The following is a 47,635-nucleotide window of genomic DNA, read 5'->3' on the forward strand; positions in this document are numbered from 1 at the left end:
GCCGCCCCGTTTGGGGCGGCACGTTTTGTTTGGGCTGCACGTTTTTGTTTTGGGAGATCCATTTGAGCCTCATAGTTATGTTCACGTTCGGGAACATAACGCCAGTTGCCTTAGCTAAGTTCACGTTCGGGAACATAGCCGTCCGCAGCGCAAGACGGCCCGGCTACTCAAAGTATTGGAACTTGTTCGTCGAGAAGGCGAACGTTACGACGAAGCCTTCGCCGGGCTCGGATGCCGCGGTGACGTCGATGCCCATCTTGGAGCACAGGCGCGCCACCAGGTAGAGGCCGATGCCCGTTGCGCGCTTGGTGGTGCGGCCGTTGTCGCCGGTAAAACCCTTCTCGAACACGCGCGGCAGGTCGGCCGCGCTCACGCCGCAGCCGTTGTCCGCGACGGTAAGCTCGATGCGTTCGCTCGCCAGGCCCTCGTCCAGCAACGCGCCCGAAAACACGATCTTTGCGCCGTCCTCGCGCGCATATTTGATGCTGTTCTGAATAAGCTGGCCTAGAATAAACTCGAGCCATTTCTCGTCGGTAAAGACCTCAAAGTCGAGGTTCTCGCACACCGGAGCCACGTGCGCCGCGATAAGCTCGCGCGCGTTGGCTTTAATCGCGCCCGTCACCAAGGTCTTGAGATCCCAACGGCGAATCAGGTAGTCGCGCTCCACGACTTCCGAGCGCGCATAGTACAGCGCCTGGTCGATATAGCGCTCCACGCGAGCCAGCTCGCGACCCAGGTCATCCACACGCGACAGGTCGTCTTCGCTGCCGTCCAGGTTTTCCAAAATCAGGTGGGCCGCCGCCAGGGGCAGCTTGGCCTCGTGGACCCAGCTCTCGATATAGTCGCGATAGTCATCGGTCTGACGTCGGCCTTCGGCAACCTCGTCGCAGGCAGCTTTGCCCACCCGGCGCAAGACCTCGTATTCGAGCTCGCCCTCGGCATAGGTCGGGCATTGCACCATCTCCTGCACCCATGCGGGACTCTCGAGCTCCTCTGCCGCGCGCTCCAACTGACGCAGAAAACGGCGACGGCGAGCGTACTCGATCACGATGCCGAGCATACCGAAGATAAAGGACACGCCAACCGCCACGACCACGATAGAAACGGGTGCGCCGGCGACCGTCAGCACAAAGCAGCTCAGCAGCACGCCGCACGTCCACACGGCGACGGGAAGCAGTGCATCTTTAAAGAACTTGCCAAACGACATAGCCGGCCCCTAGACCGAATAGCCTTGGCCGCGATGCGTGGTCAAATACCCCTTGATGCCGATTTTTTCGAGCGTGGTGCGCAGGCGGTTGATGTTGACGGTGAGCGTGTTGTCGTCCACGAAGGCATCGGAGTCCCACAGGTCCTGCATGATGGCCGAGCGCGAGACGATCTTGCCCGCGCGGCTCAGGAGCAGAGAGAGGATGCGCAGCTCGTTTTTGGTGAGCTCGGTGCTGTCGCCGGTTGCCGTGTTGGTGACCGCGGAGCGGGCGAGGTCGAGTTCCAGCCCCTTGTGGACCATGGTGCTACGCTCGCCTGCCGCCGTGGTGCGGCGCATCAGCGCGTTGATGCGCGCCACGAGGACGCGGGCGCTATAGGGCTTGGAAACGAAGTCGTCCGCGCCGAGCGTCATGGCCATGACCTCGTCGATCTCGGTCGTGCGCGACGTGAGGACGATGATGGGAACCTCGGATTCGCGACGGACTTCGTGGCAGATATGCTGGCCGTCTTTGACGGGAAGCGTCAGGTCGAGCAGTACCAAGTCGGGTGCAGCGGCCAGGATGTCACGCGAGACATGCTCGAACGACTCGCAGGCCTCGACCTCAAAACCGGCACGGGCAAGGATATCGGCAAGCTCACGACGAATGGGCTCGTCGTCCTCAACGATATAGATCAGCGCCATGGATTCCGTTCCCCCCTCTTGGTTGTCTTACTGCCATTATTGCCGCGAAGTCGCCGGTGCGCGCCTCGCGCGGCATTAAGATGACAGAACTGTTCGCGAACGAAAGCGTTCGAATCGCCCCTCGCTCGCAGCGGGCGCGGGGATCAAATGATTAAATAATCCCCGTCCCAGAAAAATCATTTAGCGGCGGGCGCGGAGCTTTTCGTAGCCTTCGGCGAAGAAGGCGACCGTGGCGGCGTCGGACTCGGCGGCATCGGTATCGTCGGCGGGGACCACGCCGTGCTCGTCGCTCACTAGGAACAGCGCGCCCTTGAGCTGAGCGGGAATGTCCACGCGCGCGACCGGGATGCCCTTGGTCTGGGCCAGCTGCTCAATAAGGGTCGCCGTGCCGCACAGGCACTCGTCCGCCGGCGCCACAAAGGCAAGCCTCCCGTCGTTGACGGCGGCAAGTAGCTCGGGCGCCACGCCGGTCTCGTCGGCCTCGGAGCGGGCCTCGGCGGAGCGGGCACGCAGCGCCTTGGCCGACGTATCGGCTAGCGGCTCGTACTCCCCCACCGTCATGGCAGCGTTGCCGTTGATGTCGATCACCAGCATGAGTACGCCGTCGCGCGCGGTGTAATCGCCCTCGGCAAGCGACCACTCAACGTGCTGTTTGGCCCAACTGAGCATGTTATGGGTAAGCGGTTCGCCCTGCACCAGACGCTCGGACAGCGCGCGGATGTGACGGTTGAGCATGGGCACCTTTTTGTTGGACATGCGCCAGCGGCAGATAAGCGCGGGCTTGTCGAGCGTGAACTTCTCGACCGCCTCCTGATTGGCGCAAAAGTCCTCGTACGCACGCTGATCCTCGGCATTGCCAAACAACTCGGCATCATCAATCTGGGGCATGGTTGTACCTTTCGTGTTAGTCATTCCGTCCTCTTATACCAAAAAGACGGCCCTCCAAACGGAGCGACCGTCTTTTGCAGAGATTATTTTAGAAGCGAGGCAGTCCAAGGGACGAGATAACATCCCATCCTCCCCAGTCAACCTAACAGGTCGGCGAGGGTTGCCCAGGTGCCGCAGATTGCCGTGAAAGAGGAGCGACGCGTACTTGGGTACGCGAGCGACGAATGAGCGGCAAGGTGCGGTGGCTGGACAAGCCGCAGCGCCACCTCCCTACTTAATGGCGGAAATGCCTGGCGCCGGTGAAGACCATCGCAATATTGTGCTCGTTGCAGGCCTGGATGCTCTCGTCATCGCGCTTGGAGCCGCCGGGCTGGATGATGCAGGTCACGCCGTGTGCGGCAAGCACGTCGACGTTGTCGCGGAACGGGAAGAACGCGTCACTTGCGCAGGCAAAGCCGCCCTTCTCCACGCCTTCGCGCTCGCAAAAGTCCTCGGCGCGTTCGCAGGCGAGCAGTGCGGAGTCAACGCGGTTGGGCTGACCCGGGCCCATGCCAATGCCGGCCTTGCCCTTGGAGACCAGGATGGCGTTGGACTTAACGCCCTTGCAGACCTTCCAGGCAAACTCGAGCTCGGCCATCTCAGCGTCGGTGGGCTTGCGGTCGGTCGGGAACGTAAAGGTCGCGGGATCCTCGGTCACGTGGTCGACCTCCTGCACCAGCATGCCGCCGTCGATGGAGCGCAGCTCCACCTGGGCACCGTGGTCCACGCCGCCGGTAGCCAGCACGCGCAGGTTGGGGCGCTTGGCCATGCGCTCGAGCGCCTCATCGGTGTAGCTCGGGGCGATGATGACCTCGACGAACTGCTTGTTCTGGTCGGCGAAGTGCTCAACCAGCTCAAAGGGAACCTCGCGGTTGCAGGCGATGATGCCGCCGAAGGCGCTCTTGGGATCGCAGGCGAAAGCGCGGTCGTAGGCGGCCGTGATGTCCTCGGCAACGGCGGAACCGCAGGGGTTCTGATGCTTGAGGATCACGCAGGCCGGCTCGTCGAACTCGCGGACCAAGTTCCAAGCGGCGTCGGCATCCAGATAGTTGTTGTAGCTGAGCGGCTTGCCCTGGATCTGCTCGGAGCCCACGAGCGGGAACTGCGAGCTCGCGGTGTTCTCGCAGCCCTCGGCAAAACGATAGACCGTGGCCTTCTGCTGTGGGTTCTCGCCATAGCGCAGGTCGTCGACCTTTTCCAGCGAAATCTCGAGCTTGGCAGAGGTGTCCGCCACGTCGCTTGCCTGGGCGGCAAGCCAACGGGAGATAGCCGTATCGTAGGCGGCGGTAGTCTGGTAGACCTTCACCTGCAGGCGACGACGGGTGGCAAGCGTGGTGCAGCCGCCGGTCTCGCGCATCTCGGCAAGGACAGCGTCGTAGTCGGCCGGGTCAGAGATGACGGTAACGCTCGCAGCGTTCTTAGCGGCGGAGCGCAGCATGGAGGGACCGCCAATGTCGATGTGCTCGATGGCATCCGCAAAGGTGACCTCGGGGTTGGCGACGGTCTTCTCGAACTCGTACAGGTTGACGACGACCAAGTCGATCAGCTTAATGCCGTGCTGAGCGGCCTCCTGCATGTGCTGCTCGGAATCGCGGCGGGCCAGCAGCGCGCCGTGAACCTTGGGGTGCAGGGTCTTAACGCGGCCGTCCATCATCTCGGGATAGCCCGTGAACTCCTCGATGGGGGTTACGGGAACGCCCGCGTCCTCGATGGCACGAGCCGTGCCGCCCGTAGAGATGATCTCGACGCCAAAGTCATCGACCAGCGTCCGTGCGAAATCGACGACACCCGTTTTATCGGTAACCGAGATCAACGCGCGTGCGATCTTCACATCAGATCCCATGCAGTCCTCCTGTCTGGTACGCCGCCGTGCTCTGTGAGTCGGTGATACGTCGATCTGCAGCGCTCGCGCAGCGGCATTGAAAATACTGATTCAATGTAGCGCATCGAGCGCATCGATGCACCCCGCAACGGGCGCATGTGCAGAAAAAGTTTGCGCGCGGAGGGGATGGGCACGGTGAGTTCATGGAACACAGGGGCACCATAATTAGATGCCAATAGCGTGGTAGAACTGTGCTCGATATGCATCCGCAAAAGAAAGAGGCACCATGGTCTCGCGGGTTCTCTACCGACCGTTTGATACCGAAGACTTCGACGCCATCGCGCTGATTCTGCAACAGCTTTGGCATAACAATTCGGATAACGATGAGTACAACCGCCTTGAGGCCGCGTGCGACCTCGCCTATTGCCTTTCGTCATCGACGTTTTCGCAGGTTGCGGTGATTGACGGTCAGGCGCGTGGCATTTCGCTCGCGCGTGCGGGACAGAGCTCCGGCGCCACCGTCAAGGAACATTGGATGGATACCGAACGCGCGCTGCTATCGCAGATGCGTGAACTGGAGCCTGATGCCTGCGCCGAGTATCTCTCGTTTGTGCGTGCAACCATCCGAACCAACAACCGCCTGCTCGAGAGCAGCCCGTTGCCGCACGACAACGAAGTCACGCTGCTCGCCGTCGATCCCGATGTCCATGGCCTGGGCGTTGGCTCGGTTTTGCTCGATGCCGCGGTCTCGTACCTGTCCTCGCGCGGGGCGACAAGGGCGCACTTGTACACCGACTCTAACTGCTCGTGGAAGTTCTACGAGCTGCACGGCTTTAAGCGCACGGCCACGCACCGCGCCAACCGCGAAGAGCGTCGTCACGACATGCCGCGCGAAAGCTTTCTCTACGAACTCGACCTAACAGCCTAGCCCAGGCAGCCACACCTAGTCATTTAAGTCTGTCCCCAATGAGTGGCCTAGGGGGTTTGTAGATAGCCCTGGTCAAAAAACATCAAATATGAGTACTGTTACCTTTTTAGTAGCAGCGATTTGGGACATTTTTGATGCTTGTAGGCATGACGACCAGCTGCATGAGCTGACGTAGCTCCCCAAATGTTCAATGAAATGGGCTCCTAACGAGAAGTACTCTCATTAGGAGCCCATTATTATGTGCAAACATATGTGACCAGCGCAGCAACAGTACTCATATTTGGCATTTTTTGTCCACTGCCCCTTGCGCGAAGGTCCTCAGCGGAAAGTTTGGCCCGTTTCGATGCACAAAAATGGGATGAATCTTCCCTGGCAACCGCCCAGAAAGATCCACCCCAAAGCAAGCGCTCACTAGAACGTTCCGCCGCCGCCTCCGCCGGCGCCGCCACCACCGCCGCCAGAGAAGCCGCCGCCGCTGCCGCCGCTCGAGCTGTCGGAGCTCGAAGCCAGCTCGCGGATGGTCTCGTGGTACACATCGTTGAACGAATCGAGTGGGGACTCGTTGCCGTAGTGATGGTAATACCACCAGTAGCAGGGGTAGTTGTCGTAGAAATCGTCGCTGTTGCGCAGGTCCGCAGGCACGGCTTCGGCCAGCTGTCGCAGCACTTCTTTCGAAACGCCCAGAGCAACGCCCATCACCAGCAGTTTGTTCCACAAGATCAGGTCGCTGGGAATGGCCTCCTTCAGGCGCGTAAAGTCCTCGAGCCAATGCTTGAGCGCCTTGCAGCGAGCCGCCACCTCGGCGCCCTCCGGCGTGTAGCGACGGAAGGTGCAGCTCAGAACAAAGCCCACGATCGTGACGGGGATCGAGATCATAGCGGCGCCGACATTGGCATCCGCAAAGTCGGTATAGATCAGAGAGCCCAGAATGCCAAAGACGATGATGATGCCGAGAACCAAGCCGGCAACCAGGGCGATGGTGCCGTCCGAGGCGATAAGCTCGCGCGTCTCCAGCTTGCCCTTAACCGTGCTCTGATAGTCCTCGAGCTTGTCGCCAACAGATTCAGTACGCTCGCTGGCATACTCCTCCAGCTCGCTAAACGTGCGTGAACGGACGCCGTCTTTATCGGGCTTAACGCCGGCGAAGAAGACCTTGAGCACATCGCGATCGATGCCGTCCTTCTTGGCAGCCTTCCAGGCCTCGTCGGTCACTGTGATGCGATACGTCTGCTCCTCTTTTTCGCGACGGAGCAGACCCTTCTTCTTGGTCTCGGTCGCTTCTTCCAGCTTGATCACGCGGTCGTCGGTGAGCTTCATAAGCGTGGCGATATATGCCTGATCGGGCACGTCGTTCCAGCTCATGAGAGCTGCAAGCACCGCGGGATGGTCGGCCGAGGGCACATCGCGGAAGTACTCGTCCTGGAAGAGCGGCTTGGGCTTGGGCCTGCGCAGCTTAAGCATCACGATCACACCGGTATAGGCAACCGCCACGACAACACACACCACGGCAATCGCGCCGGCAACCGCACGCGCGTGCTCACGGCGAGCGTTGGCCTCGTCGGCCCATTCCTTCTCTTCGCTCAGAATCGTCGACATGCGCTTTTCGCCCGAGACGGCAAGCTGCGGCACCCAGTCGTTGGGGAAGGCGATGCGTGCCTCGGCGAATTCGCCCTCATGCACGCAGGGAATGGTATAGGTGACCATGGGCTCGTCCGCATCGAGCGACACGTCGCCCGTCAGTGGGCCGTGGCCCCATGCGCGGAAGTTATCGCCCTTGACGGCAGCCGTCCCGGCAGCGGCATTTGCAAAGTAGACTTCCATCTCGACGTCATCGGAATCCGCCGACCAGCCGTCGCCGACGAATTTCCAGTAGAGCTCGGCGGTATCGGCCCAGTTCATAACCGCACCGGTCATGGAATAACTCACGTAGTAGATTGCGCTGTCGCCGCTCTCGTGAGGGCTGAACACCTTAATCTTTACGCCGTCGTCGGACTGTTCCACCGTGTAAACGCCGTCGTCGCCTTTATTTGCGCTGTCGACCTTGTTAAACGCAGTGTCGTCTTCCTCGACGCTCAGCACATTGACGACCACCGAGCCGCCTTGCTGGTTAGAGCCTGTATTGATATCCCAATACACGCCGTTAATGTCATCGTCGAAATCGAACTGGCGTCCCTCGACAACGGTCAGCGAGCCATCGGCCTCGACCGTGGCGCCGATGTAGGTTTGGCTCATGGAGTAGCCGTCGGCGTGCGCGGCGGCAGGCAGCAGCAACAACGCAAGCGCGACGAGTGCGCAGACGGAAGCGAACCGCGCAAACAGGCGGCGCTGCCGACAGGGCTGGGCAACGGGGGCGTTCATAGGCACATCCTTTGTCTGTGATACCAGTAACGCCATTGTCCCACGTTTACGGGCGCACATGACGAACATCTAGGCCAGCGGAGTATCAAACGGGACGAAAGTCACGCCCGCCGCCGGCACCTGGTGACGTTCCCTATCTGCCGGTAATCTGGAACACTCCTTGGCATAGCCCGCTCCGGCAATAGATACCACTTCATAGCTCCATCACAGGTGTAGCGGCTTTGTGTGGGCGCGGCATTCGCTGATTGAGCCGCCAGTTGAGGGGCATAAAGCAGTTGAGCGAAAACGGTTTGCCCCTTTGCCGTCCGCTTGAGGATCATGTCCCCCTTTTCCGCGGAAACCCCGGCAGTTGCGAAGAGCTGCCGGGGTTTCTGTCGTTTGAGGGCTAGATTGATTGACGACGATTAAGGCGCCGAGCCGGTGGTCCGGCACGCGCAACGTGTGGCCGCGGCAACTTGCGAGCATCGACGACGCCTCCCCTCACCTCACCCCGCGCTATACTCGTCCGCATGGATATCAACGCATGCAACATAGCAACGCCCGCCGTGGCCACGTCGACGGCGACCAACAGCAAGCTCGTCCCCGCCCCCGCGCCTGTCGTGGGCCGTTTTGCCCCGTCACCCTCGGGCCGCATGCACCTGGGCAACGTGTTCAGCTGCCTGTGCGCGTGGCTTTCGGCCCGCAGCCAGGGCGGCAGCATCGTGTTACGCATTGAGGACCTGGACGATCGCTGCAAGCGCCCCGAACTTGCCGCTCAATTGATTGACGACCTGGCCTGGCTGGGGCTGGAGTGGGACGAAGGCCCCTACTACCAGCACGACCGCCTGGACTTGTACGAGGACGCCCTGCACCAGTTGCAATACGCCGGCCTCACCTATCCCTGCTTTTGCACACGCGCCGAGCTCCACGCCGCGAGTGCACCGCACGCGAGCGACGGCACGCCCATCTACCGTGGCGCCTGCCGAAGTCTTTCGGCCGAGGAGGTGGCCCGCCGCAGCGCCCTGCGCGCGCCGGCCACACGTCTGCGCGTGCCCACCGTCGACGACCTCGCAGACGACGTGATCGAATTTGTGGATCGCACGTACGGCGCCCAATGCGAAGCACTCGCCACCGAGTGCGGCGACTTTTTGGTGCGCCGCAGCGACGGCGTGTTTGCCTATCAGCTAGCCGTGGTGGTCGACGACGCTGCCATGGGCGTCACCGAGGTCGTGCGCGGATGCGACCTGCTGGGGTCCACGCCGCGCCAGATCTATCTGCAGCACCTGTTGGGACTGCCCACGCCGCACTACGCACATATTCCGCTGCTCATGGCACCGGACGGCCGCCGCCTTTCCAAACGAGACCGCGATCTGGACCTGGGCGAACTCCGCGCCCGCTTTGGCACGCCCGAAGCGCTGCTGGGTTGGCTCGCCGGACAAACAGGCATCGCGCCGGGCACCACGCCGCGCTCTGCCGAGCAGCTGGTCGAGCATTTTAGCTGGGATGTTATCCGCAAGCACAGGGAGAACATTACCGTAACGGCTGAGTAATCAGGCACCCCACCCCTACGCAACATCCCAGGGCTGGAGTTCGTCGCCCAGGCGAACGATGCAGTCGTAGAGCACGGTATGGCGCTCGGCCGGGTTGGCATCCCGATGAAAATGCCCGTAGTACCAGCGCTTGTAGTCCAAGCGGTCCTCCAGCTCATCGAAAAACGCCGTAAGCCGATCAACGGCGGGGCAATTCCAGCCGGGCGCCGGATAAAGCGTGGGCGAAAGCATGCGCGTAGAGCAGGTGTGGGTGACCACGTAGTCGACCTTCCAGCCCACGCCGTCGAGCTTTGTCCGCGCCTCCTCAAAGTTGCGCTCGTCCGGCAGCTCCTGCGGCCACCAGCTGGAATACGGAATGCGGTATTCCTTGTCCACGCTCGTGGCGCCGCCCATGGTAAAGACCGTTGAGCCGTCGAGTTCAAAAACCTCGCCGCGCGTCAGGCGCCGTATGGGCGAGGTGTCCGACAGGCGCTGTGTCAGTCCGCCGTGCCACAACTCCATGGGTCGCTCCGCCCAGTGGTCGAAACGTTCGTGGTTGCCGTCGACGAACAGCACGGTATAGGGGCGCGACTCCAGCCAAGCGATGTCGGCGCACTCCTCGGCAGAGAAATCCCACGGAAGGCCAAAGTCGCCGGCAATGATGAGATAGTCGTCGCTCGTCAGGCTTTCCCCAAGATCCCAATCGCGCAGCTTTTGCATGTCAGCGCCGCCATGGACGTCGCCCGTCACATAGACCGTCATCGGATCACCACTTCCCTCTTATAGGTTTCGAGATCGCGCTCGACCTGCTCGTCGCCCGTGGCGTTGACCCACCACGGCCACTTAACGCAACACACCGGCTCGTCTACCTGTGCAAACCACGACTTGAGCTCCTCCAGGCTCACCGGGGCGTAGCCGTTGGCGTCCACGCCCACGTCGTAGCGCAGCAGCCCCTGCCGAAGGTTGAACTTGTTATACGCGTCGCCACAGCTGTGGATATGCCCGTGCAAATGCCAGCCGCCGTGCGACATACCCTGCCAGTCGACCATGGGATAGTGGCTCAGCACGATTTTCTGACGGTCGATCTTGAGCACGCAAATGGGCGGCTCGACGATAAAAGCATCCGCCACCGCAGGCTGCGTCCAGTCTTTATCGTGGTTGCCGGGCAGCAGATGGATGCGCTTGCATGCAATGCTTTTGCGCAACTCGTAGGCATCTTGGACCGTCATCTTAAAGCTGAAGTCACCCAAAATGTAAAGCTCGTCATCCGCAGCGACCTTGCTATTAATGCTAGCGACCATGGCGTCGTTCATCTGCCCAACAGTCGACCAAGGCCTGTCGGCGAGCCGCAGCATGTTCTCGTGCCCAAAGTGGGTATCGCTGGTAAACCAGATCATGGGGACCTCCTAACGCTCTTGCTCAAAATAGTCACTCGCCGTCTCATCCTGCCCATCGGCACATCGCGCTTCGATCGGCACGATATCTTGGTAGATAAGGCGATGCTTGTCATCGCGCCATTCATCGTCATGGTAATGGCCAAAGAACCAGGTGCGGTAGTCGAGCCGCCCGTCGAGCTCGCCCAAAAAGGCCTGCAGCGAATCGTCGTAGAACTCGCGATTGCACTCCATGCACAGCTCGTCAGCCAAATCGACCGGCGCCTCGTGCGTCACAACATAGTCGACCTTCCAGCCCGCGCGATCGAGCGAGGCGCGACAGTGTTTGATCTCGCGCTCACTCGGCATCTCCTCGGGCCACCACGTCTTTCCCTCCTGACGCCACTGTTTGTCATGGCTCGCGGCGCCACCCATGGCGAGCACCGTGGTCCCCGTGATGTCGAACACCTCGCCGCGCATCAGGTGCAGCACGTGCGGGCGAACCTCGTGAACGAGGCCCCCGTTCCACTCACGCATTGGCAGCCCCGCCAGCAGATGATGGTTCTCGTGATTGCCGTCGACAAAACACGTGGTCCAGGGCTTGGACTCAAACCAGTCGAGCCAGTATTTGTCGGTGTTCGAGCCGCTCCATATAAAGCCAAAGTCGCCGGCAACGATGACAACGTCATCGCGCGTCAGCGTTCGACCCAATGGCCAAACGCGCGACGAGAAGCGACTCGCCCCATACTCGGCAACACCGTGAACGTCTCCGGTAACGAAAATAGACATCAAACAACACCTCCGTGCTGTGCGACTCTGGACAAATCAATGGAAGAAATTGCAGGCCGGGCCGGCATCTGTATCCCTTAGGGCTTACCCTTCGTTCTTCCATCCAAACGGATCAAACACCCAAAAAACTAGATCGAGCACACTGTTGGCGGGCAGCATGTTGGGCAGGGCGTCTTGCCTCGCTTGAGTGCAGCCGCTAATGGTACGCTTGTTTTAATGGCGTTTTGAGGAAGGCTTTTGCACCCCGTAGAACGGTGGTAAATCTTGCCGTTCTTAGTGACGATTACCTTGATTTTTGAGGTATCCACGCTGCGGGGCTCGATGGGCGCAGCCACCTCTTGACGAGCTGGCGCTGTTTTCCAAGGCTTGCCTCTCGAAAAACCAAAATCGCAGAATCGATTGATATAGCTGTCGAAACATCCATCGAACAGCAACCCCGTTGCCAGACCCGCCATGAATCCGCAGGCGATCGCGGCCTCTCCTCTTATTTGCATATATCCCTCCTTAATCAATCTTGAAGAAAAAGGCGGCGCGCGCCGCAGAGCCCATGCCCCTGCGGTGCGCGCCAAAAACAGCGCGCTTCCCTGTCCCTAACGGATCAGCTGGCGGCGCTTATCGGACAGGAATACGCCGGCGGCCACCAGGACCGTGCCGCCGATCACGAAGGTCTCACCCAGCAGCTCGGACGCATCGCCCGTGGCGGGCATCGCCGTCTGCCAAGTCGTGGCCTCGGTCTTTGCCTCCGCATGCTTGGCCTGGTACGTCACTTGCGTGACGGGCTGGGTCTGCTCGCCGTTTCCGCGGTCGGCGGCCTCTTGGCGAGCGATCTCGGCGTTAAGCTCGGCAATAGCCTGGTCGAGCTCGACCTTGGCGGCGGTGTAGTTGGCGAGCGCCTCCAAGTATGCCGGCGCCACGGCATCCGTCGCAGCCACGGCGTCATCGAGTTCGGCCTTGGCGGTCGCGGCACGCTCGGCGGCATCGTGGGCCGCAGCGATCTTGGCGTTAAGTACCTCGTCCGCATCGTCAGTGCTGCCGTTGACAATGGCTTCGGCAATATTGATTCTGCGCAGGCGGGCAACCGCGGCGGCAGAGGCGTCGCGCGCGACAGTCGCATCCACCACGGCATCGTCAGCCTCCACCACGTCATACTCGGCATCGCTCACGGCCATCGCCGCTGCATCGAGCGCGGCATCGGCAGTCGCTTTGTCCCCAGTGGCCTTGGCAAGTGCTGCGGCGGCATTCTTAAGCTGAGAGGCGCGGGCGGCAGCTGCATCAGATTTTGCCTGAGCCGTTGCCACGACGACGTCGGCATCGCTTGCAGCCCGCTGCGCCATATCGAGCTCCACCTGAGTGGCAGCAGCATCGATGCCTGCCTGATCGGCATCGCCTTGGGTGGCAAGAAGTTCGGCCTCCGCCTCGCGCTGATTGGCACGCGCGCTTTCGAGTGCAGACGACGCCGCATCAAACGCACGCTGAGCAGCGGCGATATCGGCTGAGTACGCCGCTAGCTCATCCTGGGCCGCGGCAAGTGCATCCCGTTTGTCGCCAACACCGGCACGAGCGGCGTCCAGTGCGCGCTTGGCAGCAGCCACCTTGCCCTTGGCAATGTCGAGCTCGCCAGACTTGGCGGCCACGGCGTCCTGCGCTGCCGCAACAGCGGCGTTGGCAGCGCTCAAATCGGCGCGGGCATCGCTGACGGCACGCGCGGCGGCGTCAGCTGCAGCCTGCTTTTGCGCCACGGCAGCCTGGGCCTCCGAGGCCTTGGTTGCCGCGACATCAACGTTAGCGGCAGCGCGCTCAACCTGGGTTTGCTTTGCTGCAACGGCCTGCGATGCTGCACTCACCTTGCTGCCGGCATCGTCGGCAACGCCCTGCGCCACAGCAAGCTCCTTGCGTGCCGCATCCACGCCCTGCTCGGGATTTGCCAACGAGTCACACCACGCATTCAACGCAGCCTCATACTCTGCAACCGTCATCGGATTGAGGTTATACGGCTTATACCATTGACCAGAATATACAAATGTTTGCGCCTGTGTACTCCCGTACAGCGTCCCTCGCGTGCAAACGCCCATGCCCGTCACGGTGTAATCGGGGTTGATCACGTTGATGTAATGTCCGACCGAAGGGTTTGGTCCACCGTGCAGTGCGGCGTAGTTATCAATCTGGGAGCTATGCGCTGTATAGAAATCGTAAGCGGCCTTTCCCGTAAGGCCCGACGCGCCCAGCGAGGCGGCGGCAGCATCAAAGATGGCCTTCTCCTGATCGACCCACTGCTTAAACGGATTGCTTCCGTAGTTCCACGCCACATTCTCGCCCACGTTAAACTGCTGAGCGTGCGCGACCTTCGTATCGGAGAAGTTCGCGTCGGCGATGGCGGTCGCCATCATGGCATATGTCACCTTGAGCTCGCCTAGGCCAACGCTTGCGCGATACTCGTTGCACGCTTTGAGCCACACAACCGCCTGCTTCATATTGGTCAGGCTCGTCGCGTCGACTTCCTCGCCCACCTTGTTGTAGCCAGCGAGTTTGCAGTTGAGGATGATATCCGCCGCATCGTCGGCACCCACACTCTTAAAGAATGCGATGGCACCCTGGCGGTAGTTCTCCGCCGATGCATTCGCCGTTGCCTGAGCGGCATCGAGCTTTGCCTGGGCCTGAGCCACAGCCTGGTCGGCCTGCTGCTTTTGGGCCTTCGCCTGATCGAGCGCCTTGTCGGCAGCGTCTTTCTCGTCCTTGGCCGCCGAAAGCTTGGCCTGGGCATCGGCCAGCTCCGTGAGCGCACTGGCATGATCGGTCTTGGCCTGGTCAAGAGCGGCGTCGGCAGCGGTCTTGGCAGCAGCGGCGGCATCCAGCTTTGACTGGGCATCGGCAGCGGCCTGCTGCTGATCGGCAACTGCCTGCTGAGCAGTCTGAACCTCGCCCTCGGCGGCGGCAACGTCCTGCTCAGCGGCAGCAAGCTCGCTCTCGCACTTCGACTGCGCGGCCTTGGCGGCCGTCAGCGCTTCGGACGCAGCAGCCACCTTTGCCTTGGCGGCCTCGTACTCCGGGCCCGCGGCGCCCTGCTCGGCTCGATCCAGATCGGCCTTGGCCGCGTCATAGCTCGTCTGCGCGGCATCCACGTCCGCATCTGCCGCGGCCTTTGCCTGCTGAGCTGCCGAAAGCTTGCCCTGCGCGTCCTGCTGCTTGGCAGCGGCGGCAGTGGCAGCGTCTTGAGCATCCGAGAGCTTGGCCTGCGCATCAACGACCTGCTGCTTCGCCTGTTCCAGGTCACTCGCAGCCTGCCCTGCGGCAGCCTGGGCGGCAGCTACAGCCTCGGGCGTAGCATCGGATGCAGCAGCCTGTGCGGCCTCAAGCGCAGACTGGGCATCACGGGATGCCCTCTGGGCAGCAGTCAGGGCTTCATCCTTGTCCGCCAGCTCCTTCTTGGCAGCATCGAGCGCAGCCTGAGCGTCCTCAAACGCCTTGACATCCTGATCGGCCTTGTCCTGCGCAGCGCCCAGCTGCTTTTCCAACTCGGCCGAAGCAGCGGAGGCCGCGCTATCGCTCGCACCGCGGGCCGCGTCATAGGCGCCCCGCGCCTGCTGCTGGTTGACGGCGGCAGCATCGTAGGGAGCGGCAGCCGCTTCCAGATCGGCCTTGGCGGTAGCAGCTTTAGCGCGCGCCGCATCAACTGCAGCCTGCAGGTCGGCGACCTTTTGCGCTGCAGACACGGCACCCGCGCCAGTACCGGCGGCCGCAGCGCTCGTCAGCGGCGACATCACCGCAGCCGTTGCGCCCGCGGCGCCAATGCCATCCGCACCCTGCGCCGCCGCGGTCAGAGGCGACAGCAGCGAGCCGCCCGTCATGGCAATCGTCGCCGCAGCAACCGTCGCCACGCGCCCAGCCGCCCTGGCCTTACCCAAGGCCTTGCCGTTCATGTCCTTGTTCATGTTCTTGCTCATTGCCGATTCCTTCCCACGGTGAGCCGTTGTTTGACACAGATAGTCGATCTAACTTGCCCCGCTAAAAAGAGGTGATAACGGGGTAATTAAATTGAGCGAATTGAATCGTGATGAAACTAATCTCCGCAAAAGCCAAACTCATAGTTCCGCTCGCGCTCAATCTCATCTAAATACTCGAGTTCTTCGCCGCATGGCTTCTCTTCATCTAGAAATACAAGCCCGTTCTCTGCGCGAGAACCGACAGTGCAACCAAGGATAGTCTCGAGATTAATGTAACTACTATTATCGTTGTTAAAGGAGAAACTGCTGGTGCTCATGCTCAAGTCCCGTCTACATAAACTCAAATTGCTGTGCTTGGCCTCTTTTAGAGACCCCATCTCATACGCTATGACTGCAGTATATGCGCTCCGCTTGTATGTTGCAAGAACAATTTTATTTTTCTAACGCATATAACGGATGTTCATTTCTGTAAACCGCCTCGCTCTCCCCCGCCGCTCCCTCACTTGTTTTGTTACATGTGTTGAATACCATCCCGTACGGACAAAATCTCACGCAGGGCGGTTAAGACAGTGGCGTCCATGCCACCAGAGAAAATAGAAGAAAGGAAAGAGAAGCAGTCGGCGATTACTCGCACGAAGCGAGCAGCTTCTCAAGATCACACTCCAATGCCTCACGCTCCTCAACGTCCATCACTGCAAGGGCGACACGCATCAGGGACACCTCGGCGGCAAGCTCCTTAACCTGGTCGGGGCGTTTGCTAAAGTGGTCGTAAATCCGCAGGGCCTCCCCGGCCGCCAAGTACTGCCACTTTTCCAACGAAGGCTTTTCGGACCTGCTCATGGCATCGACCCACTCGCCAAGACCCTGAAAACCGTTGCCCGTAGTCGTGCCGTTCATAACCACATCGAGCGGGCTCAGCAAGCAATCGGGCGTTTTTTTGTACACCAATTTGGTGAGCGTAAGCACCTGGGCAAGGTTGCGATACTGTTCCTTGTCGGCATAGAGCACGTCGTTGTAGCAGGCGCAGGCCTTAAGCAGCTCGTGGGCGGCAATGCGCTCCGGCCCATCAAACGGAACGCCGCGCAACAACACCCCAGCAAGATCGAATGCCTTGCCGCCCTGCACGATCTTGTCGAGCGCCGAGCCGTCCACCAAATCCGCCAGCCAAGCAAACTCAGGCTGATACGGCTTATGCTCGTCCTCGTCCTCATGCTCCATCCAGTTGCTCACCAGCGCAAGGGCTTCAATCTCTCTCCCGTTCAGAAAGGGCGAATTCTTCCCCATCTCTTCCCGCAAAAATCCCCGCGGCTCATGAGAGTGCTCGTACGCAACCGCAAGCTCCCCGTCGCTCACGACCAAGGTCGCACGGGAAATATAGGTATCTTCCCGCATGTCCCTCCAGGCGTACATCATAAGGGGACGCAGCTGACGGAGCATGCCGCGCGCGCCGGCACCTTCCTTAACCGCGCGCTTCGCCGCAAGGCGAGCAGCATCTGCCATCAGCTCCATCTTGGCGCCATTTCCCATCATGTTGTTGTACTTGGGCAGGTACTGTTCATACGCAATCTGGACCAGATCGTCCACGCTCAAGGCGTTAAAGTTAATCACCGAGCCAATGCGCCCGCACAGCTCGGACATAATACCCCAAGTCTCAACATCCTCGATGGTCGCACTGTCTCGCAGCTCGTTTGCCGATTTTGCGGCGGTGCGCACGGCGGCATACGAGGATCCGAAGCCGACCGTGGTGCCAGACTTGTCACTCAGGCGCTTGCGCACCAGAGCATCCAAGCCCATAAAGGCGCCGCCCAAAATGCAAACAACCTGATCGAGGTTGAGCGTCTTAATAGCCGCACTCTTGGAGGTATCACATTCAAACGGCATCTCCCCGCCTTCCAAGAGCTTAAGGAACGACTGCGATGGACTAAAGCTCGATGCAACTTCGCCCCCATCGGGCTCGGCACGAACCGCCTTGTCAAACTCGTCAAAGAGCACCAAGCAAATTTCGCCGGGATTGGCAGCCTGATAGTCCGCGACCTGCGACAGGCAGTTGCTCATGCTGGCACCGCGCCAGCCCTCGCCCGTCATGGTGGAGACATCGAACACGAACAGTTTGAGCCCCGCGGCATCTGCCACGGCCTTGATGGTGTGGGTTTTTCCCGTGCCGGTGGAACCCATCACCAAAATGGCAGCGGGCGAAAGAACGTCGCGCGGGTCGGCGCCGCGTGCCAACATCACGCAGCGGTTGACCTCAAAGCTCAGCGCCGTCACAAAGGCCTCCAAGCTTCCTTCGTGGCCAATAACACTCTGACGCGTCTGCTCCACCAGACGCGTAGGCGCAATTCGATTGAGCAAGTCCTGGTAGCGATCGATGTTTCGATACTGCTTCTGAGTCATGGGCGCCTTCCTTTCCATATTGGTTTTCTTTCCTTCGATGTGGGCCGAGCCCTTAAACCACTACAGTGCCAGCGATGTCGCCGACTCCAGATAGATCACGTTGCCCGGCTGGGTAAAGACCGGAATGTGGTAGAGCAGCTGCAAAATGCCCTGCTTGAGCAGCGGAAACAGTGTGGGATGCAACACTTCGTACATCAGGGCACCAGCCATAAGAGCGGTAAGTACGGCAAGCAGCAGAAGCTTTTGAGCGTTAGAGAATACCGACATGGTCGTTCCTTTCTTTATGCGAGATATTTGGATTGCGTTGTGGGTTAGCGACTCATAGCGATGGCAATGCCAATAACCGTGATAACCACGGGGATCGCAAGCGATGCGAACACAATCCCGGCAAAAAGGCCTACCACCACCGCGCACACGACGATGACCAGTGCTGTGGGCACAAGCGCGAGCAGAGGAGTAACCACGCAGGCAGATGCAAAGCGAAGCCCGTGGAACAAGCACTCATGAGGGAATAAAGCCTTGAGAACTCCTTCGACAATTCGCCACTCGACAATCGTTCCGACTGTTAAGACAACAGCCCAAAGCAGATAATCATTGGCGCGGGAATCCGAAGCCATCTTTCCGGTAACGCCAGCCCACCAATCAAATGCGGCGGCACAGCCCAGCAAACAGACGATCGCGCAGACGACGGATGCAAATGCGCCCGCACCCTCAATTGCACCGAGCAGCTCGCACATGTCGGATTCGCGCTCTCCCGTTAACAGCACAATCCATTTGTGGGCAAGCGCCGCAACGACCGCCACGCCCAGCACAACCCAGTACGCCCTAAACGCCACCAGGCGCCACGAATGGAGCGGAATCACCGTGTTGCCCTCGCCAATCTCGAACATAAAGCCGCCGAGCCACGTCGTCAGCAAGCACATCATGTCGACGGCGACAACGTACAGCACAACCGCAAAGAGGGTTTGCAGAATCATGCCGAAAATATTCACTGTTGTTGGCTTCTTGAGAGCGTCTGGCTCGATCCTATACGTGTCGTATCCGTTCATTAGCTGTCCTTTCGTTGCTGAAACAACTAGTTGGTTTATCCACTGTAGCTTGATACAACTAGGAGATATGCAAATCTCTTAGTGTTAGTATCTAGCGAAATATTACCCAATGCGTACGGCCTCATACGCACCATTCGATTTTTTTCTTTTTCATTTGAGTGCCCCGTCTGAAAAACGCCGCAACTGCTCTTCTTGTAGACTGAAGGCAATTGAGCCGCGACGGGCCAGTCAGCGAACCGCGCAATATAGGGAATATGCAGGAGGTGCGCATGCTCAAAACTAAAGCAGAATTTGCAACTCTTCGCTTAAACGAAGATCTCAAGCCATATATGAGCCGATATCTATCGGATCTTGTGTCTCATATGGTCGAGAAATATCAGCCTTCGTCGAGAACGAAAAGGCTCATTGAACTGTGCTGTCGCGATTTTGAGTTTTCGAGCGAGCACGTCGATGGCCCCTCGTGGTCTGTTTTGGGGATTGACCTCAAGCGACCTTCGGCCGCCTCGTTTGAGTTTGAGGACCGCGTTTACAACGAAGCAACCGACGAATGGGATTATGTGCCCGCTTGCGTTTGCAAAAACCGAGTCAAAGTCCCGACGTCGACGTTTACTGCCATCGAAGAGAATATCTTTTTATACGACTACGAGCAGGACGCAGCCTCTCACACGTACGAATCAGCACTCATTTACTGCAGGCCCCCCGAGCTACGACCGCTATCCCAATTCCCGGCATCTATCGATGCGGCAAATGCGCGAGTCCTGGATTTCCTCAGAACGCGCTCGAAGCAGCTGCAACGCAGCGCAGGCATCCCCGATCTGCTTTCGGTCACTGAGTGGTACTACATCTTTCTTGCGGCATCCATTGCCTGCTCTCAGTCCCATGCCACGGCCGTCATTCAGATTTCGGACCGTCTGTTCAATCTGGCGCGAGCCGTAGATGGACGTCGCCTTCTTTGTGACCTCGGCCTGCTAAAGAGCATTGTGCTTCTTCCCAACACCATTGCCAAAAAGGCCGAGGGTCGCGCGCTGCTCTTTATTGGCGACGGCGAGCCCAATGATCCGTATTTCCTTTTTGACGGCAGGAGCTTTGACGACAAGCAAATGACCGATGAGATTCTGCACCAGCTCCTCGATTCCGTCGACCGAGCCTACGGCGATCAAAAGAATCCAGTCTATTGGCATCGGCTCGAGGATCAGGGCAACGGCATCTATCCCCTATTACCCAATACAAAGAGCGGATCGTTCGACGAGAGAATGTTCATCCCCCTTGGGTCGCTAGCGCCAATCTACCGCGGCACCGCCCGCAGCGTTGTAACCAAACTGCCCGAATCAGATCCGACAGACAGTTACCAACAGCACGACTGCTACTACCTGTCGCTAAAGCATCTTCATGATGGCGCAATCATTGCCGCAGAAGATGTACTTGAGCGTGTCCCCGATACAGATATCTACGATGTAAGCCGTGTAGACTACGAAGATTTTCGGAAGGCCAAACCGATCGACGCCCGCGAGGCGAGCCTTCTCATATCACGCGTCGGGCCTCCATTCAAGCTTGCCCTCATCACGCCAGGCCACTTTTCTGTCGGTTCTGAGCGCCCCGTGGAGCGCGGTCTTTTGTTTGAGAGCATTGTCCCCTGCGACGCCATGTTCTGCGCTACCTTTGAGGACGAGCTGCTTGCCCAGTTTGTCCTGGCATACCTGTCGTCCGATGAGGGGCAGAAGAAACTGGCGGACACCTCGCACGGAGACGCGCTTGTGCAACTTGCCCCAATGGACCTGCGAAGCATGACCGTGCCTGTTCCCGGGCGAGCGGAGCAGGAGCGCTACGCGCTAGAGTACGAAGCAAAGCAGCGCGCCTACGAGGACGCCCTTAAGCAGGCGGAACATTACGCTGCGAGCAAGGGAACGATGTAGCGACCGAGGCCGGCAGACTGTCCGGACTTTTGCCGACAGTCTGCCGATCAGGCACGCCGTTCAGCGCAGCAGCTAGAGATCCTCAACAGACTTCGAACTGGCTTTGGCCGCCTCTTCGCCCGCGATCAGGTCCCTAACCGTTATATACGCACTGTACGTAGCATCTTCAATCTTTTCCATAACATCAGGGTCGCAAGTTCCCCAAATATCTTTGAGAACTCGAGCCAATCCCCAAGCAGCGCTGAGCAGGACGTCAACGTCCTTTAGATCTAAGTGGCTGACCGTAAAGGGACAGTACTCGCACTCCAACAGATAGGTGTCAACAGCCTCAATTGTCTCAGCCACATACTGCTCAAGATCGGGATGGGGATGGAAGGCGCACAGCGCCTTGTGCGGATCGGTCGGCTCAATCCAATACAGCGTTGTCGCTTCCTCGCATTTCTCGAGCGGATAACGCTCAGCTGCCTTCTCCCAGCTTTCATACCAGGGATCGGCATCGCCGTCCGTCATCGACCTGCAAAGATTAATCGCCGCAGAAACAGTCGCACACGAATATCTATAGCTGGCGTCTTTCTTAAACTCATCATTGAGCTCGACGTCACCAGACAGCTCCGCCTCCATGATAAGGAACGGACCATCCTCATCCGTAATGCTTATGGGATAGTTGTTGCACTCATAGCCCGGATACATTTTGTCTCCAATCAATCGTTCGGACACATTAACAAGCAATATCGAAACCGCGCTCACGCGGAGGACCGTCGTCCTCGCACCAACCTGCAAGTTTTTCTCATCGCATGAAAAGAACTTGCGATTCTTGCAAGTTTTTCTCACGCGGTGACAAGAACTTGCATGGTCGCCCCGCTACCTGCGCCACGAGGCGGCAAGGATAACGGGAAGCCCGGCGATGCACACCACTAAGGCCACGGCTGCGAACGCAAGCACGATGGCCACGCTCACGACGACATAGGCCACGGTAATGAAGGCCAGCGCCAGCAGGCAGGCAAGCAGCTCGGCCACGTAGCACAACACCAGGTTCGAGCTCGCGCGCTTCAGCAGAACGTCGGCGAGGCGGACCAGCTCGACGGCAAAGCCGCTGCCGAAATTGCGTCCGGGGCCCTTGGCAAGGAACCACTTGAACAGGCACATCAGGGCGCAGCCCAGCATCATCATGATGGAAACGGTCCATGCATTGTGCCCCGTCTCGACAAGGCTCTGGTCGCCCACCGCGCTGCCGTTGACGAGCCAGGCCGTTCCATAGCCCATGAACAGCATCGCCAGCAGCAGGCAGGCGCTCACCGCGGCGAGAGAGCGCGACACGCGCCCGCTGAACACCGGAGCCTCGCAGCTGAGCCCAAGGCCCTCGCGAACACGCCAGGCGGCATGGTAGGCAGGGTAGGCCGCGATGAGCGCGGCCACGAGCAGCGACGCCCAATCGGACCCGGGCACAGCCGACGCGTACTCCGCAATCGCGGAGATGGAGAAGGCAGCATGGAACGACTCGTTCAGAAACAGCGCGACCTCGCCCTTCCAGACGCAAAACGGGGCGGCGACGGAGGCGGTGCCGGCAGCGGCAACCGCAGCAACGGCAACGAGCAGCGCGCCCTGCACGAGTTTGACGACCTCGTCTTTGGCGGTGCGGGACGCAGGCTCAACGGCGCTGGACGAAATTTGAATAGAAGTGTTCATGTTTTCCTTTCAACAGAAATCAAACCGGAATCGCCGGCAACTAGGATGCAGCCTCTAGTCGGCTCCGATTAGAGATTGTTCGCCCACATTGATACCAAGTCGTGCGGACACACTAACAAGCGATATCGAAACCGCGATCTCGTGGAGAGCTGTCGTCCTCAATCCATTCGAGCCCGACGCACTCATCGATCCCTGCATCGGGAACTGACGACCATCTGAACTCGAAACCAAGCTGGTCAAGCTCATCGACTCGCCCACGGATCACTCCGTAAACATCCAACGCATTCTCGAAATCCTCCGAAGACGCGTAGCCTCGCTCGCACTGCCTGCGCATCTGATGCAAGCGACCCATGGCGGCGGCGATAATCTCGCGAAGAGCGATAACCTCGCGCTCGCATACATCAATGTTTCCTTCGTTGAGCTCGATGCGATCGGACATAACGGCCTCCCTGGTTTTAACCCTTTTCGCTTGACTCCATTGAACAACCGCAAACAGCCGCGTAATATGACTTTTATCGCGTTTTAAATTTTGGCTGTTTGGAGCATCAATGCATAAGTCCGAAAAAGAAGCATTTAGCTGGGGTTTTGAGGCTGGTTTTCTTCGCTCCCCTGTCAATCCCCGTATGCTACTTCTTAACAGGACGCCGGAGATTGATTGTGCCGGCGACGGAAACACATCCGGCAATGCAAGCGCATGGAGTCTCGTCTCCATAGCCAACGACCTATTGCGCGTCGACTTAAGCTCGCTTTTCAACGAAATCGGGGGGCACTTTCGTAAGCGAGCAAACCAGCGCTTTTATATTGATTTGCAGAACGCCATGCGCCAGTCCTCTGCTGCTCTCCACCATGCGCAACACGCTTCGATAGACTGTGCAGCCGAGCAAGACTATGACGATCGGCTCGATCCAGACGATCCCGACCAAGAGCCCACCCAAGCAGAATTGAACGAAGCTGAAATCGCTATCAACCTTCAAAAACAAAAGGAACGCGACCTCGATTTCTTTGCTCCGATATTCGACAAAGCCATTACAAGCCATGCACACGGAGAGATTTCCGGCATGGCCAGATATCTCCTTAAAAATGTCTGTAGACAGTGTGTCATGAACATCACGGCGATTCCCGACTATCGCTATTACAGCTGCTGGATGAACAACAACGCTATTGAGTGCGACGAGATCAACCGCCTGTACCGCGCGGTGATTACAACATCGGACCAACTCAACAAGCAAGAAATGGCGTCCCTCTTCAGCTCCTATCTCCAGCTCGAGTCGAACGACATGAGCATTAACGCTACCAACGGCGAGACCAATCTAACAGCACCGGTGCCGTATGACCGCGACAATCCTATACGCAACTTTCCCAAGGCGAAATCTCAGATAGAAACAGCTTGCGTCTGCACCAATATCGATCTCTTTCGAGCGCTTCTCATTGTTTTTTATCAGGAATGTCTGGAGCTTACCCCGCTGCTTAAAAACACCGAGGCACCTAGCCTGCTCGCGCAAAACGAAGAGTTTTTCCCAGCCGCCATCAAAACAAGCGACCCGCGACAATTTCGATTATTCGATGAGCAGCTGCCGGCAATCATCCGCTTTGGCGAAGCTTTTGTATACGCAGCCAAAAAACACTTGCCCGGAAACGAAACGGCCCAAAAGCTCGAAGAGCATTTGAATGGAATAAAGCGCATGAACAGCGCCCCCTTTATGCAGGCGTTTCGTAAAAACTATCTCGAAGCTATGCGCGAGAACCAGATCTTCGCAAATGGAGACTTCCATACGCATGCAGAGCTTAACGACCAGGAAAACCTCAATAGGCTCGTTGGGCTTCAAGCCGTTATTTCAAAGGCAGGAGAGCTCTACTTCACCGAAGAGGAATGGTCCTTTGCAAGCCTTTATGCCCGCATCCTTCACGAGCTGCTGCTGTGCGGCATTATGCCGATAGCATGCCAAACCTGCGGTTCGCTCTTTTTTCCGACCGGTCCTAACAGCAAGTACTGCGATCGATATAACGCGGCGACCAAGCTCTATTGCAACCCGCGCTTTAACGCCAAGAAGCATCTTGGTCGTAAATCGCCCCGCGATGTCGCGCTTAATATACAGAGAAAGACCGAAACGGCATATGAAAAGGGCCTAACGGATTGTGCCCACTATTTTGAGCGCCTCGGCAGCTTTGTCCTCGATGGTCTTGGCCCAGCATACCAAGCGAACGACCTCATTTCCGATGAGCTCTATAGGACGTGGCTGTCTATCGTCAACCAGCCCAATTGTAGAGCGAAAATCAAGCGGCCGGATAGGCTCGAGTATCCATACCCCGTGCTGTGGTACGGATTTGTCCGCGATGGCAATCGGTATGTACAAGTCGAGTTTCCTGGAGCCGAGTACCCGACGCTTTTTGAATGTTTGAGCCAGCTCGCCGAAAGCCCACAATCAAAGTGCACACTGGATTACAAGGGGCCAGATGAGCATCCATACAGCTCATGGCATGTAAAACTGCACATGTTGTTGGAGATCATTGTACAGATAAATAACGCCGACCACGTGGCGAGGCCCATTCCATTGCTTGGAATCGATGGGCCCGAATATGTCTGGACTGACCCGACCGTCCAAGACACATGGAGCACGCCCGACGCATGCATCTACAGCACCGGAACGATCGATGACCTCAGCTTTACCGTGTATACAAAGGGATATGACCCGGAAAAGCAAGACTGAGCTTGATGCCGCGGCTTTCTACGTGTCCGCGAACAGATTCACTCTTCTAGTCCTTCGAGCTAGCCAAGACACAGCCGATGCAAAGAGGGATAAAGATGATGGCGAGCACAATGCCCCAGGCGGTTAATGTAATCGTAATGATGGATGCAATAGCGCTAGCGATGCCATATCCAAAAATCAACGATGCCGCGCAGGCAAGCATCTCGGCACCATACAGCAACACCATGTTTGAGCTTGCGCGGTCCAGCAAGGCATCCGCGCGGCCGAACCATGCGATAAGGGCTTTGTCGCCACGATAGCGCCCAGGACCTTTGAGCTCATACCATTTGACAATGCACGCCAGGACGCATCCAGAAACAAGCGCAATCGATGTCACCATGAGGAAAAGGCCCACGATCATGAGGAGTTTGTCCCCCGTGACCCCGCCGTCGATATAGCACTCAAACCCACGACATACGGCAAGCACGGCCAAAAGCGAACAGGCGCTCAACGAGCCAAAGCGGCGCGACATCCGTCCGCAAAACACAGGTGCCTTGCAATTGCACCCAGCACCTGCGCAGAGGCACCAAATGGCATGGTATACAGGATACAGAGCAACGAGCACGGCCGCGGCCATCGACACCCGGTCAAGCGTCTCCATTCCCGACACAATATCCTCCGCCGTTGGAGCCTCGTAGGGATGATCGAACAGGTCAGGCGTGAACATAGGAATCTCACCTTTCCAGATGTACGACGGTGCAGTAAAGGAAATGATGCCGTTCACAGCTAACGCCGCGACAGCAATTAGCAACGCGCCTTCGGCAATCTTGGTGATGCTCGACTTGTGAGAGACGGACACATTTTGAATAGAAGTATTCATGATCTTCCTTTCAGAGAGACCCGATTGGTTGGTGATTGAGTTTTGGGGTGATTGGCGTAAAGAACGGGACTGCTTAGAAGTCCCGATAAAACAGCAGGTCGGCTTGACCGCCTACGAAGAAAGAAAGACTAACAAGCTATATCGAGGTCATTACGACTCGAATACTCGACGCCAACGGCGTCATGCGCTGAGATCCGCGCAAGCGAAACCGAACGGACCGGCGAGACCACCGGATAGTCCTCAACGCCCCACTCGAGCTCAAAGCCCAGACGAGCAAGCTCGTCACGACAATTGTCGAGCATGAGCTCATAGGCGCTTTGACGGGCACAGTCTTCAAAGAAGCCGAGCCCGCGCTCCTCAGAAAGACCCACCTTCAGCTCATCACAGATGGTCATAACTTCGCAAACGATATCTTCAAGCTCATCGCGCTTGGTGGAATTAACCAGTTCAAACAGGGTGCCGTCGAACATTTTCCGTCCTCCTTTGGACTTCTTTCTTGCTCGACTCCTATTGAACACGGCAAAGTGGCACAATGGCACAAAGTATATTTGATTTTGAAAGTTGTGCTGGTTTAAGAAATATGCAAGGTGCCAATTTAATAGCTCTGACCTGGCGTGTTAGGGCTAGCTTCATTCGGTTTGACAGAGATACCTCTTTGCATCTCTGTTGCAAACAACTGACAAACGCAAAACCCGATAAGGATCAAGAATGTGAAGGAGCGGAATTCGAACAGCATTGGTCTGCAAAAGAGCTGTTAAACGAATTCCTAAGAATTGATCTTGAGAAGTTCTTTAACGAAATGTCCTCTTGGTATGCCGAATATCGTAACGCCCATTCAGTGCCCGTTCCACACCGTATCTTTAATTCGCTACGGCGAATACAGCACATTCTAGAAGCTCAATATCTCGAAGGCTCAGATAATAAAAAAGGTGCCACGTGTTTTCCTCCGCTTTGTTCGAGAATAATTGACGCAGGCGATGACCTCGACAAATGCCGTATCGAAAAGGCAGATATAACGCATGAGCTCGCGGAGGCAGTCAAACAAGCGCTTGATTCCGCAATAAGCGGCGGCTATTCGGACGGTATCTACCAGCTCTTCTTCAATGCTTGCTCATTGTGCATCGATTCAGTTTATCTTGATGAAATACCCGATGCCTATTTGCCCTCGAAGGTTTTCTCTCTTTGGGCAATAGAGTGTGGGAACATCGCGAGAGTTACTATTCCGGCTCTTGAGTTACTAAGCAGTAACGATGCCGACGATTCCGTTGCACCTAATCTGGCCAGTTACATTGAAATGGTCTTTGACCTAAATAGAAGGCCCGAGCTCGCTCGCGGAGGCGAGCACTCAATTGTCCACCACCCGCTGGCGCTTAAAACGCCAGAAACTAAAAGGGAGTTTTATAAGACGCACTTCCACGTTCAATTAGTTGATAACCAACTAGCCATCGATATCCATGAGTTGGCAGTAGCCGTTCTTGGCGACATCATCATTGATTGTCTTAGCTTATCCAAGAAGATAAACGAACCTTCTTATCGGGATGACCTCAGCAGCTACGTTTCATTATTCGCGAAGCTGCTTTCTACCGGAGAATCCATCCTGGATGTCGCTAATCAAATTCGCCGTTTTGGGGAACTAACGTCCTCAAAATGCACGAAACATGCAATCGCCGGCCCAATGGTCCAGGACCTCAATAGCCTCAACTCTCTGGCACTCAACCTGATTCAGAACAGGCTCTACAACAAGGTGGAGTTATCGAGGAACGGCGAAAACACAATCGGCATCATGCGGTTTATCGTAAATGACGGAAAGTACCTTGTTGTCAACATCAACGACAGCGACGCAATGCAAGAAGCCCTCCATTTCCAGCACTTGATAGACCGCTCCCACTCATTGATTCATTCTTTTCTTCCGGAATCATTCTCGGTTTTCTATGCGCATCTACTATGCGAAGCCCTGCGATCCGGGGCACTTCCGACAAAATGCAGCACATGCAACAAACCCTTTTTCCCAGCTGGCAACAATAGCAAGTATTGTTCTAGATACGACAACGAAACGGGCATGTACTGCAATCCCGCAAGTAATACAAAACTCAAGCTTGGTAAAAAGCCGCCCCATGCAACTGCCGTCAATTTAAGACGCAAAGCAGATACTGTCAGCGGGAAAGACGGGCACAACCCGATGGCTACTAACAAAAAGCGACAGCTATATTTTCAAGAACTAGCCAATGCCGTTGACCACACCCTTGGACCTTATTATCAACGGTCCCCTCTCGTGCCGAAAGCACTTTACGAAGAGTGGCTCAAGGCAATCAATCGGCCCAAAAACCAACCTAGCACTCAAACGCCTGAAGCGTGCGGTTATCCTCATCCCGTTATTTGGAACGGTTCGCTAGAGGATGGCAGTGTAATCGTCGACATCACGACCCAGTCAGCACAACTAGGCACCCTTCCAGAGCTCTTGGACAAACTCGCAAAAAAGAATGCGGGTCACTGTCGCAAATCGGATAACGGATGGTCAATCTCTAAATTCGATCTGGTTGCCTCCGTCATCTCATTAGAGCTAGAGGCTGACAAGACCAGAAAGAAGAGCGCGAGAACAATTGAGCATCTCCCCATCCCCGGTTTATCCGGTTACTGGGATTGCCTATCCGACAGAAATGATCGCTCCTCGGACGCAACGCCATTAACAAAGGAGAGGCAGACGACTACAACGAATCCCCGATTTAATTTAAACATGAACCCAGACAGTAGCCGGTAGACGATCTTTTAGCACAGAGGATAAGGGAATGTGACGCCGGAGCGAACCGCAGGGCACCGCGAGGCAACCAAACTTACTAGTCCGAGAATCGTAGAAGCTCGTCCATTCCGGAGTTCACCTTGGCCCGTGCCCAATCAAGGTTACTTTAGTTGCGCGTGGGCCATCTTCATATCCAGCACAAACCTTCGAACCTCGTCAGCTGAATGAACTAAGTTATTGCAAGGAGGCTTAGCGTCTAGGTATTTAAGTCCGTTATCGTCATTGCCGAGAACGCCTGCAATCCCGAGAACCCCCGTCTCCCCATCCTTATATTCCTTTTTAAATGTCAGCAATACACACGGAATGTCCAAATCTCTCGACAACTTAAGAACGGGTTGCCATGTAAACGTATCCTCCTTGTAATAACGAGATGGATCATAAGTCTCGATTGGATTTTTCTCCGTACATCTTATTTCGACAATCGCCTCAACACTGCCGTCCGGCGCGAATATAGCTCCATCGATATTGCCGCCCCACACCATGCCATGGCTCTCAAGCAGTTTGTCAAAATAACTGTTCTGAATATACTGTTTTCTAAATCTTTTTGTCTGAGGCGTTTTCTTTTTTTCAGCCCACCATTCTATAAATCTATCTTCTGTGCACAGGCGTTCTGTAACCACCTTTACACCGCCCAAACGCTCTTCGTCCACATCCAGTTGAATGGCTCGAATAATCCCTTTGTCGTCCGTTCCATGAATCCAAACCGAAAATGGAACACCGATCGCATTTGCAAGCCTGACTTTACGCGTTAAATCTGATGCTGGCAGGAGTATTTTTAGCAAAGCATCGCGTGCGAACCCCTCGACTTCAAAGGCCTCAACCGCTTCAGTAAACTCCCCGCTCTTGCCAATCAACAGCCCCTGCAAGTCAGTCATTCCTAATTTAGAAGTTATTGTATTGCGAAAGGCAGTAACATTACCTTCGCTATCACGCCGCTTAAACGCTAGCCCACGAGTTGTTCTTTCATCCATCCCAAAAGCTCCTTCAGCGAGTTAACAGTGATATATCTATCTAAAGACAAATCGGGCCGTCTGATTCGGCCATCGCCGCATGAGATAAAAGCCCCTGCTCAAATGCACCAGGAAACGTAAATGCACGTTGACGATTCGGGGAGTCATCGAACGCAACTGAGATCAAGCCGCCATTGATCCGCTTGACCGTTCCCCCGCCGAGGCCCTTGTGAATAACGCGATAGCCCGGAACGACCTTGCTGTAGTCGATCGCCGGAGTTTCTTCGGCAACGTCATCGTTCAGTTCATCGGGATACCCGGTGAGATACCAGGCCTCCTTGAACTTGGTTGCCTTGCCGCCGCTCGGCTTGAACGTGAAGTCGGCGCCGCGGTCGCGCAACGTCCCCATCGCCGGAGCGAGCTCGACGCCGCCGAGTGCCCATAAGGCACCGGACTTCTCGCGCTTGTCGACGAATTCGATACCGCGGTTGGTGAGGACGTCCGCGACCCAATCCGTTTTGGTCGACACAGTGGTCGACACAGGCTCCGCCGATGCTTTCGGTTTCTCCGTTTGCTGTACAACTTTTTGTTGAGCAACCTTTTGGACGACAGGAAATTTCCCAATTTGCTCGACGGGGCGCGTGACGGGTTCGGCGCTGGTGAGGTCGATGGCAGAGCCGTCCGGCGCGATCATCGACTCCTGCTGTTTCGCGGCGAGGTAGTCGTACTCGGAAAGCGTCGTGTCGTACAGGCCGACGCGCTCGCCGGCGTGCTTGTTGACACCGGTGTAGACAAGGCTCGCGTCCTCGTAGCGTCGGAACTTGTAGACCGCGTCATTCATCAGGGGTGCATTGAAGACGCCCAGACCGACGAGGAGGTTGAAGTCATCGACGGACAGGCCGGTGACCTTCTTGAACAGCCCAGGTTCGAGCTGGGTGATTACGTCGTGCAGCGTCTCCTCGCGGTAGTCCGTGAGGTACATGAAGACGGGGATTCGGGTCGCGAACTTGATCAGCTTGGTCTGGATTTCCTTGCGCTTGCTCTTGAACTCCTTCTCCTCCTCGGTGAGCTCCTTCTTCTCTTTCGGGGTAAGACTCTCCCCCTTCTCCTTCTTGACCTTCTTGACGGCCTCGGACTTGTTGATGATCGTCTTGATGTCATCGTTGAGGCTGCGGAAGCCCTCGATGTTCATGAGGGCGTTAATAGCCTCGTCGTTTGCGAGCAGGCGGCGCAGGGTGTCGTTGTCGACGTTGACCAGCAGCGCGGACTCCCAGCGCTTCGCGAGGAGCGTCGCCGACGTTCCGGCCATGGCGATGTCCAATACCTCGGCGGCGCTGATCTCCTTCATCCTGCTGCCGTCATAGGCGAGCACCGGCAGGAACTTGACGAACTCGTCGACCTTCTGCTCCGGACCCTTCTTGGGGTCGGTGGCGAGCTGCGTCGAGTAATCGGAGACCATCGTGAGGGCGCGGTCGAGCGCGAAATCGAATACGTAGCACTCGTTCTTGATGATCTGGGTGCGCCCGTCGTCGTCCTTGACCGTCCACGGCGACTGCACGCGGAACGCGGTCTGGAAATAGGTCTCGGCGCTCTTGACGTTGGAGAGCATGAACACGCCCGTCCACGGTTTCACCGTGACGCCGGTCGTCAGCTTGCCGCATGAGAGCGTGATCGTGCGGGACTCCAGCGGTTCGCGCATCGAGCGCTGCACGGGCGGCAGGGCGTCCAGGCCGATGCCGGCGGCGGCACCGGCGCAGACGTTGATCTTGAAGTCATGATAGAAGGTGTTCTGGCGTTCCTTGAGGAGGTTGGCCATGGCGTAGCAGCTCGCGACGTTCGGCAGGAACCACAGGGTGTGCCCCAGGACGTTGAGCAGGCGGATATCGGAGAACGGCATGGCCGGCTTCTCGCCCAGCTTCAGCTCGTCCTTTGTGGCCGGCATGTGCTGGCCGCGCATGAGGTCGAGCCACATCTGGACGTGGTCCTTGAACTTGAACTGGGCGTCCTCGCCCTCCCCCTCTGCGGAGAAGAACACGTTGAGGTCGAACTGGTTCGTCTCGGTGTTCAGCGCGATGCGCTTGATCTCCTCCGGCATCTGGTAGGTGAGCATGACCATGCGCGGGAGCGATGCGTACGGGTTATCACCGTCGGCGGGGTTCCAGTTAGCCTTGGCCTCCTGCTCGTCAGAGTAAGTCCAGTTGAAGATCTGCTCCTCGATAAACTCGCCGCTGTTGAGTGCGCGGAACGGGGTTCCGGATAGGAACAGGAAGTACTTGGTGACGATCGGCAGCCACGTCTCGTCCTGCTCGTTGCCAGTGACCTTGACCTCCTCATGGACGGCCTTCTCCTCGTCCTCGTCGATCGAGTCAAAGAGCTTCTTGGCCGTTTCCCGCCATGCTCCGAAATGGTACTCGTCGAACACCACGAGGTCCCAGTCTTCTAGGCGCACCCACTCGTGCCGGGCCTTGATATTTCCGTTGGAATCTCGACCGAGATAGTCTTGGAACGAGCCAAAGCAGACGATCGGGCGCTGGGGATCGCAGTCCTCATATTGCTTGCCGCCGCGACTGACGAACTGCCAGCCCTCGAAGTCGACATGGCGGTTTAGGTCCTCCTGCCAGGCACTCTGCACAGCGGGCTTGAACGTGAGCACGAGGACGCGCCTCATGCCCATCGACTTCGCCAACTCATATGTGGCGAAGGTTTTGCCAAAACGCATCTTGGCGTTCCAGAGGAACTTGGGCGTGCGTTGCGAACCCTCGGCGGTCACAGACTCGAAGTACTCACGCGTGCGACGCACGGCCTCGGCCTGCTCAGGTCGCATGCTGAAGTCCTGGTCGCGCGCCTCGTCGTTCTCGGTGCGGTCGCGCACGGCGATCCAGCCGGCACGCACTTGGTCGGGCGTGCAGCGATACCACTCGCCATTGATGTTTTCGCAGCCGTGGGCCTCGAGCCAGTCATGGACGGGATGATCTAGGAAAAAAGTGCCGTCGTCGCGCATCGCGGACTCGGCAAACTCGATTTTGTATGGCTTTTTCTCAGGTTGCAGTACGGGAAACTGCTCACGTACGCGTTGCTCAACGTCCTTGGCCGTATAGCCGACCTTCAGGATTCCTTTGTGGTTGGGATCAGTATCGGAATAGGCATAGATGGCCGGATGGGCGTCAGGGCGCTGAGGGAAGAAATCTTGCGTAGGCATAGCTATTCCATTCCGGGAATCGAGCTGCACACATCGTCTATCTCAGACTCGTCTAGCCCATACTTTTCAAATAGTTCTTCATCAGTCCAAGCATGGCTCCAGTCTTGGACCGGAACGAATTCAAACGCCTTCGGAGCCATATCCTGCGTGGCCGTCCTGGTTGCAACAAGATATCGAACGAAACGCGTCTTCAGATACTGAATTAAGTTATTTGCCTCAGAAGCAGATGCACCAAGAACAAAAACGTTATATGTGTTCGAACTGCATGACCCCGGTTCAGCAAGTTTCGGCTTTCCGAGAATTGTGCCACCGGGATTGCCGGCTCGCGGAATAAGAACCTTGTACTTTTGGACATCGCCGGCGTTTCGCGTGACATTCTTCTGTTCAATCCAGCACTCGCCATGCGCGATATACACCTTAGTCGCGAACGCGCCCGTCTTGTTCTTTTTAACTGGATATGACGAAGATCCGTCAGCGGTCTGGAGAGAACCGTCGGTACCGTTCCATAGGGCGCGAGTGTGGAACCCAAAGTAACGGCCCGCGTTTAATTCTTCCGAAAGCGGCTTTTCCTGCATGCTGCGTATCTTCTTTAAAATGGATATCTGTTTTGAACTCCTAATGAAGGTTTCCATCCCGTCCTCCAGTAATGGCCTCTCATCCATCGAGACGTCGTTACCGTCATGCGAGTAGACACGACAAAGCCCCCTATGGTCTCGATCCCAAAGGAAATAACAGACACCGCCTTTAATCTCGACACCGGGAAAGCAATCTGACGCATTCACATAATCATGGAGCTCCCTGATGCGGTCGTCATGCAACATCTCAGCTCTAAACGAATCTAATCCTCTGCCGCCGGCATACCACCTCGCGGGAATGATCATCGTTAAATAGCGGGGGCTTAGTTTCATGCCCTGCTGGACAAACTTATGGTAAATCGGCATCGCACTGGCGCCATTGCCGCCATCGCTTAACTGATAAGGAGGATTGCCAATTACTACGTCGAATTTCATAGGAAACAGTTCCCCTGGATTATCTTGATGGATGAATTCATACGCATGGGTTTCAAGTTCGGCATCGCGTTTGTACTCTTTCTCCGAGGCACCACAATACCGACACCTGCCATTAAGCCATTTGTGTTCGCAACGTCCGTACCTGATATTCCCGTCAGAGCTATCAAATTCCACCACTGAATAGCGACTGTTAGCATATTTGGAACAATATGCACTGCGACGAGACAACAAGCCCGTCAGCTCTGTAAGTGCGACACCGTAGACTTGCTTCTTGAGAATATGCTCAAGGCGCTCATCGAGAACGGGATAATCATCCTGCAGCCCCTCGATGAGGCGCTTGGTTATTTCACGAAGAAAGACGCCGGATTTGCAGGATGGATCAAGGAAGGTGGCTTCCGGATCCGACCAGATTTTCTTCGGAAGCATATCTAGCATTTGGTTGGCCATCTCGGGCGGGGTAAAAACCTCATCGCTCGATAGATTCGCGAGGCATGACAAGACGTCAGGATTGTACGTTGTGTCGTATAATCCACTCATGCTGCAGCTCCTATCTGATAAATGCTCGTCAAAGGATATTCCCGAATCGGCAGAGGAATGTATGCCTTAACGCTTTCGTCGTATTCCCATTCCGACGAAGGAGAGCCAGAAGAACCAAAAAGGCTCATTTGCTGCCGCTGCCCCTCAAGAAGTTCGTCAAGGCGAAAATCGCGGCGCTTGACCCTATCCCCCATCGCCAAAGACCACTCAGAGAAGATGATTGGCTCGTCGGTATCTTCCTGACTCTCGTCCACAAGACGCATCGAGAGAGCATTACCGCAAAGGATGTTCATATCAATCACAGTGCGGATTGTATCTAAGAATGCGGCGTTGACGCGACCTTTCGCCACCTTGGCATATTCTCCGATGAACTGCTCAAAAAGACGCTTGCGACAGGCTGCAGCGTTGTCAGACAGGAGATCCACGCCGTAGAGAGAGGAAACCGCCACAAACGCATGTCGTTCGTAGTCAATAGATGAACTGCCGTAGCGCCTTTTCACGACCTCAAGCTTGCGGCGCAGAACTTCAGCAAGAAAGTTACCATCGCCACAGGCCGGCTCCAAGAACCGGGAATCGATGCGCTCGCACTCACCCTCTACCATGTCGAGCATTGCATTAACCTCGCGTTCGTTGGTGAATACCTCACCATGGTCGACGACACGCTCTCTTGATTTAATCTGTTTATCCACGACCGCGGCCCCTAGCATACAATTTCCCTCAATGGTACGGTCACCATTCTCGCATGTTCGCGAACTTACTTAGCCTTACAATCCTGCCTTGCCTCCTCAATAGTCTCAATATGATCCAGGGCACACAGCAGCCTTGTCTTCTTTAGCTCAAATTGAAACCTAGCGACTGAATACACCAGTAAGCCAACTAGAACAGCCGCCGGAAACAGAGATGCATTCAAGTTACCGAAAAAGGGTATTGCTTTTTGATTAGCCCATCCAAAGACCTTAAAGCCGGTTGCAACTGTTAAGACCAAGCCAATGACGGTGGGGCTCCAATCCGTATAACATGTCTTTTCAACCGCCCACTTAACTATCCCGCATTTCTTGTACAGACCAATGTTCGTGCCTCGTCCATCCGGAGAAAAGTCCATCTCCGTAATTAGATCGATTAATTCAGCCTCACTGTAGCCGCTTTCCTTGAATCTTTTAATGAAGAAACCTCCTGGTCCAGGACCACAGATAGGACGGTTTACACGAAACAGTTCCTTATAGGCGATTTCCATTGTTAACTCCTTAAAGTACGGGTGCCATTTACGCTATCGTTCTATCATTTCGTCCGGACAGATTTTTATCGGACTGCAAGCAACCATTCACAAGGACATCCCGTTCAGCAAATCCTCGTCCGGTTGCTCACCGCGCTCCTCATATCCGCGCTCAAGCTTTTTCCCAAGCGCCGCAGCGCAACGCTTCGTTTCATCGGCAAACAGGTCATCGATAGCTCTGTCGATTCGCACGCAGGTCTGCCGATGCTCGTTTTTCCAGGGCAGGTCGAGTCCCAGGCTCTCGTCCCAATAGCCGCCAAGCTTTGCGTTGAACACTTCCTCGGGATATAGCACGTCGCTGCGGATGCCCTCAACCGTATCGTCCTCGTCCATATCGGGAGCAGCACCGCCCTGTTCAAGATACCTGCGCAGCTCCTTTTCCTCCCGGATGCAATTCAGCACGCTCGCGCATACCGCAGCCAAAAAGCGGTAGCGCTCGCATAGGTCCCACTCGCCGCCGAGCCATACGCGATAGCCCAACATAACGCTCGCGGACTCCTCGCCCAGCGGGAGCAACTCCCACGAATACACATCGACAAGCGCATCTTCCCCTAGCCTTTGCACGCCGTCGCGCGTAAAGGCGCACGGGCTCACATCGTAATGGCCAAAGCTGCGACCTGCACCACGGCGATTGATGACGTGCTTGGGCAACAGGACGATCTTGTCGCTGGGCTCGGGATCAATCTTGCGCAGCTTTTTGAGCTTGCGGCGGGCGCGCTTTAGGCCGCGATCGCTATCGCCGCGGCCGCAGCCGCCCGGCTTGCCGCCGTATCGCAGGGCAACCTCGCGTGCCAGGATCTTTGTGTCCGCAGCGCACAGCAGGTCGCTCACGGTGGGCAGATCTTCCCACTCAATACCGTCGACATCCCAAATCCTGCTCATGTTCAACCTCTTTCTGGCTGTTCAACTACGTGCTCATTCGCCCTGTTTAACGTGCTTGTAAGGCATGCGCCCCACTAGAGCGCTTTCTTGCTGGGCGCAATCACTTCGTCCACCAGGCCCAGTTCTAGGGCGCGTTTGGCGTTACACCAGCAGTCGCGCTCGGTGAGCTCATGGAACTCCTGAGCGCTCAGGTTGCCGTGCTCGGCCAGTAGCTCGTCCAGCTCGGCACGCATGGCTGCCGCATGCTGGGCCACAATCTCGATATCGGTCTGCTGCGCCATGCCCGTGCCGCCCATTAGCTGGTGAATGAGCACCTGCGTGTGGCGGTACACCTGGCGGTGGTCGCCGCAGGCCAAGATCACCGCGGCCATCGAGGCCACGACGCCCTCACCCACCGTGATCACGGGGCAATCGAGCGACTGCATGGTGTCGATGAGCGCCAGCCCCGCCGTAACGCTGCCGCCCGGGCTATTGATGATGAGGGTGATGGGCTCGGCCGCGCTTTGATGTTCCAGCACCAGCATGGACTTAATAAGGCCGTTGCAGGTCACATCGTTGACCTCGCCCTCCAGCAGCAGCACGCGGCTGTTAAGCAGCTCGCTTGCCATATCGACGGCGGCAACGCGGCCGTCCTTGGACTTCTTGATGATGCTGGGCTCACGATACATAACGGACATGGCAATTCCCTTCTAAACGGAATCGGTAAGGAGGCAAAAACTGGACCGCACGGCTTACGGCTAACGGAAGCCGTGCGACAAAATATGCAAGATGGGATACACAAAGCTGCAGGGACTAATCCCTTAGCCACTTAGCTGCATTGGGATGGTCGTCGCAAAAGTACTTCTTGGCGCGGAAGGGACGCATGCCGGTCACCTTGACCAGGCAATCGGTGCGAGGCATAAGCCCAACCTCGCCTGGGGTCATCACGCAACCGCGCACATCTACGGCAGTGCGCTCGGCGCCCACGTACTTGGTGCCCAAAACCGACTCGCCACACAGTTCGCTTATGTAGTTCTGCGTCGCGATGTTGCTGCCGCCACCCATATAGACCAAGCTATCGCAGTTATCGAGGATGGTAAGCGCCGTTGATTTGCCGTACACGACATCGAGCTGGCTCAGCGATTGCGCACACATCAAAAAGCTAATGCCGCGACTGCGCACGGTCGCAATGCTGCGCTCAAAATCGGGGATGCGTCCCACATTGGGAAACTCATCGAGCACAAACTGCACGCGACGCTGCAAATGGCCGCTGGGGCTGGCATCGGCACGGCGCTGGGCAAGGTTAAACAGCTGCTTAAGGGCAACGTTCGCAAGCCATGCATTAGCCGAATCGTTGTCGCTCACTTTAAGATCGATCACGCGCTTGCCCTCGTCAATACGATCAAGACGCATCTCGTCATTCTCAAAAACGCGCATGAGCTGAGGCGTCTTAAGCCGCGAGATAGTTGCATTGAGCGTGATCAGAATACTCTTAAGCGTCCTATCTGCCGCACCTCGAAAATCGCGATACTGCTCAACGCCATACAGATCAGCGTTCTCCGCACCATACTTATCGAGAAACTCCCTGGACTCTACCTCTTCTACAAGGTAGTCCAACGGGAATCGCCCCTCACCATCTCCCGTAACCTTGATGAGCGCAGCCAGTTTAAAGACGTTGTTCATCTTAAGGTAGCGGCGCGGAGCCTCAGGATCCCCGCCTGGCGCAAATGTGCCAGCAAGGCACTCCAGGAGGAACAGGATTCCAACAATCGCTCGAAGCAGCAGGTCGTTCGCGTTGTCCCAAAACGGGTCGTTCCTAAAGCTGCGCCTGTCAGGATCGATCCCCTCCATGATTGCCGCCACCGTGGTGGGGATATCCTCGACATCCATCACGTAGCGCAGGGGATCGTACCCGGACGACCGCTCGGGATTGATGGTGTCGAGAACCGTTACCTCGTAGCCGTCCTCTTCAAAGCCTTTTCCCGTGCGGCGCAGTAACTCGCCCTTGGTGTCTGTGACCACATAGCAGCACTCGTGGTGGTTGAGCAGGTTGGGCAAAACGAAACTCGCTGTTTTGCCGCTACCAGTACCGCCAAAGGCAAAAACATTGTTGGACACGCTTGTCTCCCAGTGCTTGTCGCCCTCGTAGAAAGCCACCGTGGCACCTTGCGCCAAGATCACATCGCGCTGCTCATCGCCGGATGACAGCGCCTGCATCTCCTCCTTAGTCGCCCACTTCTTGGTCTGATACTCCGTTTGCTGCGCGGCCTCGTAGCCGTACATCTTGATGACTGACATGGCGTGGCTCCTTTCTTGTCCGTGACGTTGGTGGTTGTTAAGCAATGCGATCGACACCGTCGTCCTCATTGAGCTGTGCCGAGCGCGACGACTTGGTCGCGTGGCCGATCAGGCGCTCGGCCTGCGCCAGATAACTCTCGCGAGCAGCAGTTGAAACCGTCCCGTCGCGCAGATACGCAAGCAATGCATTAATCATCAGCTTGTCGAGCAGGTCGTATCCCTTGGCCCGAGCGCAGTTGAGGAGGTAGCGGTCCTGAAGCCCCCGTACCTTAGTTGCCAAATCGATTTCCATCTTTTCCTCCATGTAATAAAAAGTGTGTCGTTCGTCCAAAAGTGCCTCAAACGGGCGTTTGACGCATAACTCAAAGTTGAAACGCGGACTCGTATCGAACACGCGTCGTTGCACCTTGAGGTAGCGCTTATAAAACATGACGGCATCATCTTCATCCGCCGTAAAGCCACGCGATCCATCGCGGTGCAGCCGGTCGTAAGGCTTTTTGCTATCGATATGGCGCACGAATGGGGACGGAATATAGGCATCCTTCTTGACGTTGTACTTCATCCCTGTCGTAACCTGCTCAAACAAGAGAACGCCAGCTGACTTAAAAGCCGCATTACATCCATGCCTAAACATGCTCACCACGGCTGCCACGCTGCCCATGCAGCTATCGCGCGGGGAAAAATACAGCGAAAGCAAAGCGAGCGTCGCAGCAGTCAAAAGCTCGCGGGCCTCGTGTACATCGGCTCGATACTGCTCGGGCACCAGCCCGGGAATATCGGGCGAGCGCTCTTCCAGCACGCCAACGAGCGATTTAGCCAGGCGCTCGACGTTCTTCTCGCCGCAGTACGGACACGGAAGTGGCAGCTCTGCCTTCCTGTTCACTTCGCACATACCGCGGAGATCCTCGTCGATCGCACTGAGGAATGCCTCGTAAATACTGTCCCGTTTCTTCATGAATGCTTCTTTCTATCCGGTTTCAGGTGGTTGATGTAAGTCTGTTCTAAGTTCTAGAATGTTCTGACGCTAGAACGATGATTATTGATCTAACCTGTAGTTTCATAAGTGAAATCATCCTGCTCGATTGCTTAGTTTGCCTAAAGGCTACAAAGCGAATGTATCAAGCAATTGCTATTGAGTTGGCTTTGGATTGCTTCGAGGATAGCACAGCGTGCTGTTCTCGTCATTAGAAATTTTAATATTTTTCTGCTAATATAAACCCACTGAGAAGAAAGGGCTCTATACATGCGTGAAACTACATCATCATTGCCACGCCTCACCGCCGCCGCCCTCTCGCGCGCGCTTAACCTGGAACAAGGCAGTCGCCTGCTCACTGTCCGTCTGCCTGGCGCTGTGGATGCCGAAGATCTCGCTAAGTGCTTTACCCTAAACGGTAACGGCGTGCCCGATATTTGTGAGCTTGAACCCGGAAAGCAGAATGCAAGCGATGATGATGCAGCGCCGGTGTTTGTCGATGCATCAAACTACTACCGCGCAAATAAGCACGATATCGAAAAAGACAGTGCCGCGCTCATCGATTATTTGGAGCCTGGCTACCTTGATTTTTGCGACTGGGGTCCTTTTATTTGGTGCCTGTATGCTCTCGCCCTTTCGGGCCGCACTCGAGCAGCCGTGGTACTTCCCGCCGATTTACTTGATAAAGCTGAACAAGCACGCACGATTTTGATACGCGAAGGGCTCATCGAGAGCGTCGTTTATTTGCCACTTTCCGAGCCCAGGCCCTACATGACAAGCGCGCTCCTCATACTGTCTTCAGGAAATCGCAGCGTTGCATTTCGCAGCGCAATTGAGCCCGGACCGCGTTTTCAATATGTGACTAAAACATCGTATTACTCTGATATCACCTTTTCTATCTCTCCTGACTGGGCCCGCATTGATACCAATACGCCAAGATCGACGCCAATCGAAACGTCCACTTTTGCCACGCGCGAGCTGCTCCAACACCACGCCGCTCTCTCAAAAGGCAAAATCAGCCTCATCGCCATCACCCGAAACTACAGCGCCACACTCGGTGACTCTTTTACGCGAGTCGCGCCATTCATGCCCCGCGAGAGCACGACATCGAACGACATTGACGCAGTCGAGGTGCGCCGAATCTCATCTCAAGATTTTCAGGACGGCAATCTTCTGCCCGTAGATGCTTCAGATAATCAAAATAGCTCGGATTCTAAATTCGTAAAGGTGGACCCCAGCGTTCTCGATCGTTATGAGCTCCGCGCTGGAGATATCGTCATGCCGCGCATGCTGGGTCGCTACGGCGCGTCCAACCTGCTCGTCGTCAGCTCCGATGACGCTAAGCAGCATCTGGTTGCTTCGCATAACACCACCGTCATTCGCCCGTCATTCCAAACGATGACCGAAGATGAGCGCGTAGTGTTTTCGGAGATAATTGTTGGATACCTTACCGAAGGCCACGGGGCGCAGCTGATTCAAGCATTAACTGAAGCAGCCAGCATCCGCGCCATCCGTCCTAGCGACCTGTTTGAGATCGAAGTCCCGCCGGCGCTCGACCCGCGCACACGCGAGTATAGCGAATCCATCAACCGCTTTGCCGAGGTCGTAAGGACAAAGAAACAAGCCGAGGCCACTGTCGCCCAAGCCCAGCGCGACCTCGAAGGCGCAAAAAAGGCCGTCACCCAGGTGGTCGACCAGACCTGCGAATAGCGCATAGGCAGTAGAAACGTCTTAAGCCGGCGACAGGAACTAATTCTGCCGCCGGCTTAACTATCTAGCCTATTCCCATCCCGTGGTCTGAGGATTCCATTTGCACACATTCGCCGAATGATTAAAGCACGGTGTATACAACCGATTGACGACCTCTTCTGCCCCAGCAATGTTCCCCGCGAGATCAAGTACCCCCGCCTGCCTCGCCATCTTTACGTACTGTGCAGAACCATTTTGTTTCCACCAGAGAGGCGCCACGAACTCTTCCGGCATTGCCACTTTGCGGGCAGACGCTTCTTTCTCGACCCTCTCGACAAGCGTAGCCCCATCGACGAAGCAAGTTTTCGCGTACACCAAGATGTCGACTATATCCTTGATTCGCGATGAAGCACGGCCCTCATGCATCTCTATCATTGCGAGCAATTTATCTGCAAGGGCACTCTCCACTCGGCATACTCGATAGTCGCAGACTGGGAGCCCCTCGATATTCAGACGATCGATCGGCGCAAGAACCTCAGGCTCAAGTCCCCGCACTTCATCAATTACCAAGTCAATTGAAATTGGCTGTAGCTTCTTGGTTCCCATAAAGGGGGTGAACCACACCTTCGCACCGCACCGATACTCATCTTCTTCTTTGATTTGCTCTGCACGATCAAAGACGAACGAAACGAAATCCTCCAGATCAATCGAAGCAGCCTGCACCAGATCGACAATAGCCTCTTCGAGACTCTCCTCTTGAGCAACCAAGTCAATATCTCTTGTGACACGTGCATCGAGTGTTCGCGCCAGGACGCTTTGACCGCCCTTGAGCACAAAGCTGCCGTCATCTTCTGAAAAAACGCGACATAGGAAGCGATGAAAGTAGAAACCGACGATTGCCCGATTAGTATCCATTGGTGATTCTCTTGCGGCATTCCTAACAGCCATCTCCAATGCGGCAGGCGTTTTGTACTTCACCATGTCCTCCGTTTCGCATTACCCGTTCAGTACCATCAGCAAAGGCGCCATCAGCTCGCGTCGTTTGGCGGTTTTAGAGTTCTCCTCTACAAGATCCTTCAGCCGTTGTATATCGAGTCCACGTCCAAGCGCGTCGTGATAGGCATCGATAATTAATGAGGGATCCTCGCAATCGAGGCAAAGATCGACAAGCGTGCGCTCGGGTTTAGTTACCGGCAGGCCGTCGAGCCAAACGATGTCCCGCTCAGCAATCTCGCGCTTTACAAAAGAAAGGGATTCGTTTCTTGTATTGATACGCATGGGCGCGGTCATCCTGTAGGGGGACAGATAGAAATCGCCCATTTGCTGCAGGTTCGCCGCTGTCGTACCGCTCACGGCGATGCCATCCCACTGACGTTTTCTCTCCCACGCGCAAAGGGAGGGATTGGTGAGCTTCCAAAAGGCGTTGAGTTCGTCGGTGTCTCGGCGCTGCGTTCCAGACATCCGGTAGGCGCCGTGGCATATCCGTTCAAGACGCCCTGCGCGGCATGAGTGCGCCAGCGCATCTCGAGAGATGTCCATGCGAGCCGCCTGGGCTGTGGTGAACACGCCCTCGCTCTCGGAAAGCTCGCTTATCGCCGCTATGTTGCTAAAGTACTTCATGCTGCAATTGTAGGATATTTTCATACTTTTGCAACGTGATTTTTGATCCATTAGATCCGTTTGCCTTGTTTACCCCATTTCTGACGCCGTTTTGCACCGGCACCCCATCCCCCGCTATTGAGGTCTAATACTTTTCCGCGAAGTGAACGGCTGTTTTTGGACCCCTGAAACATCCGCATTTTTCGGCGGCAAAATCGTGGGATTTCAGCATTGAAACCGCAGGAAGCGGCACCTCTAAAGTGTCGATGCTTCGGGGGTCCGTTTTCACTCATTCACTTCTCGGAAAAGTATTAGACCTCGCTATCAGCTATCCCAAAGATCAGACCGCCCCTCCTTCACGCCACGCAAAACCTGCCTTTTCTGCCCCTGCCCGCCTCCGCACCACCCAAAAACTCATCCAACATTAATCTTGGCTCAAGAATCGCTTAATCTATAACCTGCACTATAGAGTTCGACCAAGGGCGGGGCGGCGCAACGCAAACCGCCGAACGCAACGCTCGCGCCCGAGCAAATTGCCCGGCGTCGCGCCCATCGAACGAAAGGACAGGTCATGGACGACCTCGAAAAAGTTGAAACCATCCGCACCAAGTGCAACGTGAGTTACACCGATGCCAAGGCGGCGCTCGACGCTGCCGACGGCAACGTTTTGGATGCCATCATTTGGCTCGAGTCGCAGGGCAAGACCCAGACCACGTCGGCGCATGCCGCCACCGAGTCCGCGCCAGTCGATGAGCCCTCTGCCGAGATGGTCGCCGCGCAGGTCGCTTACGAAAAGTCGAGCGAAAAGACCGACTTCTCCAAGAAGATGGACAGCGTGTGGGAGTACCTCAAAAAGCTCTTCCGCCTGAGTCTGGACACCAAGTTTATCGCCACGCGCCGCGATGCGATCATCCTCAACATTCCCATCCTGATCCCCATCGTCGCGCTGTTTGCCTGGGGCGCCACGATATGGCTGATGCTGATTGGCCTGTTCTTTGGCATGCGCTACCGCATCGACAGCGACGGTGATGTACCCGGCAGCATCAATAACCTGATGGATCACGCCGCCGACGCCGCAGACGACATCAAGCAAAATCTCAACGACGACAAGTAATCGCAGACGGGGGCACGTATGGCACGAATCCTGATTGTAGAGGACGAGGAGAAAATCGCCCGCTTTGTGACGCTCGAGCTGGAGCACGAGGGTTACCAGGTAGAGCACGCCGCCGACGGCCGCACCGCCGTGGACCTGGCGCTGGAGCGCGACTACGATCTGATTCTGCTCGACGTACTGTTGCCGCAGCTCAACGGTATGGAAGTGCTGCGGCGCATCCGCAAGCACAAGGATGTGCCGGTGATTATGGTCACCGCGCGCGATGCCGTGATGGACAAGGTGGCTGGGCTCGATGCCGGCGCCGACGATTACCTGACCAAGCCGTTTGCGATTGAGGAGCTGTTCGCACGGATCCGCGTGGCGTTGAAGCGCTCGGAGGCCATGCGGGCGGCTTCGGGCGTAGCTGGCGTCGGCGCCGGAGCGGGCATGGCGGGCGTCGCGGGCGAGAAGGCCACCGCGATGCCCCCGGCCAGTGACATGGCCCAGACCCCTGCCTCGCCCTCCCCTGCCACACTCACCGTGGGATCGGTTGCGCTCGACCCCGACCGCCGCGAAGTCACGGTCGGCGGCTCGCCCATCGCGCTCACGGCCCGCGAGTTCGACGTCCTCGCCCTGCTTATGGCGCACGCCGGCACCGTGCTCACGCGCGAGCGCATCGCGCATGAGGCGCTAGGCTACGACTACGTGGGCGATACCAACAACGTCGATGTGCACATCGCACATTTGCGCGCCAAGATCGAAGACGCTGGCGGCGCCCGCATCATCCAGACCGTGCGCGGGGTGGGCTATGTCTGCCGCGCATAACGCCGAGGCCAAGCGCGTCACCTCCATCGCCCGCGCCATCAACTGGGGCTATATGTGGCGCCGCTTGATGAGCTACGTCTGGCTCGATCTGTTGCTGATGGTGATTGCGGCGGCGATCCTCGTCTATGGATACAACCAGACGCTGCCCGACAGCGCGTTTACCGCAGGCTGGATTCCCGGCGCCACCGTTCACGGCATGTCGCTGACGCCCGCACGCGGCTGGGACCTGACAACGCTCACCTATACCGTCGAGTTTGCGCGTACCACCAAGACCTTCCCCCTCGCGCAGGACCTCGTCGCGCTATGGCCTCTCTACCTTGTCGTTATGGGTTGGCAGGTCATCAGCGTGCTCAACATGCTCGGCGGCGCCCGCCGCGTGCGCCGCACCATGGCGCCGCTCAACGACCTTGCCTTGCGCGTGGACGAGCTCGGCCGTATGCAGCTCTCCGGCGGCAAGATGGAAACGCTGGAACAGGCCATCGAGCGCGCAAGCGTCGACTCGCCGAGCGTCACCACCGGCGACGCCGACCTGGCAAGCATCGAGGTCGCACTCAACCGCCTGCTGCGCCAGATGCAAGAGGCCAAGCTGCAGCAGATGCGCTTTGTCAACGATGCGAGCCACGAGCTGCGCACGCCCATCGCGGTGATTCAGGGCTACGTGAACATGCTCGACCGCTGGGGCAAAGACGACCCGGACGTGCTGGCAGAATCCATCACCTCGCTCAAAGCCGAAAGCGAGCATATGCAGGAGCTCGTGGAACAGCTGCTGTTTTTGGCACGCGGCGATGCCGGTCGCACCGTGCTGCGGCGCGCGAATACCAACCTGGCTGCACTGGTCGGCGAGGTTTGCGAAGAATCACAGATGATCGATGCCGGGCACACGTATCGACTGGCCTTTGACGCTGCGCTTGTCAGCGACTCGCGCTGCGATGCGTCCGTCGATGTGGCGCTTGTAAAGCAGGCTCTTCGCGTGATCGTGCAGAATGCCGCCAAGTACTCGGATGCGGGAACGCCCATCTCGTTTGGCGTAGCGCCGGATGCGGGCATGGGCACGATCGACATAAGCGTTGAGGACGAGGGTATCGGCATGAACCAGGAATCCGCAGCTCACGCGTTCGAGCGGTTCTACCGCGCCGACAACGCGCGCGATGCCGGCGCGCAGGGCTCGGGTCTGGGGCTTGCCATTGCCAAGTGGATCGTCGATAGCCATGGCGGTGTCATCGGTGTGACCTCGGTCGAAGGGGTCGGCAGCCGCTTTACGATTCGCCTGCCACGGTAGGGATGCCCCCTCGTGGATCGAGGTCTAATACTTTTCCCGAGAAGTGAACGACCATATTCGGACCCCCGAAGCATCCGCATTTTTCGGCCGCAAAATCGCAGGATTCCAGCATCGAAACTGCAGGAAACGATGCCCTTAAAGTGTCGATGCTTCGGGGGGGGCTGATTTGTCTCGTTCACTTCTCGGAAAAGTATTAGACTTCGGTTTTTTGACCGTTGCAAAAGTCGATCCCTCGGCATAAATAAAGGGATAAGGCCATACGGCCCTATCCCTTTTTGCTAACTAAAGCAGCTCGTGCGCTACTCGCGGCACAGGTGCACGGCGAAGCCGGCGAACTCGCGCTTAAAGTACACGAGCTTGGTGCTACCGTCGGGCAGCAGCGCGCGCGACTCCTCGTTGACCTCGAGCCCGCGCTCGGCAAACCACTTCTCGGCCGCATCGATGTCGTTGACGGCAAAGCCAATGTGGCCCTTGGTGCCACGACCGTTCTGCTTCATAACCTCGACCAGCGAATCGTTAAAGTACGAAACCGGGGTCTCGATAACGGGCAGGCCCATCATCGTCGAGAACAGCTCCGCGATCTCCAAGGCGTCTGCCGGGTCGGCAGCGTTAATGCCCACATGGGCAACGCGCATACCAAAGAGCTCTACCGGATTGGCGTTCTGCTCACTCATGCAGGCAGCGCCTACTGAGCCATGACGTCAAGAACGGCCTTCTCGGCGGCAACGCGGTTCATGCCGGTCATGAAGGGCACGCCGCTCACGTACGGGCAGGTGAGGCCCTCGGGGGCAACGGTGGTGGCGATCAGCAGGTCGGCGCCCTCGTCGCAAGCGTCCTTGGCCTCGGAGATGGCGCACTGCACGATCTCATACTTGTCGGCGTAACCGTTGGCGTCGAGCAGGGTGGCGACCTTCTGGGCAACGAGCGTGGAAGTAGCAGCGCCAGCACCGCAAGCCAAAACGATTTTCTTCATAGGTAATGTCTCCCTTCATGGTTTACTTTAGGTAAGTGTACCGCAGCGAGCGATGGCACTCGGCCTCGATGAGCTTTTATGCCAGTTTGCTTGCGCGCCCTTGATTATCGACTTTATCCGAACACCTCCCACATTC

Annotated in this window: 40 protein-coding genes; 9 read left to right on the top strand and 31 right to left on the bottom strand. The window is 57.0% G+C overall.

Going from position 1 to position 47,635, the window contains the following annotated elements; translation table 11 throughout:
• Positions 1–163: 163 nt before the first annotated feature.
• The 4 genes from DXD56_RS05025 to purH all read right to left on the bottom strand — a co-directional run bounded on the left by DXD56_RS05025 (position 164) and on the right by purH (position 4,658).
• Positions 164–1,207 carry a sensor histidine kinase gene (locus DXD56_RS05025; RefSeq protein WP_117640390.1) on the bottom strand — a complete coding sequence of 348 codons (1,044 nt, stop codon included), beginning with the start codon at positions 1,205–1,207 and terminating at the stop codon, positions 164–166.
• Between the two features lie 9 nt (positions 1,208–1,216).
• Entirely contained in the window at positions 1,217–1,888 is a 672-nt protein-coding gene (locus DXD56_RS05030) for a response regulator transcription factor (RefSeq protein WP_117640391.1), read from the bottom strand.
• Positions 1,889–2,068: 180 nt separating this feature from the next.
• Positions 2,069–2,776: a hypothetical protein gene (locus tag DXD56_RS05035; protein WP_233524937.1), complete on the bottom strand. Its 708-nt coding sequence runs from the start codon at positions 2,774–2,776 to the stop codon at positions 2,069–2,071.
• A 274-nt stretch (positions 2,777–3,050) separates the two neighbouring features.
• On the bottom strand, positions 3,051–4,658 hold the full coding sequence (gene purH, locus DXD56_RS05040) for a bifunctional phosphoribosylaminoimidazolecarboxamide formyltransferase/IMP cyclohydrolase (protein ID WP_117640392.1): 1,608 nt from the start codon (positions 4,656–4,658) through the stop codon (positions 3,051–3,053).
• 265 nt (positions 4,659–4,923) lie between these two features.
• On the opposite strand from purH, the gene DXD56_RS05045 reads away from it, so the two are divergent.
• Complete coding sequence (locus tag DXD56_RS05045) at positions 4,924–5,565, top strand: GNAT family N-acetyltransferase (protein WP_117640393.1); 642 nt, start codon at positions 4,924–4,926, stop codon at positions 5,563–5,565.
• Between the two features lie 411 nt (positions 5,566–5,976).
• Here the strand turns inward: DXD56_RS05045 and DXD56_RS10035 are convergent, their stop codons facing one another.
• A complete protein-coding gene (locus tag DXD56_RS10035; RefSeq protein ID WP_158549335.1) occupies positions 5,977–7,923 on the bottom strand; it encodes a DUF2207 domain-containing protein in 1,947 nt (648 codons plus the stop codon).
• A 509-nt stretch (positions 7,924–8,432) separates the two neighbouring features.
• On the opposite strand from DXD56_RS10035, the gene gluQRS reads away from it, so the two are divergent.
• Positions 8,433–9,452: a tRNA glutamyl-Q(34) synthetase GluQRS gene (gene gluQRS / locus DXD56_RS05060; protein ID WP_255413181.1), complete on the top strand. Its 1,020-nt coding sequence runs from the start codon at positions 8,433–8,435 to the stop codon at positions 9,450–9,452.
• 15 nt (positions 9,453–9,467) lie between these two features.
• On the opposite strand, the gene DXD56_RS05065 is transcribed toward gluQRS, so the two are convergent.
• The 8 genes from DXD56_RS05065 to DXD56_RS05100 form a co-directional block, all read right to left on the bottom strand.
• Positions 9,468–10,193: a metallophosphoesterase gene (locus DXD56_RS05065; RefSeq protein ID WP_117637086.1), complete on the bottom strand. Its 726-nt coding sequence runs from the start codon at positions 10,191–10,193 to the stop codon at positions 9,468–9,470.
• Positions 10,190–10,828: a metallophosphoesterase gene (locus DXD56_RS05070; protein ID WP_117637087.1), complete on the bottom strand. Its 639-nt coding sequence runs from the start codon at positions 10,826–10,828 to the stop codon at positions 10,190–10,192. Before DXD56_RS05070 ends, DXD56_RS05065 begins: the two co-directional genes overlap by 4 nt.
• Positions 10,829–10,837: 9 nt before the next feature.
• A complete protein-coding gene (locus DXD56_RS05075; RefSeq protein ID WP_089572443.1) occupies positions 10,838–11,593 on the bottom strand; it encodes a metallophosphoesterase in 756 nt (251 codons plus the stop codon).
• 128 nt (positions 11,594–11,721) lie between these two features.
• Positions 11,722–12,087 carry a hypothetical protein gene (locus tag DXD56_RS09960; RefSeq protein ID WP_117799814.1) on the bottom strand — a complete coding sequence of 122 codons (366 nt, stop codon included), beginning with the start codon at positions 12,085–12,087 and terminating at the stop codon, positions 11,722–11,724.
• Between the two features lie 96 nt (positions 12,088–12,183).
• The gene (locus DXD56_RS05080) at positions 12,184–15,534 is read right to left on the bottom strand and encodes a CAP domain-containing protein (protein ID WP_117640395.1); all 3,351 of its coding nucleotides are present in this window, start codon (positions 15,532–15,534) and stop codon (positions 12,184–12,186) included.
• A gap of 624 nt (positions 15,535–16,158) precedes the next feature.
• Positions 16,159–17,928, bottom strand: a complete 1,770-nt coding sequence (locus DXD56_RS05090; RefSeq protein ID WP_158549337.1) for an AAA family ATPase — start codon at positions 17,926–17,928, stop codon at positions 16,159–16,161.
• A gap of 60 nt (positions 17,929–17,988) precedes the next feature.
• A complete protein-coding gene (locus tag DXD56_RS05095) occupies positions 17,989–18,195 on the bottom strand; it encodes a hypothetical protein (RefSeq protein ID WP_117637090.1) in 207 nt (68 codons plus the stop codon).
• Positions 18,196–18,239: 44 nt separating this feature from the next.
• Positions 18,240–18,977: a hypothetical protein gene (locus tag DXD56_RS05100; RefSeq protein WP_117640397.1), complete on the bottom strand. Its 738-nt coding sequence runs from the start codon at positions 18,975–18,977 to the stop codon at positions 18,240–18,242.
• 209 nt (positions 18,978–19,186) lie between these two features.
• Here DXD56_RS05100 and DXD56_RS05105 point away from each other — a divergent pair, with 209 nt between their 5' ends.
• On the top strand, positions 19,187–20,890 hold the full coding sequence (locus tag DXD56_RS05105; RefSeq protein WP_147325179.1) for a hypothetical protein: 1,704 nt from the start codon (positions 19,187–19,189) through the stop codon (positions 20,888–20,890).
• A 72-nt stretch (positions 20,891–20,962) separates the two neighbouring features.
• Here DXD56_RS05105 and DXD56_RS05110 read toward each other — a convergent pair whose 3' ends face one another.
• The 3 genes from DXD56_RS05110 to DXD56_RS05120 all read right to left on the bottom strand — a co-directional run bounded on the left by DXD56_RS05110 (position 20,963) and on the right by DXD56_RS05120 (position 23,015).
• On the bottom strand, positions 20,963–21,637 hold the full coding sequence (locus tag DXD56_RS05110) for a hypothetical protein (RefSeq protein WP_147325180.1): 675 nt from the start codon (positions 21,635–21,637) through the stop codon (positions 20,963–20,965).
• A gap of 114 nt (positions 21,638–21,751) precedes the next feature.
• On the bottom strand, positions 21,752–22,576 hold the full coding sequence (locus tag DXD56_RS05115) for a hypothetical protein (RefSeq protein ID WP_117640400.1): 825 nt from the start codon (positions 22,574–22,576) through the stop codon (positions 21,752–21,754).
• A 112-nt stretch (positions 22,577–22,688) separates the two neighbouring features.
• A complete protein-coding gene (locus DXD56_RS05120) occupies positions 22,689–23,015 on the bottom strand; it encodes a hypothetical protein (protein WP_117640401.1) in 327 nt (108 codons plus the stop codon).
• Between the two features lie 109 nt (positions 23,016–23,124).
• On the opposite strand from DXD56_RS05120, the gene DXD56_RS05125 reads away from it, so the two are divergent.
• Entirely contained in the window at positions 23,125–25,284 is a 2,160-nt protein-coding gene (locus DXD56_RS05125) for a hypothetical protein (RefSeq protein ID WP_147325181.1), read from the top strand.
• Positions 25,285–25,330: 46 nt separating this feature from the next.
• Here the strand turns inward: DXD56_RS05125 and DXD56_RS05130 are convergent, their stop codons facing one another.
• A complete protein-coding gene (locus tag DXD56_RS05130) occupies positions 25,331–26,143 on the bottom strand; it encodes a hypothetical protein (protein ID WP_117640403.1) in 813 nt (270 codons plus the stop codon).
• Positions 26,144–26,271: 128 nt separating this feature from the next.
• Positions 26,272–26,613, bottom strand: a complete 342-nt coding sequence (locus DXD56_RS05135) for a hypothetical protein (protein WP_117640404.1) — start codon at positions 26,611–26,613, stop codon at positions 26,272–26,274.
• 62 nt (positions 26,614–26,675) lie between these two features.
• Here DXD56_RS05135 and DXD56_RS05140 point away from each other — a divergent pair, with 62 nt between their 5' ends.
• Positions 26,676–28,901 carry a hypothetical protein gene (locus tag DXD56_RS05140; RefSeq protein ID WP_147325182.1) on the top strand — a complete coding sequence of 742 codons (2,226 nt, stop codon included), beginning with the start codon at positions 26,676–26,678 and terminating at the stop codon, positions 28,899–28,901.
• A gap of 140 nt (positions 28,902–29,041) precedes the next feature.
• Here the strand turns inward: DXD56_RS05140 and DXD56_RS05145 are convergent, their stop codons facing one another.
• The 9 genes from DXD56_RS05145 to DXD56_RS05185 form a co-directional block, all read right to left on the bottom strand.
• Positions 29,042–29,911 carry a hypothetical protein gene (locus tag DXD56_RS05145; RefSeq protein WP_117640406.1) on the bottom strand — a complete coding sequence of 290 codons (870 nt, stop codon included), beginning with the start codon at positions 29,909–29,911 and terminating at the stop codon, positions 29,042–29,044.
• Between the two features lie 40 nt (positions 29,912–29,951).
• The gene (locus DXD56_RS05150; protein WP_117640407.1) at positions 29,952–33,089 is read right to left on the bottom strand and encodes a DEAD/DEAH box helicase; all 3,138 of its coding nucleotides are present in this window, start codon (positions 33,087–33,089) and stop codon (positions 29,952–29,954) included.
• A 2-nt stretch (positions 33,090–33,091) separates the two neighbouring features.
• Positions 33,092–34,636 carry an Eco57I restriction-modification methylase domain-containing protein gene (locus DXD56_RS05155; RefSeq protein ID WP_117640408.1) on the bottom strand — a complete coding sequence of 515 codons (1,545 nt, stop codon included), beginning with the start codon at positions 34,634–34,636 and terminating at the stop codon, positions 33,092–33,094.
• Positions 34,633–35,325, bottom strand: a complete 693-nt coding sequence (locus DXD56_RS05160; RefSeq protein WP_233524938.1) for an SAM-dependent DNA methyltransferase — start codon at positions 35,323–35,325, stop codon at positions 34,633–34,635. The genes DXD56_RS05155 and DXD56_RS05160 overlap by 4 nt, the downstream gene beginning before the upstream one ends.
• Before the next feature lie 65 nt (positions 35,326–35,390).
• The gene (locus DXD56_RS05165; protein ID WP_117640410.1) at positions 35,391–35,870 is read right to left on the bottom strand and encodes a hypothetical protein; all 480 of its coding nucleotides are present in this window, start codon (positions 35,868–35,870) and stop codon (positions 35,391–35,393) included.
• Between the two features lie 87 nt (positions 35,871–35,957).
• On the bottom strand, positions 35,958–36,791 hold the full coding sequence (locus tag DXD56_RS05170) for a hypothetical protein (protein WP_117640411.1): 834 nt from the start codon (positions 36,789–36,791) through the stop codon (positions 35,958–35,960).
• Positions 36,792–36,865: 74 nt separating this feature from the next.
• The gene (locus tag DXD56_RS05175) at positions 36,866–37,468 is read right to left on the bottom strand and encodes a ClpP family protease (RefSeq protein ID WP_117637099.1); all 603 of its coding nucleotides are present in this window, start codon (positions 37,466–37,468) and stop codon (positions 36,866–36,868) included.
• Positions 37,469–37,583: 115 nt separating this feature from the next.
• Complete coding sequence (locus tag DXD56_RS05180) at positions 37,584–39,068, bottom strand: VirD4-like conjugal transfer protein, CD1115 family (RefSeq protein ID WP_158549339.1); 1,485 nt, start codon at positions 39,066–39,068, stop codon at positions 37,584–37,586.
• A gap of 37 nt (positions 39,069–39,105) precedes the next feature.
• Positions 39,106–40,023 (bottom strand): hypothetical protein, encoded by a 918-nt coding sequence (locus DXD56_RS05185; protein WP_117637101.1) that lies wholly within the window; start codon positions 40,021–40,023, stop codon positions 39,106–39,108.
• A gap of 288 nt (positions 40,024–40,311) precedes the next feature.
• Between DXD56_RS05185 and DXD56_RS05190 the strand changes: the two genes are divergently transcribed.
• Complete coding sequence (locus DXD56_RS05190) at positions 40,312–41,751, top strand: hypothetical protein (protein WP_089573574.1); 1,440 nt, start codon at positions 40,312–40,314, stop codon at positions 41,749–41,751.
• 69 nt (positions 41,752–41,820) lie between these two features.
• On the opposite strand, the gene DXD56_RS05195 is transcribed toward DXD56_RS05190, so the two are convergent.
• Complete coding sequence (locus DXD56_RS05195; protein ID WP_089573599.1) at positions 41,821–42,708, bottom strand: nucleotidyl transferase AbiEii/AbiGii toxin family protein; 888 nt, start codon at positions 42,706–42,708, stop codon at positions 41,821–41,823.
• A gap of 18 nt (positions 42,709–42,726) precedes the next feature.
• The gene (locus DXD56_RS05200) at positions 42,727–43,401 is read right to left on the bottom strand and encodes a type IV toxin-antitoxin system AbiEi family antitoxin domain-containing protein (protein ID WP_199408775.1); all 675 of its coding nucleotides are present in this window, start codon (positions 43,399–43,401) and stop codon (positions 42,727–42,729) included.
• 499 nt (positions 43,402–43,900) lie between these two features.
• On the opposite strand from DXD56_RS05200, the gene DXD56_RS05205 reads away from it, so the two are divergent.
• From DXD56_RS05205 to DXD56_RS05215, 3 genes are read left to right on the top strand one after another with little or no spacing between them, the layout of a single operon-like run.
• The gene (locus DXD56_RS05205) at positions 43,901–44,443 is read left to right on the top strand and encodes a DUF4342 domain-containing protein (protein WP_117640413.1); all 543 of its coding nucleotides are present in this window, start codon (positions 43,901–43,903) and stop codon (positions 44,441–44,443) included.
• 18 nt (positions 44,444–44,461) lie between these two features.
• Positions 44,462–45,247 (top strand): response regulator transcription factor, encoded by a 786-nt coding sequence (locus DXD56_RS05210; protein ID WP_117640414.1) that lies wholly within the window; start codon positions 44,462–44,464, stop codon positions 45,245–45,247.
• Positions 45,231–46,526: a cell wall metabolism sensor histidine kinase WalK gene (locus tag DXD56_RS05215; RefSeq protein WP_117640415.1), complete on the top strand. Its 1,296-nt coding sequence runs from the start codon at positions 45,231–45,233 to the stop codon at positions 46,524–46,526. The genes DXD56_RS05210 and DXD56_RS05215 overlap by 17 nt, the downstream gene beginning before the upstream one ends.
• A gap of 299 nt (positions 46,527–46,825) precedes the next feature.
• Here DXD56_RS05215 and DXD56_RS05220 read toward each other — a convergent pair whose 3' ends face one another.
• Entirely contained in the window at positions 46,826–47,200 is a 375-nt protein-coding gene (locus DXD56_RS05220) for a VOC family protein (RefSeq protein ID WP_117640416.1), read from the bottom strand.
• An 11-nt stretch (positions 47,201–47,211) separates the two neighbouring features.
• Entirely contained in the window at positions 47,212–47,499 is a 288-nt protein-coding gene (locus DXD56_RS05225) for a PTS sugar transporter subunit IIB (protein ID WP_117640417.1), read from the bottom strand.
• Positions 47,500–47,635 lie beyond the last annotated feature (136 nt).

The sequence above is a fragment of the Collinsella sp. TM06-3 genome, from assembly GCF_003436395.1.
Classification (GTDB): Bacteria; Actinomycetota; Coriobacteriia; order Coriobacteriales; family Coriobacteriaceae; genus Collinsella.

Bases quoted from the DNA above. Each gene is read 5' to 3' on its own strand.
- DXD56_RS05170 (WP_117640411.1), bottom strand. From the start codon at position 36,791: ATGAGCAGGATTTGGGATGTCGACGGTATTGAGTGGGAAGATCTGCCC.
- DXD56_RS05095 (WP_117637090.1), bottom strand. From the start codon at position 18,195: ATGTCGGTATTCTCTAACGCTCAAAAGCTTCTGCTGCTTGCCGTACTT.
- DXD56_RS05075 (WP_089572443.1), bottom strand. From the start codon at position 11,593: ATGTCTATTTTCGTTACCGGAGACGTTCACGGTGTTGCCGAGTATGGG.
- DXD56_RS10035 (WP_158549335.1), bottom strand. From the start codon at position 7,923: ATGAACGCCCCCGTTGCCCAGCCCTGTCGGCAGCGCCGCCTGTTTGCG.
- DXD56_RS05080 (WP_117640395.1), bottom strand. From the start codon at position 15,534: ATGAGCAAGAACATGAACAAGGACATGAACGGCAAGGCCTTGGGTAAG.
- DXD56_RS05175 (WP_117637099.1), bottom strand. From the start codon at position 37,468: ATGTCCGTTATGTATCGTGAGCCCAGCATCATCAAGAAGTCCAAGGAC.
- DXD56_RS05165 (WP_117640410.1), bottom strand. From the start codon at position 35,870: ATGGAAATCGCCTATAAGGAACTGTTTCGTGTAAACCGTCCTATCTGT.
- DXD56_RS05180 (WP_158549339.1), bottom strand. From the start codon at position 39,068: ATGTCAGTCATCAAGATGTACGGCTACGAGGCCGCGCAGCAAACGGAG.
- DXD56_RS05030 (WP_117640391.1), bottom strand. From the start codon at position 1,888: ATGGCGCTGATCTATATCGTTGAGGACGACGAGCCCATTCGTCGTGAG.
- DXD56_RS09960 (WP_117799814.1), bottom strand. From the start codon at position 12,087: ATGCAAATAAGAGGAGAGGCCGCGATCGCCTGCGGATTCATGGCGGGT.
- purH (WP_117640392.1), bottom strand. From the start codon at position 4,658: ATGGGATCTGATGTGAAGATCGCACGCGCGTTGATCTCGGTTACCGAT.
- DXD56_RS05070 (WP_117637087.1), bottom strand. From the start codon at position 10,828: ATGATCTGGTTTACCAGCGATACCCACTTTGGGCACGAGAACATGCTG.
- DXD56_RS05150 (WP_117640407.1), bottom strand. From the start codon at position 33,089: ATGCCTACGCAAGATTTCTTCCCTCAGCGCCCTGACGCCCATCCGGCC.
- DXD56_RS05045 (WP_117640393.1), top strand. From the start codon at position 4,924: ATGGTCTCGCGGGTTCTCTACCGACCGTTTGATACCGAAGACTTCGAC.
- DXD56_RS05185 (WP_117637101.1), bottom strand. From the start codon at position 40,023: ATGAAGAAACGGGACAGTATTTACGAGGCATTCCTCAGTGCGATCGAC.
- DXD56_RS05190 (WP_089573574.1), top strand. From the start codon at position 40,312: ATGCGTGAAACTACATCATCATTGCCACGCCTCACCGCCGCCGCCCTC.
- DXD56_RS05200 (WP_199408775.1), bottom strand. From the start codon at position 43,401: ATGGATCAAAAATCACGTTGCAAAAGTATGAAAATATCCTACAATTGC.
- DXD56_RS05210 (WP_117640414.1), top strand. From the start codon at position 44,462: ATGGCACGAATCCTGATTGTAGAGGACGAGGAGAAAATCGCCCGCTTT.
- DXD56_RS05205 (WP_117640413.1), top strand. From the start codon at position 43,901: ATGGACGACCTCGAAAAAGTTGAAACCATCCGCACCAAGTGCAACGTG.
- gluQRS (WP_255413181.1), top strand. From the start codon at position 8,433: ATGGATATCAACGCATGCAACATAGCAACGCCCGCCGTGGCCACGTCG.
- DXD56_RS05100 (WP_117640397.1), bottom strand. From the start codon at position 18,977: ATGAACGGATACGACACGTATAGGATCGAGCCAGACGCTCTCAAGAAG.
- DXD56_RS05090 (WP_158549337.1), bottom strand. From the start codon at position 17,928: ATGACTCAGAAGCAGTATCGAAACATCGATCGCTACCAGGACTTGCTC.
- DXD56_RS05035 (WP_233524937.1), bottom strand. From the start codon at position 2,776: ATGCCCCAGATTGATGATGCCGAGTTGTTTGGCAATGCCGAGGATCAG.
- DXD56_RS05145 (WP_117640406.1), bottom strand. From the start codon at position 29,911: ATGGATGAAAGAACAACTCGTGGGCTAGCGTTTAAGCGGCGTGATAGC.
- DXD56_RS05155 (WP_117640408.1), bottom strand. From the start codon at position 34,636: ATGAGTGGATTATACGACACAACGTACAATCCTGACGTCTTGTCATGC.
- DXD56_RS05135 (WP_117640404.1), bottom strand. From the start codon at position 26,613: ATGTTCGACGGCACCCTGTTTGAACTGGTTAATTCCACCAAGCGCGAT.
- DXD56_RS05120 (WP_117640401.1), bottom strand. From the start codon at position 23,015: ATGTCCGATCGCATCGAGCTCAACGAAGGAAACATTGATGTATGCGAG.
- DXD56_RS05025 (WP_117640390.1), bottom strand. From the start codon at position 1,207: ATGTCGTTTGGCAAGTTCTTTAAAGATGCACTGCTTCCCGTCGCCGTG.
- DXD56_RS05125 (WP_147325181.1), top strand. From the start codon at position 23,125: ATGCATAAGTCCGAAAAAGAAGCATTTAGCTGGGGTTTTGAGGCTGGT.
- DXD56_RS05130 (WP_117640403.1), bottom strand. From the start codon at position 26,143: ATGAATACTTCTATTCAAAATGTGTCCGTCTCTCACAAGTCGAGCATC.
- DXD56_RS05220 (WP_117640416.1), bottom strand. From the start codon at position 47,200: ATGAGTGAGCAGAACGCCAATCCGGTAGAGCTCTTTGGTATGCGCGTT.
- DXD56_RS05065 (WP_117637086.1), bottom strand. From the start codon at position 10,193: ATGACGGTCTATGTGACGGGCGACGTCCATGGCGGCGCTGACATGCAA.
- DXD56_RS05115 (WP_117640400.1), bottom strand. From the start codon at position 22,576: ATGAACACTTCTATTCAAATTTCGTCCAGCGCCGTTGAGCCTGCGTCC.
- DXD56_RS05140 (WP_147325182.1), top strand. From the start codon at position 26,676: ATGGCACAAAGTATATTTGATTTTGAAAGTTGTGCTGGTTTAAGAAAT.
- DXD56_RS05215 (WP_117640415.1), top strand. From the start codon at position 45,231: ATGTCTGCCGCGCATAACGCCGAGGCCAAGCGCGTCACCTCCATCGCC.
- DXD56_RS05225 (WP_117640417.1), bottom strand. From the start codon at position 47,499: ATGAAGAAAATCGTTTTGGCTTGCGGTGCTGGCGCTGCTACTTCCACG.